Genomic DNA, 46995 nt, shown 5'->3' with positions numbered 1-46995 from the left:
GAGCAAGAGTTACATGACCAAATGAAAGATAAACTTAGTGTAAAAGAATATGAGGACCCTTTTAAGGGTAGCAAGTAGTACATATCCCCTTTGAGGGGAACGTTACGAGTCAATGGCTATGCGGCTTGAACGTAGTGAAAGCCAGCGCCTTTAGACGCTGGCCTAGTACTACGGGCTTATAGCCCGTGAGCAAACCACCCGTTTTACGGGTGGTCATGATTGTCTTTAGACTGGTTCGCGACGTAGTCGCGAATCATAAAACCACCCGCTATGCGGGTGCGACAACGAAAGTTATACAAAAAAATCACCTTGCTTAAGTATAATGTAGGTGTTCAAGCAGCATTATATGCAAAAGAAAGGTGATTTAATATGGCAACAAAGACACAGAGCCTTGTGCACACAAAATGATTATGCAAATACCACATAGTATTTACACCTAAGTATAGACGTAAAGTTATATATAATCAATACAGAAATAGTTTACGTGAAATACTGAGACGTTTATGTGAATATAAGGGCGTCAAGATTATAGAGGGGGAGCTTATGGCAGATCATGTGCATATGCTAGTATTAATCCCACCTAAAATATCAGTTTCATCTTTTATGGGATATTTAAAAGGTAAAAGTGCACTAATGATGTTCGATAAACACGCAAACTTAAAGTATAAATTTGGAAATAGACACTTTTGGTCCGAGGGTTATTATGTTAGTACAGTAGGTTTAAATGAGGCTACAGTAAAGAAATATATACGTGAGCAAGAGTTACATGACCAAATGAAAGATAAACTTAGTGTAAAAGAATATGAGGACCCTTTTAAGGGTAGCAAGTAATACATATCCCCTTAAAGGGGAATGTTACGAGTCAATGGCTATGCGGCCTGAACGCAGTGAAAGCCAGCGCTTTTAGACGCTGGCCTAGTACTACGGGCTTATAGCCCGTGAGCAAACCACCCGTTTTACGGTTGGTTCTGATTGGTGACCAGCTAGTTTGCTAAGCTGGCACTATATTTACTTGTGAGACCTTCCTATCAATTGCAAACACACCACGTGGCCACGAAGATGGTGAATTGATAGTTGTGCCAGACAGTTTAATGTCTTGTCCGAGACGAGTTTGTTAAACTTCTAATCAACTATCTTAAATATGCCAGAAATTAAAACCGAAACCTCAGACATGCGTATGTCCGTTTTCAGGGAAGAAAATGGCATTTTAATATGCTAGAAAAGTAGAAAATATAGAAAAATCAATGAAAAAAGGCCGGACATATACGTGTCCGGTCTCGATAAAAAAGTTTTATTAATTTAGTTAAAATCACGAGAATGACAGCAAATATCAACAAATATCATCAAACATCTTGTTTTTTGCCTTCGGAATTTATATAATATTGAATGGTGTATTGTAACTATGAGCTTCGAGAGGTAATGATATGGACAACACTATGAATGAAAAATGGATAAACATTGAAGAAGCCGCAGAATACCTAGGTATAAAACCGGTTACGCTTAGAGGTTGGATTCGTAAAAATAAAGGAATTCCAGCTCATAAAATTGGAAAACAATGGAAATTTAAATGTTCAGAACTTGATGCGTGGGTAAAGAGCGGTAAAAGTGCTATTGAATAAGCATGATTTAACTTAAAGGAGAAACGGATTATGGCTGTTAAGAAAACGGAATTATACAGCTCACTTTGGGCGAGCTGCGATGCATTGCGTGGAGGTATGGATGCATCACAATATAAGGATTACATACTGACGTTGTTATTTATGAAGTATGTAACGGATAAATACAAAGGACAAAAGTACGGAGATTTGACCGTTTTTGATAAAGCTCATGACCCGAACTCTGACCCTGAAAAGAGAACTGGCTGTTCTTTTGATGACTTTATTGCACTTAAAAATAAGAAGAACATTGGTGAAGGTATAGATAAGATAATCGCTCGTCTTGCTGAGGTTAACGATAGCTTGAAGGGTGTTATTGATATTGCTCATTTTAATGATGAAGCAAAAATTGGTAAGGGACAGGAAATGGTAGACAAGCTTACAAAGCTTATTGCTATCTTCCAGCGTCCCGAATTAGACTTCTCAAAGAATAAAGCGGAAGGCGATGATATCATTGGTGATGCTTACGAATATTTGATGAGAAACTTTGCTACAGAAAGCGGAAAGAGTAAGGGACAATTCTATACTCCTGCAGAAGTATCTCGTATTTTAGCAAAGGTTATTGGTATTGATAAATGCACTGACCGTGATGCTACAGTATGCGATCCAGCCTGTGGTAGTGGTTCCTTATTGATTAGAGCACTTGCAGAGGCCCCTTTTGAAATATCTGGTTATGGTCAGGAAAAAGAAGGTTCAACTGCTGGTCTTGCAAAAATGAATGCTGTACTTCATAACAAAGCAACAATCAAAATTATGGCAGGAAATACTTTCTCTGACCCTCAGTTTACAAGAAGTGATGATGCTTCTGAACTTGAACGTTTTGATTATATTGTTGCCAATCCTCCATTTTCTCTTAAGAACTGGTCAGACGGTTTGAAGGAGTACGATAGATTTACTGGCTATGGAGATAGACCACCTGAAAAGAACGGTGACTATGCATGGTTAATGCATATCTTAAAAACACTTAAATCGACCGGTAAAGCAGCAGTTATTTTGCCACATGGTGTTTTTTTCCGTGGTAATGCTGAAGCAACAATTAGACAGACTATTGTTGATAAGGGTTGGATTAAAGGAATTATTAGTCTTCCTCCTAACCTTTTCTTTGGTACAGGTATTCCTGCATGTATTTTGATTATAGATAAAGAAGGTGCTGAAAATCGTGCAGGTATTTTTATGATTGATGCTGGAAAAGGATATGTAAAAGATGGTAGCAAAAATAGACTTCGTGAACAGGATATTTATCGTATTGTTACGACCTTTAATGAGCAGATTACAACAAATCCGAAGTATGCTCGTTTTGTACCTAATAAAGAGATTAAAGAGAAAAATGGTTATTACCTGAACATTTCTCGTTATATTGATTCTTCAGAACCTGAAGATATCCAGAATATCTATGCCCATATTCATGGTGGTATTCCTGCCGCTGATATAGATGCGTTAGATAAATTCTGGATTGCATTTCCTACATTAAAAGAAGAACTTCTAAGTACATTCAGTGAAGGATACTATAAATTAAATGTAGCAGAAGATGAAATCCGTCAGACAACTTATTCAAATGCTGAATTTGCTGCTTACGGTGAGATGATTGATGTTGCATTTGCTAATTGGAAAACATATGCAGATACGAAGTTAAAAACATTGAATGATGGGGTATCCGCCAAAGAACTTATTGTGGAATTAGCACAAGTAATCCTGAATGAGTTCGAGGGTATCAAACTGATTGATAAATATGATGTATATCAGTTACTTCTTTCGTATTGGAATGAGGTGCTTAGTGATGATGTTTCTCTTATCATTTCTGAAGAGAATGATTACGGTGTGGCAAGAGAGACAGAGAACATAATGAAAGAAACAAAGAAAACTGATGCTGACGGAAATCCGGAGCTTAAGATTGCTGGATGGGAAGGTAAATTGATTCCTAAATCTATTATTATTTCAGAGCTTTTCCCTGAAGAGAAAAAAGCTATGGATGACCTCGCAGAGATTGTTGCAGAAACTGACTCGAGACTTATGACGTTGGTTGAAGATTCATCAGAAGATTCGACTTTATCAGAAATTGCTGAAGGTGGAAAAGTTAAGAGTAAGGATATTCAAGAAAAAATGGATGAAATCATGAGCTACGTTCATACACCTTTGATTGATGCGCTTCTTGAGTTTCAGAGCATGCTCCCTATGAAAAAGAAGGATTATGTAGATTATATTAGCAATAATATTATATTAGAGGTTGCTTACACAGAAAAAGGAACTGTGACAAAGGCATCAGTAGCATATGCACTTGCTGTTGCGCGCGCAGAGGCGCCTGTGCCTGATGTATATGCTGATGATTATAAAGAATTAAAAGAAGCATACGAACTTGCTAAGAAATCCGAAGAATCAACAAAGCTTATTAAAGATATGGATAAAGCTTTAGATGAAAAGGCTCGTGATAGATATGCTTCTCTAACTGATGAAGAAATACTTGATTTGTTAGTCAATAGAAAGTGGTATTACACAATCGGAAATGGAATATATGATTTGTATGCTGCTATTTCTCATCAGCTTGCAGACCGCATTATAGAACTTTCAAAACGTTATGAAGATACACTTCCTGACCTCATGAAGAAGGCATCTAACTATGAAGATAAAGTGAAGAATCATCTGGAAAGGATGGGCTTCAAATGGTAAATTCGATGAAAGAAACAGAAATTGGTTTAATTCCTTCAGATTGGGACATAAAAAAAATAGAACCATGTATAGGAATTGTAAAAAGTGGAAAACGATTGCCAAAGGGTTATTCTTTATCTGATGTTCCAAACTCACACCCGTATATTAGAGTTGCAGATATGATGATGGGACATATTGATGAAGGCGATATTAAGTATGTTCCGGAAGAAGTTGTAGATGTTATTGAGCAATATAAAATATATGATAATGATGTTTATATTTCTGTAGCAGGAACGTTGGGCCTTGTTGGTAAAGTTCCTCCCAGACTGAATGGTGCAAATTTAACTGAAAATGCAAATAAAATAACTGACATAAAATGTAATCAAGATTATTTAATGTATTGGTTGATGAGCAATTATATAAAGCGTCAAATAGAATCAACTCAAACAATAGGCGCTCAGCCAAAGTTGGCATTAGAAAGAATTAGAAATTTTCTTGTACCACTACCTTCTACAGAAGAACAAAATGCAATAGCAGAAACTTTGAGTGATGTTGATGAGCTTATTAGTGTGTTTGAAAAGGAAATAGAAAAGAAGAAGAATATAAAAACTGGGGTGATGCAAAGATATTTATCTGGTGATGAAAGACTTCCAGGTTTTACCTCTAAGTGGGATATTAAATCAATTGATGAATTGTGTGTGTTGGTAACAAAACAAACTGGATTTGACTATAGTGCTGAGATAAAACCATCTTTAGTACAAGTCAATTATAATAATACATTACCTTTTTTGCAGAATAAGGATTTCGAAGGATATAAAATCAATTTTGATACAGATTTTTACATTCCTATTTCTGTTGCATACAAATATCCAAAGATTCTCTTAGATGAAGTTTGCTTACTAATATCTATTTCAGGAAGAATCGGAAACGCTGCTTTATTCAATAATGATAGAAGTGCATTTGTTGGCGGAGCTGTTGGTGTAGCAAAGTTTAAGAACTCTGATTTAGTAGAGTGGGCTATGTTGTACCTGTTAAGTCCTAACGGGCAGAAAATGATATTTGAAAATGAAAAAGCTGGTGCACAACATAATCTTACGGTAGAAGATGTTAGAAACTTTTCGATTCCTATTCCGGAAAAGGATGAAAGAATTGCTATTACTAGCATGATGGCTGATATGGAAAAAGATATTTGTCAACTTGAAGAAAAGATCAATAAATATAAAAATCTTAAGGCCGGCATGATGGATGACCTGCTAACAGGAAAAATTAGATTAGTATAAGGAGGAAATACGCATGAGCATTGGCGACCCTGAGAGAGCTACCCAAGACCGTGTGGTTAGCTTCTTTAAGGATAGAGATATCCTTGATTATAACTATTTAGGCAATTTAAAAGATGTCGAAAATAAAAATATTCGTGAAGACCGTCTTCGTGCGTATTTACGCCTTAGCGGTTACAGCCAGAAGTTAATAGATGGAGCTGTTGCAGAATTGGTTAAGGCATCAGAGGATATGACTCATGGTTTATATGATGCGAACAGGAATGTATACACACTCTTGAAGTATGGAGCAAAAGTCAAGGAAACACCAAAAGGTGCACCAAAGACTGTTTACTTCATGGATGTTGTTACACCTACTAATAATGACTTTGCAATCGCAGAAGAAGTAACTGTCGTTGACCGTCAGGAAAAGAGACCAGACCTTGTAATATATGTAAATGGTATTGCAATGGCTGTAATTGAACTTAAGAAAAGTAGTGTTTCGGTTTCGAATGGTATCCGCCAGAATCTGACTAATCAGAAAGATGGCTTTATTGCACCATTCTTTACAACAATGCAGTTCTGTATGGCTGGTAACGAAACAGAAGGATTACGTTATGGTACTATTCTTACTGGTGAAAAATATTATATGGAATGGAAACCAGACGGCTTCCATGAAAATGAAGATGAGCGTGACCCGGAGGATGAACGTATCATGGCTTATTGTGAGCATCTTGATAATTTGCTTTTACAGCAGCTTTATCAGATGTTCGATAAAAAACGTTTTATTGACCTTTTAGAAAACTTTGTTGTTTTTGATAAAGGTATTAAGAAGGTATGCCGCTATAACCAGTTCTATGGTATTAAGCGTACACAGAACAGATTAGCAAAACAACGTGGTGGTATTATCTGGCATACACAAGGCAGTGGTAAAACGCTTACTATGGTTTGGCTTTCTAAATGGATTTTAGCTAATGGTGAAGATGAGAATTCACGTGTTCTTATTGTCACAGACCGAGACGAACTTGATGAGCAGATTGAAAAAACATACAAAGGTGTAGATGAAAAAATAGCAAGAACTAAGAGCTGTGATGATTTGTTGCAGAAGCTAAATTCTTATGATGACTCTTTGTTATGCTCTTTGGTACATAAGTTTGGTCGTCGAGGTGGTGAGGCTACTGAGTCTGACTACGATAAATATATTGATGAATTAAAGAAGGCACTCCCTGCTGATTTTAAAGCAAAAGGAAAGCTTTATGTATTCGTTGATGAGTGTCACAGAACTCAATCTGGTAAGCTTCATGCAGCAATGCAGGCAATTATGCCAGAGGCTATCTTTATTGGTTTTACCGGAACCCCACTTCTTAAAAAAGATAAGAAAACTAGTATCGAAGTCTTTGGTACATATATTCACAGCTATAAATATAACGAAGCTGTACGAGATGGTGTTGTACTGGATTTAAGATATGAGTATCGTGATATTCCACAGGACATTACTGCACATGATAGAATTGACCAGTGGTTTGATGTAAAGACTCGTACTCTTTCTACCAGAGCAAAAGCAAAGCTGAAAGAAAAATGGGCAAGCATGCAGAAAATCTATAGTTCTCGTTCAAGACTTGAGCGTGTAGCTTGGGATATCATTCAGGACTTTGATTTAAAACCTCGTTTGATGGATGGAAATGGTAATGCAATTCTTGTTGCCGACTCTATCTATACAGCATGTAAATATTATGAAATCTTCCAGCAAAGAGGTTTCAAGAAATGCGCGATTATCTCTTCTTACACACCGCAGGCTGGTGATTTAAGAACTAATACTGTGAGCGCTGATGATGAAACCGAAACTTTTGAAAAGTATGATATATATCTTCGCATGTTAGGACTCGACCCTAATAACCTTCCAGAAAAAGTATCTATTCAAAAGAAGGTTGAAGATTTTGAAACCGAGGCAAAAGACAAATTTATTAATCAGCCAGCAAATATGAAGCTTCTTATTGTTGTCGACAAATTGCTTACCGGTTTTGATGCTCCTCCTTGTACGTATTTGTATATCGATAAGAGTATGCAAGATCATGGACTTTTCCAAGCAATTTGTCGTGTAAACAGACTTGATGGTGATACTAAAGAGTTTGGTTACATCGTTGATTATAAACAGCTTTTTGGTGACCTGAAAAATGCAATGGACAAATATACTTCCGGTGCATTTGAAAATTATGCCCCTGAAGATGTTGATGGACTTATCAAAGATAGAGGTGATGAAGCCATTAAGCATTTTAGAGAAGTATACGAGGAACTTGAAGAGCTATGCGAGAGTGTCGAAGCGCCTAGAGAAGATTTACAGTATCTTCACTATTTCTGTGGTGTTTCTGGCATGAGCGAAGACATGGGTGAAATCTTTGTTCGCCTTCGTGAAAAATTATATAAGCTTGTAAGTAGTTTAGTTCGTGCATTTGCAGAAGCAAAACAATACATGGTAGATGTTTGCACTGCAACAGAACTTAATGACTACGAGAATAAGGTTCATTTTTATATCGAGTTAAAGCAGACCATCGGAAACAAGAGCGGTGATTTCTTAGATTTCAAAGCTTATGAACCAGATATGCGTAAGCTTATCGATAATTATATTATTGCTTCAGATAGTATTAAAATTGGAGAATTCGATGACTTAACTTTACTTGATTTTGTTGTTGACCAAGGTGAAACAATGACCGGAGATGATACTCCTTCAGGCCAAAAAGAAGGTGCAGCTGAAGCTATTGAGAATAACATTCGTCGTAAGATGGTGGAAAAGGTCACTGTCAATCCAAAGTACTATGAGAAGATGTCTTCTATTCTGGATAAATTGATTCAGGATAGGCAGCAAGGAGTACTGTCATATAAAGAACTTCTTGATGAGTATATTAAGTTAGCTAAAAATGTAGACTATCCGGAACAGAATGAAGATTACCCTGAGAGCGTTAGAAAGAGTAAAGCTATGCAGGCATTGTATGATAATGTCGGCAGATGTGAAGCACTTGCTATAAAGCTTCATAAAGCAGTTATGGGTAGTAAGATGAGCGGTTTCCGTGGTGATTCTATAAAAGAAAACCGTATTAAAAGAGCGTTATTTGCTATTCTCAATGATGATGCTGAGGTTGAGCGTCTTTTCAAAATCATTGAGAAACAGGAGGAATATTAATAGATGAGAATTGTGATTTCGGGCATACCGATTGATATTCAAAAAAAGAATATTAAGAATATGCACCTTCAGGTTAAACCACCTGATGGGCATGTTGTAATTTCAGCACCATCATCAATGGATGATAAGGCGATCGAGGTGTATGCTCGAACTAATCTCAGCTGGATTAAAAAACAGATTGAAAAGTTCCAACAGCAGCCTCGTAGCGCAAAACGTCAATATGTTAGTGGCGAAACTATGTATTTCTGGGGGAAGCAATATTATCTAACATTTATCCCAGACTCACAAAGGAATAGTTTTGTGCTACAAGGTGATAAAGCTATTCTTTCTATGCGCGAGGACAGTACTGTAAGACAAAGAGAAAATTACGTGCGTGAACAGTATCGTCTGATATTGAAAAAAGAAATAGAACGTTTACTTCCAAAATGGGAATCTATAACTGGTTTGCATTGTGACTCATGGCAAACAAAGTATATGGTTACTCGATGGGGCACATGTAATACTGATAAGAAAAGATTATGGTTCAATCTGCAATTAGCACAGAAGCCAATAGAATGTTTAGAGTATGTAATTCTACATGAGTTAATTCATTTGAGAGAGCGTACGCATAATGCTACTTTTATTGCTTATATGGACTTATATATGAAAAACTGGCGTTCGATAAGAAAGGAATTAAATGATTCTCGGTTAGATTATTATGATGCACAGGATGAAAGTCCATTGCAAAGGTTGAATTACAGAATCTAGTACTGTAGATGATAAGTTGAAAAAAGCTTTAAATTTTAAAATGTTAAAGCAAATGCTTTCTGATGAAATTGTGGATAGTGATGGAGCATATGAGTCTACCTGGGTCGGTAAAAAAGCTGCTATTATTGAAGCGAATAAACCAATAAGAAAAACACGGAGACCTTGCAAGTAGAAAGCGTAAATTGGGACAATACTGAAAATTTATATATAGAGGGCGATAACCTAGAAGTACTAAAGCTATTGCAAGAGAGTTATCTTGGAAAAATAGATGTTATTTATATTGATCCACCTTATAATACAGGAAAAGGAACAATGCGTGGAATGGAAATACCCATAGTATTAACGGGTATGTATCCAATAAATTGGAAAGAGTATTCTAAAGTTGATGATACTAATAGTGGTACTTTTATGTATCTTGTAAATACGATTAATAAATAAAATTAGGAGATATATTATGTTTAAACCAGTTCGCAAAAAGATAAATGAAATAAATCATAGTGCTGCAGAAGCTTTATTACAATCTAATCGTCGAGGTATTCTAGCCATGAATGGCGATAATGGTTACCCTTATGCTATTCCTATTAATTATTTTTACGATAGTCTTGCACAGAAAATTTATTTTCATGGAGCCAAAGCTGGTCATAAAGTAGAGGCATTGAAAGTTTCAGATAAGGTATGTTTTACCGTATATGGTAATGAGCGTATTGATGAAGCTGAATCCTGGGCACCGTATGTGCAAAGTGTAGTTGTATTTGGGAGATGTCGTTTATTAGAGGCAGGTTCAGAATCTATAGATCGATTAAAAGAATTTGCTATGAAATATTATCCTAGTGAGCAGCTTGTAGATGAAGAGATTGCTCATGCTGGTAGAGCAGTTCAAATGTTTGAAATTACTATTGAACATATGAGTGGTAAACAAGTACAAGAGAAATAATAGATTAGCCCTTCACTTATGCGAAGGGCTTTTACTATACACTCATACTTATAAATGTAATATAATGTAATTAGTGATAATCATTTTAAAAATATATTTCATGGGAGATAGACATGATACAGTTAAAAGATTTAGGTGCATTTGAATCTGTGCCTTACATCGTAACAGATATTGTAACAGGAAATATTAGGGCGTTAGAAAATGCATTAACCAATGGTTGGGATATTAATCAACCTATAGAAATTGATGAATATAGTGAGCATGCACCCTTAGAACTAGCGCTGGTCATGTGTTGTTTGCCAAGTATTCATTGGTTAGTAGAGCATGGTGCTAATCTTAATGATGATGAAAATCCAAGTTTCTTATTAGCGGTACGGTATGGTAATAAAGAGATTATAGACTATGTTGTGGCTCATGGTGCTAATATTCATGCTTTGAACCGTGTGAAAGTAGATGCTTTTCAAGCAGCTTTATATGGTAAGAAATATGAGAACCTACAAATTATTCATGACTTAGGCCATACGGTACAGAAGTATGGCGGTAAAGCTTTCAGAAATATCATTACAGATAGAAATTATGAGGTTTTAGATTTCTTTACTTATAATGGTGTAGATATTAATTACAACAAGCCTGATTCTGTATATCCCTTCAAGCCAACCCCATTGTGTGTAGCAGCTCGTTATGTGGATTTAAAGATGTGCAAATACTTGGTAGAACATGGTGCTGACGTGATCATCACAGAAAAGGATGGTATGCGTCCCTATAGCATTGCCGTTGAAAAAGGCGATATGGAAATGGCAGAGTATTTTAAATCCCTAGAGCCTACGGAGTTCCATGATATACAGAATAAAATGGATCAGTTAAAGCTATTTAAATTACCAAAAGCATTAGTGAATTTTTTAGAAGGTGAACATCTTTACTTTGAATTACCAGACTCTGATTTTATATCTATAGAGTTCTTCCCACTTATTGATACGATTCCATTTAAATTAGGTCGTTGTAATCTATTACGTTTATCTAAAGAACTAGGTGAGTATAATGACTGGCAAGTTGTATGGGATCCTAAGTCTAAAAAGATTGGTTGTTATGATACAGAACACCAAGAGTTAAGGGAACTTTGCAAGTTTGATGAGTTTATAGTAGATATATCAGGTCAATTAGAAACCTTATTCTAATGTATATCGTAGAGGAGAGTCGATACATATGACAGATAACTATGAGAAAACATATACAGATTGGTCAATTGATGTGGGTGACTATAAGTATGAAGGGATTACCTTGAATGAGGTTGAGCAAAATCTCTATGCTATTGAGGATCAAGAACAGGATTTTGTAGTTATATCACCATTAAATGCAATCCCAATAGATAATATAATGTATAATTTTGTACAAGTTTGTAGTGATCAAGATACCGATTTATTACATATAGAGCTTAGTGTAACCAATGATGGTGAGCAAGGTGCCATCATATACGGTAAAAATGAGCTAGGACATCAAGAGGTATTACAAATCATAGAAGATTTTATTGCACATCATAAGGTTCCATCATTGGAAGAGTGGGACATCGTGTTAGATTTAAGACCGAAGATGGAAAGCTATGTAAAGGAATCTGAAAATGACTAATGGGATAATATATGATGAACAGTTAAAGCAATACACCTTTTCTTATGAAGGAATACAATTTTGCTGGGATGATGTTCCAACAGATGCCAATGTAGAGACTGCAAAATTATTGGCTGTTAATTACCATAAGAATATAGATGCAATTTCTACTTTCATTTATAACGAAATACGAGATTGGTATGATAATGTCACTATTGATGACGTGAAAACACGGATAGGTATGCCTATTATTGAACCAGATCGAGATGCTGTGACCTATTGCGAGCAAACCTTTGATGATACCCATATCTTTTCTTTTACATTTTGGGATGATGAATTCAAAGATTTACATTATTTTGCTATAGATGGATGATATACTTTCAATGATTTTGTTAGTATGACTTATATGCGGAGCCTATTATGCTATATACACCGAATAACATTTTGTATAAGTATATTCGCTATCGATTTAGACGGATTCAGATTCAGTGCAATATGTTATATGATATAGCACCAGAGGAAGAAGATGAGATTTGTCGTAATCTATTAAAAAAGAGAGCGAAGATATTAATTCCCGTTGGCATAGTATATTTTTTGCTTTTTGGGATTATCTTTGCTTGGCTGGTAGGAACAAGTGAGGAACTGAATCCATTAATGCAATGGGAATTAAGAGTTATAGATTATGTTATACCCATTTTAAATACTATAGAGATTAAGTGGTATGCATATCCTCTAGATCTATTATGGGTGGCAATTATATTAGCGCCTATAGCGATTATAAATGCATCTCCTTATATCATTGTTTCCTATATGGTAGATACTATTTTGATACGACGTGAGGTAAAAGCTTTAATCAAAACTTATTCTATGAATGAGTGATTAAACATTTAGATTATATCGGTTTAAATTAGGAGAGAGTATTATGAGTAATCTAAAAGACTTTGATTGGACCGGATTTTGGAATGATGTTGACTATGCGTTTGAATCCTATATTGGTAAACCGGTTACTGATAAGGATATTAAAGCAGCTGAAGCAAATCTAGGTTATACATTGACTGCTGCATATATTGAGCTACTTAAAAACCATAATGGTGGTGTAGTAAAGAAAAATTGTTTTATTAACGATGATGACGATTGTGTATATATAACAGGAATATATGGCATCGATAGAGATAAAAAATACTCTCTTTTAGGTAAGATGGGAAATGAGTTTTGGATTTCAAAAGTAAAATATCCCCCTATCGGTGTCGTTGTAGCCGATACGATTTCTGGTGGTCACGACATGATTTTCCTCGATTATCGTGAGTGTGGTCCTACCGGTGAGCCTAAGGTAGTACGGGTAGACCAAGAATGTGATTACTCAATAACTCCGTTAGCCGATAACTTTGGTGACTTTATTAAGAATTTATATATCAGTATAGAAGAAATTACGGATGAAGAGTTTCAATTATTAAGTGATGTGGAAAAGGTTAAGTTCCTTAATGAACAAGAGGGCATCGATAGTAAGCGTGCGATGGAACTGTTAACTAATATGGGCATCGATAATTTGTCTCCTATACTATTAAGCACCTTAGGACGTATGTATAACAATAATGGCCGGGCGGCTGAGGCTATCGATTTATTTGAACGTATCGACGAGGCACATCGCGATTGGTCTTGGTATTATCGTTGTGGTTATGCTCATGGGATGTTAGCTATTGGTGAAAGCTACGAATCTGAACATGTACAGAATGCATTACAGTTAATAGAAACGGGCATAAAAATGACGAAAGAAGCCGGGTTAGATAAACAACTTGGCTGGTGTTGTGAAGTTGTAAAATACCTATTAACTCAAATCAAGCCAAAAGAGTACAAGGAGGATTATCCTGTGATATTTGAAACCATTAAGAATGTATTTGATAATAAAAATAGTAAAAAGACTACAGAAGATAACCATATTGAAGACGCTAATGAATACGAAGAGGATAACTATCCTACATATGATGTAGTACATTGGGTATTTAATAAACATACATATAGTAGAGAAGAGTTTTCCAAAGAATACAATGAAAATGTAAAGAAATATGTAGATAATGATCAAGCAGATGACGACGATATATTAGAAGAACCTGAAATTTTAGTAACCTATGAAGCTTGGATTGAAAGTAAAGACCAACTCTTTGACAATGAACGTGTAACCGATGAGGAGTTACGCGAAGAAGATAAAGAAGATGGCATGTGGCAGGTAGAAATTATGGCTCATCTTGTAGCGGATAATGGTACATATTTTACTAGAGAAGAGTTGCTCTTTAAATTGCACAATTTGATGGCTAATAAAGAATTAGGCGATCACGTATTCTTTGAAGGTATTGAATACGAAGGCCATGAATGTGAAGGATATGGTCTAATAGATAATGAAGACGGTATACCAGTATTCTATATTGTTTGTGGTAGCTAGCTTCTAGATAATGTTAACAATAAGACTATATATGTAATATGACAGGATGTGACATAATGGCATTAACAGTTGAACAATTTAAAGCACTTTCTGATGCGGAGCAATTACAAACCATAAAAGATCTTAATGATACGGGTAAAGTAGAAACTATTATTGATGTATTAAATGGTGTAGGTATAGAAAACTTATCTGTACCTCTGTTAGGTGAGCTTGGTCGAGCTTATAACAATAATAGCAATGAAAAAGAGGCAATTAAGGTATTAGAATCTATTGATGAAGAGTATCGTGATGCGGTGTGGTATTATCGCTGTGCCTATGCGTATGGAGCTATTGTTTTGGATAATAATGAAGCATACACATCGGATACTATGCAACAGATGCTGAGGTTAGTAGATCAAGGTGTACGTTTAGCTACGGAAGCGAAACTAGATGATATAAAATCCTACTGCTTTGAAGTCATTGATATGTGCTATTCGCAAATGGATTTTGAAAGATGTGAAGCTGATTATCCTGAATTGTGTTCTGCTTATAATGAATATGTAGCAAAGAAAAAGAAGAAACGTAAAGGTGTACCTCGTCATCGCACCATTACGGTTGAGGAAATCATGGCTACAGACGATGTGTGGACCATTAATGAGCCTATGTATTGGACTATCAATATATATGGATCATATGATGATTATATAGAATCTGCAAAGGGTTTTACTTTAGAGCAAAGATACCTTAATGCTATATCTTGGTACTTCGCAGAGGTTAATAATGGTGGTCATCACCAATTCTTCTATAACTCTACCGGTATTGTATGGGAAGATGCTCTAGAAGGTTTACGACTATTTAAGATGGATATACTAGCGGATAATTTGCAATCCGTCATCGATTACTTTGGTGGCTCAGTTCCATTTGATAGGGAAGAACGATGGAACATTCTAAAAGATTGGGACAATGAGGATGAATTGTTTGATTTCCTCGATAAAAAAGATGATGTAGTGTATGAATATGATGGAATCTATGAAGATACATTCGTACATGAACATCCTGAATTATTTGTATTTGATGGGACCTATAAGGTTCCAGAATAAATGTAGTGATATAGCATATAAAAGCTACTTTCACTTACATTATATGTGTTAGAGGTATTACATGTTAGATAAACAAGGCGTATATGATTGTTTGCATGACCATCATATTGATTTTGAAATTACGGATCACGCACCGCTATTTAGTATGGACGATAAACCAGATGTAGAACTGCCATATCCAGAATGGGATGCGAAGAATTTATTTATCCGAGACCATAAGAGGGAGCATTACTATTTAATTACTGTACGTGGTTCAAAGCGTGTTGATTTAAAACAATTCCGTAAGGACCACAATCTTAAAAAGATTTCCTTTGGTTCTGAAGAAGAGTTATGGGAGATTTTGAAGATTAAACCAGGTCATGTATCACCATTCTGCTTACTCCACGATGAGGAGCGTAAAGTACATTACTACATTGATGCGGATTATAAGGATAATTTAATTGGTATCCATCCCAATCAAAATGATGCAACTGTATGGCTACAGGGAAGAGATCTTGTTAAGCTTATAGAGGAGCATGGTACAATAATTGAATATATAACAATATAGATGTAACATAAGAGGTTTTACATGAAAGTTAAATTGATTCAACCGCGTATGTTAAAACGTCCTATGGATACAGATTTAAAAATACGCATGTCCCCTCATTTAGGTTTGTTGACAGTGGCTAATATTATTCGACATGATTGTGAAGTTACAATTGAAAATGAAAATATTAGACCCATTGATGTTGATGATATGCCTGACTTGGTAGGCATAGCAGTTACTGTAGATGTTTTACCTAGAGCTATTGAAATTGCATCTATATATAGACAAAAAGGTGTTAAGGTTATTGCTGGTGGTATACATATTACAACTGCATCTAGTTCTGTGCCAAAGGATGCATTTGATAGCTTATGTATTGGTTTTGCAGAAAATACATGGCCTCAAATTATAGAGGACATGAAACATAATAGATTACAATCTGAATATGTATCTAAGCCTTTAACATCTGGGGATGATATCGTAGCGCCTGCATATGACATGATAGATAAGACTGATTATTTATGGTATAACATTGTTTCTACAAGTCGCAGTTGCCCTCATACATGCGATTTTTGCTATAATAGTTCTGGAACTCATCAATATATAAATCGTAATATAGATGATGTGTTAGCAGATATTAAAAGTTTAGGCACAAAGCATATTATGTTTATTGATGATAATTTTATTGGTAATATTTCTTGGACTAAACAGTTTTTAGAGCGTATTAAACCTTTAAAATTAAACTGGAATGCAGCGGTTACTATGAAAATAGGACAATACCCTGAATTAATGGATTTGATGAAAGAAACTGGTTGTCAGAGTTTATTTATTGGTTTTGAAAGTATCAGTCCTCAGTCTTTATCTAGTGTTCATAAAATGCAAAACAATCGTGAAGAGTTTGAAAGACTTATTAGTGAATTACATAAGCGTGGCATTATGGTCAATGCTAGCTTTGTATTTGGTCTAGATGGAGACACGCCAGAGACATTTAAAAATACATTAGATTGGATTATTAGCCAGAAAATTGATACTATTACATCACATATAGTTACACCGTATCCTGGAACTGAATTTTACAAAAGAATGGAAGAACAAAATAGAATTTTTGATCATGATTTATCTAAATACAATACGTCTCACGTAGTTGTAATGCCACTTGGTATGTCTAAAGAGGAATTAGAAGAAGGATATCTTTGGATATATCAAGAGTTATATTCCATAAGAAATATATTCCGTCGTATGCCTAAGACTATCAGAACGATACCAGCCTATTTAACCTTTAATTTCTTTTATCGTAGATTTGGCCATTATACATCAAAAGTATGTGAACTTTTAACTTATAAACGTATTGGTTTGTGGGCCGAGAAATTATCAAGATATATGTAAAGGAGTCACTAATGAGTAAGCGATATATAAAACGAATTTTGCTAACTTCTGCTATTGCCATATTGGGTGTGAGTACATCGTTAGCAGCATTCACATTTGATAAACAAGAACAAGTAGATACAGCCCCTATTGTAGGTTTGTATCGTTTCCAAGTACCGAACGAATTACAAGGTGTGTATAATACTGCAGGTGTTCAGAATTTAACAGCCTCTATGGCTAAGGAGCCTAATACATTATCTATGAATGTAGCTCATGTGAAAGGAAATCCATCTGAATCGTATGTAGTAGAGGTTTATAAAGATACGGCTGCCTTAGAAACACATCGTAAATCTGAGCATTTTCAAAATTATATTAATGAAGTAGGCTCTAAACTGACAAATCGTAAACTATATGATGTACAGCCTTTATTGTTAATTGAGAAAAAAGATGGTCTGTCTATGATTAATGACGGTAACTCCGTTGTGACCTTAACAGAATTTACTGTAGATGGTAATGAAGTTGATACAGTACAAAAACAATATCAACTAGATATTGAACGTGCTGTTCGTGATGATGCGGGTTATAAGGCAGGTTATGTATTACGTGAAAGAAATAATAAGACTCACTGGTATGTAATTCAAATTTATAGCGATGAATCAGCTTTCAATAAACATGTAAATAGTCCAGGATATCGTTTCATGATGAGCCAAATTCAAGGTAACCTACAAAACGTTACCACAAAAGTATTAGATGGGGATATTTTGGTCAATCATGGTGGTCAAGATTTTGTAAGACCATAACTTTTGATATATTATAAACAGTAAAGTTACTGCTAGCATATGCATATGTATGTGCTAGCAGTTTTTTCTTATATAATAGGTGAACGTATAGTCTATACTAAAAGGAGTTACATATGACACAGCAAAAACGGTTACGCTATTTGGTTGAAGGCTTAGTAGCAGAATACAATGAGAAGCACAACGAACATATAGATATCCCTATGAATGAAGAAGAGCAATTTACTCTCTTTAGATCTTTATGTAATATTCGACCTGCTGGTGGAATGCCTCTTGAATGGATGAAGATAGAGGCTGAATATTTAAATATATTGGCCCATGAAAAGGGCATCGTAACCATTAATGATATGGAAGAGCGAGAGACTCAGATTTATCTGTGGCAAGGAGACATTACTCGATTATCTGTAGACGCTATTGTAAATGCAGCCAATAATCAATTATTAGGATGTTTTGCTCCAAATCATAAATGTATCGATAATGCCATTCACACCTTTGCAGGTATTGAACTTCGTATGGAATGTGAAAGAATGATAGAGTATTTAGACATGCCAGAGGAAACAGGTGTAGCTCGTATGACCTATGGGTATAATTTGCCCGCAAAGCATGTACTTCATACGGTAGGTCCTATTATTTATGAAAGTGTAACAGATAAGGAAAGAATTGAATTAGCTTCTTGCTATGAATCCTGTTTAAAGTTAGCTAATGCTTATAACTTACACTCCATTGCATTCTGTTGTATTTCTACTGGTGAGTTTAGATTCCCTAATGAAGAAGCAGCACAGATTGCCATAGATACGGTACGAACATATTTAAAAGAAACAAATAGTAAAATACAAGTGGTATTTAATGTGTTTAAGGATATAGATTATGACATTTACAACAAATTATTGGGATAAATAATATACTACTTTTGAAATTCATGAAAATACTGTATCATTTAATAATGACATACAAAAAGTTATGAATGATTTGTTAGTTTAAGAAGGAGTTAATGTACTATGAATTATAAATACACCTATGAAAGTCCGTTAGGAACGATGATAATGCTTGGTACATTAACGTATTTAACAGATTTATTTTTTGTAGATGAAAGCCATGCTCCTACTTATGATGATGCGGAATATATCGAACAACTAACAGGTCCTTTTGAAGTGACTAAGATGTGGCTAGATCAATACTTTAGTGGTAAGAAACCTTTTATTATTCCGCCTATTAAATTAGAAGGCACCGAATTCCGTAAATCTGTATGGGCCGTGTTACAAACTATTCCATATGGAGCAACTACTACCTATGGTGATATAGGTAAAGAGATTGCAAAACAGCAAGGAAAAGATACGATGTCTGCCCAAGCGGTAGGAGGCGCCGTAGGTCATAATCCTATTTCTATCATTATTCCTTGTCATCGTGTGGTTGGCAGTAATGGTAAATTGACCGGATATGCAGGTGGTATTGAACGTAAGAAATATTTGCTAGATCTCGAATCGAAACATAAATAGAACTCTATGTGTATTGGTATTATACATTGAACTAATATAATAATGAGCTAATATAAAAGAGATTACTCTTGGGTGATTGTATACGCTAGAGTAATCTCTTTTTTGTATTTTAAGTTAGTTATATAAATTTATTTTCTAATGTACCAATACCACTAATTGTAATAGACACCGTATCACCAGATGTTAGCCAACCATATTTGCTTTCATTTTTACCGAGTACAACACCACTAGGTGTACCGGTAAAGATAATATCACCCTCTTGTAGTGTAATATACTGAGATACAAACTCTATGATTGCATCTGGTTTAAATAACATTTGTTCTAATTTAGCTTGTTGGCGCACTTCACCATTTACTGTTGTGGTAATGGTAGCATTGTCAAAATCAAAATCATCTGGTGAAACAATAACAGGACCGATAGGGGCAAAGTTATCTAATGATTTACCTAGAATCCATTGTGTACCTCTAAATTGTAAGGTCCGAGCTGATACATCATTACCAATGGTATAGCCTAATATATGGTTTTTGGCTTGTTCACGAGATATATTTTTACCAGCCTTACCAATAACGATGACGAGCTCTCCTTCGTAATCATAATGAAGGTTTTCATCTTGGATGGGAACTATATCTTGATGTGACGCCAATGCATTGGATGTTTTCATAAAGATTTCTGGAAAATCATGTGTAGCAAGACTAGTTTCCTCTATATGGTCTGCATAGTTTAAACCGATACAGATAATGTTTTTTGGATTAGTAATTAGGGTACGGTTAGTAGATTCTTTCATGAGAGATACCTCCTTAAGAGATGAAATACATATATTGTAAGTTAATTATAATATAAATCTCCTTAATAGGCTCTATAGAATATGTTGAAATAACTTGTTCATAGTGTTAAGATTATAAATATATTAATAAGCATGGAGGTCATTATTATGAGCAAGAATATCGATTGGGATAATCTCGGTTTTGGTTATGTAGAAACCGACTACCGTTATTTGACTACATATAAAGATGGTAAATGGGACGAAGGCGGATTAATTACTGATTCTAACGTTGTTCTTAATGAATGTGCAGGTGTATTCCAATATGCACAAACTGTATTCGAAGGTTTGAAAGCATACTATACTAAAGATGGTCATATTGTATGCTTCCGTCCAGATCTTAATGCAGAACGTTTGAATCAATCTTGTGAACGTCTCGTAATGCCTACATTACCTGAAGGTCGTTTCATTGAAGCTGTTAAAGAAGTCGTAAAAGCTAATAAAGATTTTGTTCCTCCTTATGGTCATGGTGCAAGTCTTTATATTCGTCCTTATATGATGGGTACAAATTCCGTTATTGGTGTAAAACCAGCTGACGAATATCAATTCCGTGTATTTACTACACCAGTAGGACCTTATTTTAAAGGTGGTGCAAAACCAATTAAAATCCGTGTAACTGATTTTGATCGTGCAGCTCCTCATGGTACTGGTCATATCAAAGCTGGTCTTAACTATGCTATGAGCTTGTATGCTATCACTGATGCACATGCAAAAGGTTATGCTGAAAATATGTACCTTGATGCGGCTACACGTACTCATGTAGAAGAAACTGGTGGTGCTAACTTCATCTTCATTTCTAAAGATGGTGCATTGGTAACACCTAAATCTGATAGCATTTTGCCTTCTATTACACGTCGTTCTTTAATGTATGTAGCAGAACATTATCTTGGTATGAAAGTTGAACATCGTCCTGTTCATAAAGATGAATTAAAAGACTTTGCAGAAGTCGGTCTTTGCGGTACTGCGGCTGTTATTTCTCCAGTAGGTCAAATCGATACTCCAGAAGGTTCTATTATGGTTCCAGCTGGTATGGATGATATGGGCCCTATTACTAAAAAATTATATGATACATTACTTGGTATCCAACATGGCGAAATCGAAGCTCCTGAAGGTTGGGTAGTTAAGATTTGCTAATTATTTACATGATATAAAAATATATAGCATGTAAAAAGTCCTCCATAATCAGATGATTGTGGAGGACTTTTTCTAGTTAATAAGTTTAGTTACATTATATCTGTTAGTTTGATGCTTTTCGTGCACCGACCTTAGTCATAAATTTTTCGTTGTTAATGACGAATCGTTCATGTGTACCTTTACCAATGATACCAATACCATCAGATGCTTCGATTGTAAATGAGATTTTACGACCTTCTACAGCTGTTACTGTAGCGGTAGCTGTAATTGTAGCACCTATAGGAGATGGAGCATCATGGCTAATTGATAGGGAAATACCTACAGTGCCTTCGTCATCATTTAATTCTGATTGTACTGCTGCTTGGGCAGCTTCTTCCATCAATGCACACATAGCAGGTGTGGCAAATACCTCAAGAGCACCTGATTTCATTGTTTTTGCAATGTTAGATTCGGAAACTGTAACTGTTGCTGTAGCGGATTGACCAACTTGTATCATACTATACCTTCTTTCGTAATGAATTAGAATGTACTTGTATTATACAACTCTTGTAATTGTATATGCTAATTTTCTTATAGAAAATTTGTTATTTTCTAAAAAATGACTTATTTATGTGGAGTCTAATGACTTATTTATGTGGAGTCTATAGAATCCGTGCTATAATAGTACTAGTTTTAATTAAACGAGGTAACTATGAAAACACGTAAATTTTCTCCTTCTGGTGAAGGATTTGTACAACTAATAGCAGGTATATTGTTTGTAGTCTTACTTGTTATCATAAATATTCTGGATCCTACATTCTATCCAACTATGTGTCATCTTGCAACGAGTGGATCTATGGAAGAGATAGCAGAGTATATACAAGGTTTTGGCCCTATGGCTATGATTGTAAGTATGCTCCTTGATATATTTGTTAATGCAGTAGGTTTTTTGCCATCTATCTTTATTTCTACTGCTAACGGATTGGTATTTGGTATGTGGCCTGGCATTATTATTTCTTGGCTTGCTGAAACTATTGGTGTTGTTATTAGTTTTTATATTATGCGGTATTTCTTGCGAGATGCAGCTAATAAACTGATTTCTAAGAGTACTACACTAATGAAAGTTGATGATTTTTCGGGTAATAACGGGTTTGTAGTCATGTTATTCGCTAGATCATTGCCGTATTTTCCATCTGGCGTTATTACTGCATTAGGTGCTATCAGTAAGATAAAGCCTCGAGATTATATCGTGGCAAATTTAATTGGTAAATTCCCATCTACAGCTCTTGAAGTTGCCATAGGTACTGATATTGTCAATTTTCAAGAAAATATGGGACGCCTTGGTATCATCGTAATTATTGCTGGTATTGTATATTTTCTTTTATGGAAAGTGTATAAGAGGTATATTAACAAGCATAAAGCTGAACGAGAACATGATCCCAATGCTTAGTAAAAATTATAATTTTATGTTATTAATTATAAAAGAGGAGTTTTTATGAGTTTTTCACTTCCTAATCGTGTCATATTGAAAGGGCCTAATTTCATTCGTGAAGTATTTGAACGTGGTGTAGGTGTTCCGGGATTTATTAGTTTTGGTATCGGTAATCCTGCACCTGAGGCAATTCCCGTGAAAGTCATCGAAGATGCTTTTGACTTTATCGTTCATGATAACCCTATGGGACTTTTACAATATGGTCCAATGCAAGGGGATGCACGTTTGGCAGAATTGACCTTAAAACGTTTATCAGAAGTTCACCATATGAATTTAAAAGGTCAAGGTTTAATCATCTCTAATGGGGCTGGTCAGCTATTGGGCTTAGTGCCAATTACCGTGTGTGAACCAGGTGATGAAGTGTATATGGATGATTATACTTTCACAAGCGCTATTAATTCTGTACGCAATATGGGGGCTAAGGCAGTCGGCATTAAAACCGATGAATTCGGTATGATTCCAGGTGAACTTGAAAAAGCAGCTAAATCTGGAAAAGGCAAATATATTTATTTGATTCCAAATTTTCAAAACCCAACAGGCATTACCATGCCACTAGAACGTCGCAAAGAGATTTACGCCATAGCATCGAAATATGATTTGTTTATCTATGAAGATGACCCATATGGTGAAATTCGTTTTGCCGGTGAACATATCCCAACATTTAAATCTTTTGACACAGAAAATCGTGTCCTCTATGCAGGATCATATTCTAAAACACTATCAGCAGGTTTACGTGTTGGCTTCTTATTGGGGCCAGAAGATGTTATCAGTACTATTCAGTCTCTAAAAAATAATACAGCTGGTCAAATGCCTTTGGTTACGCAAAAGGTAGTAGCTCATGTACTAGACCATATTGATTATGATGCACATTTGGAAAATGTACGCAAAGTATATAAATCTAAATGTGATGCTATGATGCGTGTATTTAAAGAAAAGGCTAGTTCAAAAGTTCATCTTACGCAACCTACAGGTGGTATGTTTGCATGGATGACTATGCCTGATTCAGTTGATTGTGACGAATTTTTTGAAGCGTGTATGAATAAAAATGTGGGGATTATTAAATGTGGTGCCTTTGCCGCAGATGGTGTAGAAAATGGTCATGCATTCCGTTTAAGTTATACCGTTCCAACAATTCCAGAAATTGAAAAGGGTATGGAAATTCTTTGTGCTTTGACAAAAGAATATTGTGGCGAATAAATTTTTAGAATATGTAAAGCATATATGTATATTGAAAATTATTAAAATACCATGATACAATAACAATGTAGATATATGGTATATTAGCTTGTATTAAGTGCTTTTACCATTCATTATATTTACAATGTGATAATAATTTTCTAACTATATAGTATTGAGGAAAGTCCTTGAAGAAAGTAGGTGCTGATTATGGGTTGCGGTAGCAGCAGTAGTGATTGTAATAGTTGTCCATCTAAATCCGCAGGTTGCGGTGGTGCACAACAGCCTCAAGATATGACGGCTCCATTGCATGAATTGAGTTCTGTTAAACATGTTATCGGTGTCGTATCCGGTAAGGGTGGTGTAGGTAAATCTTCCGTTACAAGCTTGATGGCGTTAACGATGGCTCGTAAAGGTTATAAAGTTGGTATTTTGGATGCTGATATAACTGGTCCATCCATCCCTAAGATGTTTGGGCTCAAAGAAAAAGCCTATGCTGATGAAGTTGGTATGTATCCTGTTAAAACTAAGCAATATGGCATTGATGTAATGTCTGTTAATCTTTTGCTTGAAAATGATACAGATCCTGTATTATGGCGTGGTCCTATTTTAGGTAATGTAGTTAAACAATTTTATTCTGATGTTATTTGGAAAGATATTGATTATCTATTTGTTGATATGCCACCAGGAACAGGCGATGTAGCGATTACCGTATATCAATCTTTGAAACTAGACGGTATTATTATTGTTACATCTCCTCAGGACTTAGTATCCATGATTGTGGAAAAAGCAGTTAAAATGGCTGATTTAATGCAAGTTCCTATTATCGGTGTAGTGGAAAACTATTCTTACTTCCATTGCCCAGATAATGGAAAGGATTATCAAATCTTTGGTGAAAGCCACATCGAAGAAATCCTTCAAAAATATGGTCTATTATTGTTGAGCCGTTTGCCGATTGATCCAACAATCGCAAATCTCTGCGATAAAGGAGATATTGAATCTATTGATAAAACCAATTTAGAGGATGTATCTTTACCGGAATAGGATTTATAGGATGATGAGAGCTGTGCATACTTTGAGATGCACAGCTTTTTTTCATATATAATTTAGTTTTTTCCTATGTAGGAGGTATTTGTATGAAAAAACTATTAAATTGGATTATTCCAGTGGTCTTTGGTTTGGTCCTTTGGTTTATTCCAACACCTGAGGGATTAACACCTCAGTCATGGCATTTATTTGCCATCTTTGTTGCTACTATTGTAGGCTTTATTACTCAGCCACTACCGATTGGTGGTGTTTCTATTGTTGTTATTACGGTAGCTGCTTTGACCGGTACTTTAAAAATTGGGGAAGCTATTTCTGGCTTTGCAAACTCAGCAATTTGGTTGATTGTAGGTGCCTTCCTATTTTCTCGTGGTTTTATTAAAACAGGTTTAGGTAAACGTATTGCCTATAATTTGATTTCAGCTTTTGGTAGTAGTTCTTTACGATTAGCGTATGCCTTAGCCTTATCTGATTTAATTTTGGCTCCGGCAACACCTTCCAACACGGCTCGTGTAGGTGGCGTTATCATGCCAATTACAACAAGTTTGGCTAAAGCGTTTGGGTCTGAACCACAATCGGGACCACGCAAAATTGGCTCTTTCTTGATGCAATCAATTTACCAAGTTAATACAATTACATCTGCTATGTTTCAAACATCTATGGCAGGTAATACATTAGTTGCAGCATTAGCACTTCAATCTTTTGGCATTGGTATTACTTGGGGAGATTGGGCTATGGCAGCCATTATTCCAGGTATTATTGCATTGATTATTATGCCGTATTTTATTTATAAAGTATATCCACCGGAAATAAAAGATGCACGTGAAGCACAACAAATGATTCGGGAAGAGTTAAAAGGTCTTGGTAAAATGTCTTTCCAAGAATGGGTTATGCTTGGTGTATTTGTTTTAGCTTTAATATTATGGGCAACATCTCAATTTACTCAACTCGATGCTACTACGGTTGCATTTTTAGGTATATCTATTTTACTTGCTACAGGCGTTCTTATTTGGGACGATGTTAAAAGTGAAAAGGGTGCTTGGGATACATTAGTATGGATGGGAACATTGATGGGCTTTGCTGGTTTCTTATCTAAACTTGGTTTTATTAAATGGGCCACAGTTCTTGTAGGTGGTTATATTCCAGAAGGTTCTTGGATTATAGCCTTTGTTATTGCTGTTCTTATTAATACATATTCACATTATGTGTTTGCATCCTTAACCGCGCATATTTCTGCAATGTTTGTAGCATTTTCCGCAATTGCAATTTCTGCTGGTGCGCCACCAATGTTGACATTATTGATGATTGCATTTACATCTAACTTGTGTATGTCTTTGACTCACTATGCTGCAGGTCCATCTCCTGTAATCTTTAACACCGGTTATGTTCCTCAAAATACATGGTGGAAACTTGGTTTCTTTGCCTCTATAATTAACTTGATTATCTTTATGGGACTAGGTTCTATTTGGATGAAAGCTATTGGTATGTGGTAATTTATAATTTAATATATCTATACGTTTATGTATACATGACGCCGTTCCTTGTGGGACGGCGTTTTTATGATACAATGACAGTAGATTATATATTTTATAATCTATATAACTATTTACATTGAATCATCGAGAAGGAGGTCATATGAAATTTGATAATCCTCACTTAATAAAATATATCAAAGGATGTACTTCTCCCTATCATACGGTAGATACAAGTTTACAGTTATTATTAGATGCAGGATTTACAGAGCTATCTTTGGAGGAGCTATGGTCCTTGACGTCTGGCAATTATGTTGTAAACATATATGGCACTACTTTATTTGCTTTTCATGTTGGCGAAGACTATCGGCACTCTTTACGAATTGCATCGGCTCACACAGATTTTCCTGCTATACGTGTAAAACCAAATCCTATTACTGATGTGAAGGGATATACCAAACTTAATGTTGAAATGTATGGTGGGTTAATACAAAATACATGGTTAGATCGGCCTTTAGGTGCAGCAGGTACTGTCGTTTTAAAGGGTGAAAATCCATATGATGTTGATGCCGTTTTGTTTGATACAAAACGTCCAATCGCCATTATTCCTAATTTAGCCATTCATATGAACCGCAATGTTAATGATGGGGTAGCATTAAATCGTCAAAAAGAAATGCTTCCAATCATTATGATGAAGCCCAATGATGATACGACAAAACCCGAGGTGGAGGTATGGAATCAATTTTTAGCAGAAGAAATTAATTATGATCCATCTGAGATTTTGTCTTATGAAATTACACTCTATCCTGTAACAGATGGTATATTAGTAGGAACTGATTTTGATTTTATTAGTTCTCCACGGCTAGATAATTTGACATCTTGTTTTGGTATTCTTGCTGGTATTGTAGAGGCAAAGAAAAACCAAATAGACGGCATTCGTTGTGCTATTTTATTTGATAATGAAGAAGTCGGAAGCCGTACTAAACAAGGTGGAGCTGGTATGTTGTTACCAAACTTATTAGAACGTGTATATCGTAGTTTGGGATTAAGTCGTGATGATATGGATATGGATGTGGCTCGTGGTTTTATGATTTCTTCTGATGTAGCCCATGGATTGCATCCAAATTATCCAGAGAAAAATGATATTACGAATTTCCCTGTTCTCAATGGAGGTGTAACGTTAAAACAAGCATGTAGTCAATCCTATGCAGGTGATGCTAGAGCAATTGCGATTGTGAAAGGTCTATGTGAAGAAGTAGGTGTAGCATACCAAATTTATGTTAATCGGTCTGATATTCCGGGCGGATCAACTGTGGGTTCTATTTCATCGGCCATGTTACCAATGCGGACCATGGATATAGGATTGCCGTTATTAGCGATGCACTCTGCTGTAGAAACAATGGGGGCTCGAGATCAGGAACAATTGAATCATTTAATGCAACATTTCTTAGGTGATGAATAAATTACATAAATATAATCTCATTTTAAATTGATATATGTGAAAATACATATGAAAAAATGATGAATAGAAGAAATTCTATATTGATTTAAATAATTTATAAATATAACTATATTGATGATTAGTGCTTTTAATATCTGAAATTTATTGTATAATATAAGTATATTTGATTCATAATCGGATATCAAAAAAAGTGATAAGTATTTAATTAAAACATGTATTTTGATATACATGTAAAAAATGTATATCAATGCAAAGCAATCTATCATTCGATAAGACTCGGTAGGAGGTAATTATGAAGAAAATTAAATCAGTTTTAGTAGCCAATCGTGGCGAAATTGCAATCCGCGTATTTCGTGCATGTAATGAAATGGGTATTAAAACAGTAGCTATCTACTCTAAAGAAGACATATTATCTTTACACCGTAACCAAGCTGATGAAGCATATTTGGTTGGGGAAGGTAAAAAACCTGTTGATGCATATCTAGATATTGAAGATATCATCCGCATTGCTAAGGAACATGATATTGATGCTATCCATCCTGGTTATGGTTTCTTGTCTGAAAACGAAGAATTTGCTCGACGTTGTGGCGAAGAAGGTATTATTTTTATCGGACCTCATGTAGAACATTTGAATATGTTTGGTGATAAGGTTAATGCACGTACGCAAGCAAAATTGGCGGATATCCCAATAATTCCTGGTTCTGATGGTGCATTGCGTGATTTTGCACAATTGGAAGAGTTTGCCGAAACTCATGGTTATCCATTGATGATTAAAGCTGTAAATGGTGGTGGTGGCCGCGGTATGCGTGAAGTTCACCGCAAAGAAGATTTACGCGATGCTTATGATCGAGCTAAATCTGAGGCTAAAGCTGCATTTGGGGATGACGATGTTTACGTAGAAAAACTTATCGTTGAACCAAAACATATTGAAGTTCAAATCTTAGGTGACGAACATGGCAATGTTGTTCATTTACATGAACGTGACTGCTCTGTACAACGTCGTCACCAAAAAGTTGTTGAAATGGCACCAGCTTTTGCATTGCCTTTAGAAACTCGTAAACGTGTCTGTGACGCAGCTGTTAAAGTCATGAAAAATGTTGGCTATGTCAATGCTGGTACTGTTGAATTTTTGGTAACTGCTGATGGTTCTTTCTATTTCATCGAAGTTAACCCTCGTATCCAAGTAGAACATACTGTAACAGAAATGATTACAGACATCGATATTGTTCATTCCCAAATCCGCATCGCTGAAGGTTATGATTTACATAGCCCAGAAGTTGGTATTCCTGAACAAGATGAAATTCCTTGTAAAGGTACAGCTATTCAATGTCGTATTACTACAGAAGATCCAAAGAATAACTTTATGCCAGACACTGGTAAAATCTTGGCATATCGTAGTTCCGGCGGCTTTGGTATCCGCTTAGACTCCGGTAATGCTTTCACAGGTGCTGTAGTAACACCTTACTATGATTCCTTGCTCGTAAAAGCAACTGCATTCGGTCCTAACAATGAAGAAACGATTCGTAAAATGCTTCGTTGCTTGAAAGAATTCCGTATTCGTGGTGTTAAAACAAACATCCATTTCTTGATTAACGTTCTTGAAAATCCTGAATTCCAAAGCGGTAACTACACGGTTAACTTTATTGAAGATCATCCTGAATTGTTTGAATTAAAACCAGATCGTGACCGTGGTACTAAATTGCTTCGCTATATTGCGGATACAACAATCAACGGTTACTCCGGTGCTGGTCCTCAAGAAGTACCTGACTTTGCACCAATGCAATTACCATCTAAATTAGATGTAACACCTGCACCTGGCACAAAACAAAAATTTGATGAATTAGGTCCAGATGGATTCAGTAAATGGTTATCTGAGCAAAAACAAGTATTCTTTACAGATACAACATGGCGTGATGCGCACCAATCTTTATTTGCTACCCGTCTACGTACAATTGATATGGCACGCGTAGCTGGTGCGGTTGCAAAAGGTATACCAAACTTATTCTCCTTGGAATGTTGGGGCGGTGCTACCTTTGACGTATCTTATCGATTCTTGCATGAAGACCCATGGGAACGTTTGCGTATGTTCCGCAAAGAAGTGCCTAATACATTGCTTCAAATGTTGATTCGTGGTGCTAATGCTGTTGGCTATACATCTTATCCAGATAATGTAGTTCGTAACTTTATTCAATTATCTGCTAAAAATGGTATTGACGTATTCCGTGTATTCGATAGCTTGAATGGCTTAGAAAACATGAAAGTAGCTATTGATGAAGTGCGTAATCAAAATAAGATTGCTGAAGTTGCGTTATGTTATACAGGGGATATCCTCGATAGCAATCGTCCTAAATATAATCTTGATTACTATGTAAAAATGGCAAAAGAATTGCAAAATGCGGGCGCTAATATTATTGCTATTAAAGATATGGCTGGTTTGTTGAAACCTCAAGCTGCTTACAATTTAGTATCTGCTTTAAAAGATGCTGTAACAGTGCCAATTCACTTGCATTCTCATGAAGGTTCTGGCAATACAATTTATTCTTATGGACGTGCTGTAGATGCTGGTGTTGACGTTATTGACTTAGCATATTCTGCATTTGCTAATGGCACTAGCCAACCAAGCATGAATTCTATGTATTACGCTTTAGCTGGTACTGAACGTCAACCACAAATGAACATTGACTACATGGAAGAAATGTCTCATTACTTTGGTAGTATTCGTCCTTACTACAGAGGCGTTGATAAAGCTGAAAAATATCCAAACACAGAAGTATACCAACATGAAATGCCAGGCGGTCAATATTCCAACTTGCAACAACAAGCTAAAATGGTTGGACTTGGTGATCGGTGGACAGACATTAAAAAAGTATATCACCAAGTTAATATGATGTTTGGTGATATCATCAAGGTAACACCTTCTTCTAAAGTTGTTGGTGATATGACATTGTACATGGTACAAAATAATTTAACTGAAAAAGATATCTATGAAAAAGGTGATACTCTTGATTTCCCTCAATCAGTAGTAGAATTCTTCGAAGGTCATTTAGGTACACCATATCAAGGGTTCCCTGAAAAACTTCAAAAAATCATCTTGAAAGGTGCTCGCCCTATTACTGTTCGTCCTGGTGCTGTGCTACCTCCAACTGATTTTGAACATGTTCGTAATGAACTAAACGAAATGGGTGCTAATACAACTGATGAAGATGTAAGTGCATACTGCTTGTATCCTAAAGTATTCAAAGACTACACTAAATTTACTAAAGACTTTGGTAATGTATCTGTATTAGATACGCCAACATTCTTCTTTGGTATGAAACGTGGTGAAGAAATTCAAGTTACTATTGAAAAAGGTAAAACATTAATTATTAAGATGAATGGTGTATCTGATCCTGATGAAGATGGTAATCGCATCGTTCTCTTTGAATTCAATGGCCAACCACGTTCTATTAAAGTTCATGATAAACATGCTAAAACAACTGGTGTTGTTCGTCGTAAAGTTGATGAATCTAACCTTGGTGAAATTGGTGCTACGTTGTCCGGTTCCGTTGTTAAGATTCTCGTTAAGAAGGGTCAATCTGTGACTAAAGGTGAACCATTAATCGTAACAGAAGCTATGAAAATGGAAACTACAATTACAGCTCCTATCGACGGTATTGTTGAAGAAATTCTTGTTCGTGAAGGTAGCCGCATCGAATCTGGTGATTGCTTGTTACGCGTTCAAGATGCTATTAAACGTTAATTTCATACGATTTAGCACGTAAGTGCATAAAAGTCCCCCATATAATACTCCTTTGTATTATATGGGGGACTTTCTAAATTTTATCATATAACAAAAAATAAACCAACTAACAGTCAATAACGTCCAATCGAGCGGACAAGTGAGTGTTAGTCAGTTTATGATTAATAACAGTATACTAAATGAAAAAGATTTAGACAAGTCAGTACTATTAAGTAGCATTATATGGTTCTTTTTGTACTTTTCCTACTAAATATGGTAGTATATAAGGTATAAGAAAATAGGTGTATTCTGCCTTTTTCAGGAATGCTGATTGATTAGAAAAGGAGTATTAGCTAATGAGATGTCCTTATTGCCAACATACAGACACGAAGGTAACAGACTCAAGAACGACAGATGAAGGAAACAGTATCCGTCGTCGTCGGGAGTGTATTAATTGTGGACGCCGCTTTACTACTTATGAAATCATCGAAGAAGTACCACTCATGGTAGCAAAGAAGAATGGTCGCCGTGAATTATTCGACCGTGGTAAATTGTTAAATGGATTGTTGCGTTCTTGTGACAAACGAACAGTGCCTATGTCCGTTATGGAAGAAGTGGTCAATAATGTCGAGCGAGACATTCGCAATGAAGTAAATCAGGAGATTTCTACAGATCGTATTGGTGAACTTGTACTACAACAATTAAAAGATATTGACCAAGTTGCCTATGTACGTTTTGCTTCTGTATACCGTAAGTTTGATAATATTGACAGCTTTATGGCTGAACTTAAAGCATTAAAAAAATTAGATGCTAAAAAAGCAAAGAAATAGCGTGAATATATGATTGATTTACATTGTGATACGATAATGCAATTAATCGACCACCCTCATGATGGTGATTTATTTTCTAATAACTGGAAAATTGATATTGAGCGTCTTATTAAAGGACATAGTCGATTGCAGGATTTTGCATTATTTGTAGACTTAGAAGAACAAGATGATTCGTATGGTAGATATGAATCTATGCGCCAATTGTTTGATAGTCAGATAGAAAAATATGGTGATTATATCAGTCATGTGCGCTCTTATGATGAAATCGCAGCATGTTATGAAAACCATAAAGTGGCTGCTTTATTATCCATTGAAGAGGGCGGTGTACTAGGTGGTGACCTTGCTAAATTAGATAAGGCTTATGCCGATGGTGTTCGACTTATTACATTGACCTGGAATTATCCTAATGAATTAGGGGAACCTAATACGGGTGATCCGCATAAGAAATTGACTAAAACAGGCGTTGAATTTGTGGAACGGATGCAAGAATTAGGCATGATTGTTGATTGTTCTCATCTTAATGATGGAGGAACAGAACAATTAGTAGATATTCTTGATGTGCCTTTTATTGCATCTCATTCTAATGCACGAGAAGTGACAGCTCATCGTCGTAATTTGCCTGACCACTTGATTCGTCTAATTGGTGAAAAGGGTGGCGTTATAGGTTTGAATTTTGCTCAATCCTTCTTAGGGACTTCACCCATTAGTCGCATCGATGATATTGTTAAGCACGGATTGTATATCATCAATAAGGGTGGCGAAGATGTAATAGCTCTAGGCACCGATTTTGATGGTATTAAGCCAAATACAGAAATTGAGGATATTTCAGATATGCATCGCTTGTATGATGCATTTAGAGGCGCCGGGCTTTCAGAAGAACAAACGGAAAAATTATTTTGGAAAAACGCGGATCGCCTACTAAAGGAGATTTTATAATGACAGATATAAATCCAATCATTGCGGATCGATTTACAGACCATCTTGATGTGTTTAGTAAAACAATGGATCAGATGGATGTTATTCAAGAAATTGCTAATCGCTGCATTGTGGCTTTGAATAGTGGCAATAAAATTTTATTCTGTGGCAATGGTGGTTCCGCTGCGGATTCTCAACATCTTGCAGCAGAACTTATTGGACGTTTTAAAAAAGAACGCCGTTCTCTTGCATCCATTGCACTTACTACAGATACATCTATTTTGACAGCTGTTGCCAATGATTATGACTATGATGCAGTGTTTGCGCGTCAAGTTGAAGGGTTAGGCCGTTCTGGGGATGTACTTATCGGTATTTCTACATCGGGTAATTCTAAAAATGTTGTGAAAGCTGTGGAAATGGCACGAAATACGGGGATGCACACGATTGCTTTCACCGGTGAAGGCGGCGGTAAATTGGCAGAATTATGCGATCTTACACTAGCTATTCCTAGCACTGTTACGGCGCGTATTCAAGAAATGCACATTTTAGCGGGACATATCATTTGCGAACTTATTGAAGAAGATTATTAATCGAGATAGGGAAGAAATCTTAGATTTCTTGAAAGGGGACCTATGATTACAAAAACAGTGAATGAATTTTTGACAAATTCATTACCGAACCTAAACATTGCAGTTATCGGTGATGTTATGGTGGATCGTTATGTATTTGGCGATGTAAGCCGCATTTCACCAGAGGCTCCGGTGCCAGTCAATCGAGTATCTTCCGTAAAAGAAGTGCTTGGCGGAGCAGGTAATGTAGCGTCTAACTTAGCTAATCTCGATTGCCATGTTTATTTAGGTGCCGTGGCTGGTGTCGATGACCATGGTAGAGTGCTCGATAACTTATTGGCAGCTGATAATATTGATACAGTTGGTCTCATCCGTGATGAAAGTCGATCGACAATTACCAAAATGCGTATTTTAGGTGATCGTCAGCAAATGATGCGACTGGACTTTGAAACCATTAAGCCTATTACATCTACTGAAGAAGAGCAATTAATCGTGTGGCTAGAAGGGCTTTGCCAACGTGGTTTACAAGGTATTGTTATATCCGATTATGGCAAGGGCGTTTGCACACCGACATTGTTGCGTCATGTATTTGAATTAGCCAATACATACAATGTACAGACAATCGTGGATCCTAAAGGTGCTGATTGGTCCAAGTATGATGGTGCTACATGTATTACACCGAATGTAAAAGAATTAGGTGAATCCTTAGGTCGTGTGATTTCAAATAATGATACATCAGTTATTGAGGCGGCTAAGGAAGTACTTAATAAGATTAATATTAAATATATTATTGGGACCCGTTCCGCAAAGGGGATTACCGTTGTTGCAAAAGATGGTCGAACTTGGCATAATCCAGCCACACAACAGGATGTATTCGATGTGAGTGGCGCTGGTGATACAGTCGTAGCTATGATGATTTCTTGTTTAGCAAGTGGTTTATCCATGCGCTTAGCCTTACATATTGCTAATGGTGCTGCTGGTATCGTCGTATCCAAGGTGGGTACATATCCAATTCATCGCCAAGAGTTGATAGAGTTATGGCGCTCTGTGCGACAATTGACAACATCTAGCCCTTTATATACGAAAGAAGAAATGAAAGCGTTAATTGATAAATGGCAAAGCATGGACGAAACCGTTGTATTTACAAATGGTTGTTTTGATATTCTGCATCGAGGACACATTACCTATTTACAAGAGGCGGCACAACTTGGGGCTCACCTCATTATTGGACTTAACTCTGATGCATCTGTTAGACGTTTAAAGGGTGAAACAAGACCTATCGTATCCGAAGAGGATAGAGCCTCCTTATTAAGCGCCTTACAATGTGTAGATGGGGTTGTCCTTTTTGAAGAGGATACGCCTGCTGAATTATTAGCGTACTTACGCCCTAATATTCTTGTGAAGGGCGGCGATTATAAAAAAGAAGATATCGTTGGTAGGGAATCTGTAGATGAAGTAGAAGTGCTATCATTTAAAGAAGGATACTCTACATCGGATATCGTAAAGAAAATAGCCACAATGGCTAAGGAGGGGAAATTATGATTATAGTAACTGGTGGTGCCGGTTTTATTGGTAGTAATATTGTGAAATCCTTAAACAAACGTGGTCGCAATGATATTTTAATCGTTGATGATTTAACAGATGGTCGTAAGATTCGCAATCTTCAAAGTTTAGATTATTTAGATTATATTGATTGTGACGATTTTGATGCTGCTATTGCAGATGGCTCATTCAATGTAGGTCCTATTGAAGTCATTTTCCATGAAGGCGCATGTGCAGATACGATGGAATATAATGGTAAATATATGATGAAGAACAACTACGAAGGTTCTAAAAATCTATTCCATTATTGCCAAGATCGCGCTATTCCTTTCATTTATGCATCCTCTGCATCTACTTATGGTAGTGGCAAAAATGGTTTTGTAGAAACGCCGGAAGCAGAAGAAGCGTTAAATCCGTATGCATATTCTAAACTATTATTTGATCGTTATGTACGTAAATTTGAAGGCGAATATACAGCACAAGTTGTAGGTTTGCGTTATTTCAATGTATTTGGTCCTAATGAAGCACATAAGGATAAAATGGCATCTCTTGTACGCCAAATGTTCTATAAAAACCAAGAAACAGGTGTTATCAATCTATTTGAAGGCACAGATGGCTATGAAAATGGTGGCCAAACTCGTGATTTTATCTATGTAAAAGACGTGGTGAATGTAAACTTCTATTTCTGGGAACATCCTGAAATTTCTGGTACATTCAACTGCGGTACCGGTCATGCACACAGCTTTAATGAATTCATGCAAGCTGTTATCGACTATAATGGTAAAGGGCGTATTGAATACATTCCATTTCCAGAAGTGTTGATTGGTAAATACCAAAGCTTTACCGAAGCGGATACAACTAAATTAATGGCAGCTGGTTATGATAAGGGCTTTACACCATTGGCTGAGGCCGTAAAAGAATATTGTGAATTATTAGATAATAACGAAGGTTACTTGCGTTAATTCATCTTAATGGATGGATAGAGTCTTTGATGTATGTAAAGGAAAAAGTATGAGAAAGGTGTTGTTCCTCGATAGAGATGGGGTTATCAACAAGGATATTTCCTATCTCTATAAGATATCGGATTTACAATGGGTTGATGGTGCCAAAGAAGCATTGAAATTAGCTCATGATTCTGGTTATGAACTGATAGTCGTCACAAACCAAAGTGGGGTGGCACGCGGTTATTATAAGGAAACCGATGTACAAATTTTACATGATTATATGGGGAATGAACTATTTAAAGCCGGTGCACCTATCTTACATTTCTACTATTGCCCACATCACAAGGAAGGTTCTGTAGAACGCTATGCCGTTGATTGCAACTGTCGTAAACCAAGACCCGGTATGATTTTACAAGCTATCAAGGATTTTGATGTAGATGTAGAACATAGCTTTCTTATCGGTGATAGTCAACGCGATGTAGATGCTGCTGAGGCTGCAGGGGTAAAGGGCTATCTGTTTACAGAATCCAATCTATTAGATTTCATGAAAAAGATTTTAAAGCATTGATTTTGTGATGAACCACATTAATGTGTATTCTTCGTTCATAGAGGGGTTATTATGAAGGGCTATTCCAATATACTCATTATAAAAATGAGTTCCTTAGGTGATGTCATTCACGCATTGCCAACTTTATATGCATTGCGCCAAAATTTGCCGCACGCAAAAATTACCTGGGCCATACATGAACAATTTGCGAGTCTCTTGCCAGGTACCCCTTGGGTGGACGAAGTAATTATCATCGACAAGAAACAATTAAAATCGCCGTCTTATTTATGGAATCTTCGTAAAGAACTACATGGTCGTCATTTCGATATGACCTTAGACTTACAATGTATCGCCAAAAGTGCCATTGTATCTCTATTATCTGGTTCTCCTGAAAAATACGGTTATTGGGAACTTCGCGAGGGGAGCCAATTAGTTAATAAAGCTCTTATAGGAGCTCATAAATATGACCACGTTATTGAGCGCTATCTCGATACCGTACGTGCCTTAGGTGGTGAAGTGGATGGTATTGAATTTCCAATGCCTCATGACCATGCAGCAGAAGGGGCAATTCGTAACCGGCTCTCTGAACTAGGTGTAACCGATGATTATGTCGTCGTTGTACCTGGTGCACGATGGATTGTTAAGGAATGGCCATTATTAAACTTCGGTGAATTGTGTATTCGCCTTTGTGAAAGTGGAAAAAAGGTGGTCATTGCAGGTTCGCCTGATGATGTAGAAAAAGGTCAATTTATAGAAAACTATGTAAAGAGCGATAATCTTATTAATTTAGTTGGTCAAACGACCATGGCTGAATTGATTGAGTTGATTCGTCATTGTCATATTTTCATCAGCGCTGATACAGGGCCTTTGCATATTGCCAATGCATTAAAGAAACCATTAATTGCGTTATTTGGCACTACATCGCCACATAGAACTGGTCCGTATGGTGGCAGTCATGTGCATCTTATTATTTCCCCTACATCTAAGGCTACTCCAGAACAGCCACTGGTAGATGATCCAGATTGCATGGCTCAAATTCCAGTAGATGCGGTGTGGGATGTATATTCTGAAATGTTGAGAAAGGATTTATGATGGAACTTGATTACAAACGTATTGTTGTAACCTTTCTCATGCATTTAGGTGATGTAGTATTAACGACTCCATTTCTAGAGGTGTTGCGTAAAGCAGCACCTCATAGTCATATCACCTATGTGATTGATGAAAAGTTACAAGATGTGATGAAATACAATCCTTATATCGATGATTTGATTACGGTCGATAAAAAAGGACGTCATAATAGCATTAAAGGGTTGAATGAAATCGCTCGTCGCATTAACGACCAAGGTAGACCTGATATTGTTATTAATTTGCATCCTAATGAACGCACATCATACTTAGCGTGGAAAATTCACGGTAAGGTGACGACGGGGATGAGCCATTTTTTATTTAGACCATTTATGACGAAGTATACTCGTCTTGATCGCAAGACACGTCACGCCGCCGATATGTACATAAACGTATTAGAACAATTAGGCGTCACCGACGTAGCTAATCACGGATTACATATCGAAACCTGCAAGGAATGGAATGATGAGGTATTCCGTTTTTATGAAAGCCAAGGCGTTATGCCTCGTGATAAGATTATTGGTTTTAATATCGGCAGTGCAGTGCCTGAAAAACGATGGCCTGCAGAACGCTTTGCTGATGTAGCCGATTATTTTGGTAACAAAGGTTATAAAACGGTATTCTTTGGTGGTCCTATGGATTTAGATATGGTAAAACCTGTTGTGGAGCAGATGAAGACGTCACCAATTGTGGCTACAGGTGCTTTCAAACTGGGCCCTTTAGCAGCGGCCATGAAATGGTGTGACTTGTTGATTACAAATGACTCTGGTCCTATGCATGTAGCTATTAGTCAGGGCGTCCCTATAGTAGCCCTTTATGGACCATCTAATCCATTTTTTTATGGTCCATACCAAGCAAAATCAATCGTACTTGAATCGATGGATCATTACGAAAATGGTAAAAGCATGAAACAAGTTATTAAAGAAGGTAAATATAAAGGTATTTCTATTATTACCGAAGAACAAGTGATTAAGGCAGCTGAAACATTACTGCAGGAATCGTAAGTTATGGATTATATAATTTTTGATTTAGAATGGAATCAGCCATATAGCAACGACATTAGCTTTATGAAGCGTGCGCGGATGCCATTGACGGGTGAAATCATTCAAATCGGAGCTATTAAACTTAATGAAAAATTAGAGATTGTAGATTCGTTCACAATGTATGTAAAGCCCAAATATTTACTTCATATGCATAAGCATGTGAAGGCTCTGACAGGGATTACTAGTCAAGATTTGGATCGAGGAGTCCCATTTAGGACGGCCTATAGTTATTTCCAACAATGGTGTGGCAAGGATTATATGCTTTTGTCTTGGGGGGCTGACGATATTCTTATTTTGCGAGAAAATCTATTGCTTCATAAATTAAAGAGTATCGACTATGATTCTTGGGCTGATGCACAGATGATATATAGCTTTCAACGATATGGAACGACACAACAGTATTCCGTAGCTCATGCGATGGAGGATTTACATATATCATCTGAAGAATTATCTGCTCATAATGCACTTCACGATGCTATATTTACGGCATATATATGTCAGAAATTAGATTTGCTGAAATCTTTATTGCATTATGATCTGATACGCAAAGAAGCTCCCAATCCATTTTTATATCCTCCGGGCTTGACCTTCTTTATGTATGATAATTTTCAGGAGAAGAAACGCATCGTTCATGATCGACGAGTGCGCTTATCGTTTTGCCCGTATTGTCAAGGTCGATTGGAAACGACACGGCCTGAACGCATACAAGGAGATAAGCACTTATCTATTGGCATTTGTCCCAAACATGGCGAATTTGCTATACAATTAAAAGTAGGAAAATACACGATTAAGTCGGGGCTTACAAAGTTTTATGTAACGAAGGTTGTAAGTCACAGCACCGATGAAATTCGTAGACTATATACAGAAAAATCGGAAATTAACCGAGAGAAAGAGCGGCTCTATCATGAGCGCCGTCGTAAGGAATTATTAGAAACGTCAAAAGCATAAGATACTAGATAAGGTGATGTATGCTTTTATAGAAAGGAATGAAATTATGGAACGTAAATATGCTTGGCATAATTATGATGAACAAACATTACAAGACGTAATGTCATTAGGTGACTCTTATCGTCAATTTTTGGATAATGGCAAAACTGAACGAGAATGTGTCATTCAATCTGTAGCAGCTGCAAAACAAGCTGGATATGTTGATTTAAAAGACTTGATTAAATCTAACACGCCAATTAAAGCAGGCGATAAGATTTACTATACTCATATGGATAAATCTATTGCACTCTTTAATATTGGTACCGATGATTTAGACCTTGGTATGAATATCCTTGGTGCTCATATTGATTCCCCACGTATTGATGTAAAACAGAATCCACAATATGAAGATAGTAATTTAGTATTTTGGGATACACATTATTATGGTGGCATAAAAAAATATCATTGGGTAGCTATGCCTCTTGCCATTCATGGTGTTGTAGTCAAAACAGATGGCACAAGAATTAATATCAACATTGGTGATAAAGAAACTGATCCTATATTCTGCATTACCGATTTGTTACCTCATTTAGGGCAAGAACAAATGCAAAAGAATGCGGCGAAGGTTATTGAAGGTGAAGCCTTAGATTTACTCATCGGTAGCCAACCTGTAAAAGATGAGGACAAAGAAGGGGTTACTAAATTCATCAATGCTTTATTAGAAAAAGAGTATGGATTTGTAGAACGCGATTTGTTATCTGCTGAACTTGAAATTGTACCGGCTGGTAAGGCACGCGATATGGGCTTTGACCGCTCCATGGTTTTGGCATATGGTCAAGATGACCGTGTATGTGCTTATACATCCTTGGTAGCCATGCTCGAAGTCGATAAGGTAAAACGTACCACTTGTTGTTTGTTGGTCGATAAAGAGGAAATTGGTTCCGTCGGTGCTACAGGTATGCAATCTCGTTTTTTTGAAAATGCTGTAGCAGAAATCTTGACATTGATGGGCAAACCTAATTCTGTAAATGTACGCCGTACATTGGAAAACTCTCGTATGCTATCCTCTGATGTGAGTGCTGGATACGATCCATTGTATGCATCTGCGTTTGAAAAGAAAAATGCTTCTTACCTCGGTATGGGCGTTGTATTCAATAAATTTACCGGTTCTCGTGGCAAATCCGGTTCCAATGATGCCAATGCGGAATACATGGGCTTTATCCGCCGTGTAATGGAATCGAATAATGTAACATACCAAACGGCTGAATTGGGGAAGGTAGATCTTGGCGGTGGTGGTACCATTGCGTACATTATGGCTTTATATGGCATGAATGTTATCGATTGTGGCGTTGCTGTTCTTAGCATGCATGCTCCATGGGAGGTTACCTCTAAGGCCGATATTTATGAAGCAAAACGTTGTTATGTAGCATTCTTGAATGCAGATGATGAAACAATCTAGTATGATGGGACTTTCACTATTGGTGAAAGTCCATATTGTGTGAGGTATAGGATGAAACAAACGGAATTAGGCGCTGCTATTGAGGCCGCGAAGGGAGAGTCAACAGAGGTTAAGACCGTAAGGGTTGATATCTTTGATATTCCTGAAACAAAAGCAGATGAATATATAGCTACTCGTGAAGAGGTGGCTAAGGCTGCTATGGAAGTGATGAAACCATATTGTGTGACTGTAAAACGTGAAACGTTAGACGAAGATGAAGGGGAAGCCGTGGTGGGCTATTATGTAACAGGAGAAATCTTAATGTGTGTCATCCTTGACCCATTTGAAGTGCCTGTTATGAAGGTGGCTCTTGATAAGGGGGCACTTAAAGAGTATATTTTGGCAGCCAATGAGTTGACAGAGGATATGCTAGCTTCGCTTAATAAATAATAAAGCTTATATAAAGTATGTGCTTTATATAAGACCAAATGTAAAATACTTTAGTCTGATACGTTGATGTAGTGATTAAAGTTGTTTATAATAAAAGTATTATTATTTCGAATGAAGGAAGGAAATCCCCATGAACTTGAAAAAAGGCTTTGCCCTTGCGCTTACGGCGGCAGCATTGATGGCTTTCACAGGCTGTGGCACGAATGGAACGACATCAAATGGTGAATACAAGGTTGGTGTTGTACAACTGGTAGAACATCCAGCACTAGATGCAGCCAATAAAGGTTTTGTTGATGCTCTTAAAGAAAAAGGGTTAGCAGACAAAATTACATTTGATCAACAAAATGCGCAAGCTGATCAATCTAACTTAAATAGTATTGCACAACGTTTTGTATCGGATCGTAAGAATTTAATTTTAGCGATTGCTACACCTGCAGCGCAATCCATGGCGAACGCAACTCATGATATTCCAATCTTGGGTACTGCGATTACTGATTACGAGGCGGCTAAACTTGTTAAATCTAATGAACATCCAGGTGGTAACGTTTCTGGTACATCAGATATGAATCCTGTAGAGCAACAAGTAGATTTGATTTTAAAAGTATTACCAAATGCTAAAACAATCGGAACTATTTATAGCTCTAGCGAAGTGAATTCTCAAATTCAAGTTGAGAAAATGAAAGCTTACGCAGCGACAAAGGGTATTAAGGTTGAAGAAGTTACAGTTTCTAATGTAAACGATATTCAACAAGCTGCACAAAATCTTGTGTCTCAACGTGTTGATGCTATTTATGTACCAACAGATAATGTGGTAGCATCGGCTATGAGTAATCTAGTAGCGATTACCGATCCTGCAAAAATTCCTGTATTTGGTGGCGAGGATAACCACGTAAAAGGTGGTGCTGTTATGTCCTTGTCTGTAGATTACTATAAACTTGGTTATCAAACAGGTTTGATGGCAGCTAAGGTGTTAACTGGTGAAGCTAAAGTCGAAGATATGCCGATTGAAATGCAAAAAGAATTCAAATTAGTTGTCAATAAAGATAAATTACAAAAATTGGGCATCACCTTACCAGAGGATTTGGTGAACAAAGCAACTATGATTTAGTACTTAACTGGTAAGGAGTTACAAATGAACTGGAAAAAAAGTATTGCAGTGGCACTTAGTGCCATCACTGTCATGGCAATGGTAGCTGGTTGTGGTTCTAATACTACTACTGGTGAACAAAAGAAAATTGGTGTGATTCAATTAGTAGAACATCCATCTCTTGATGCTGCTAATAAGGGCTTTGTAGATGGTCTTGCATCTAAAGGCTTTAAAGATGGGGAAAACATTAAAATCGACCAACAAAATGCACAAGCTGACCAATCTAATTTGAACAGCATTGCACAACGTTTCGTTTCTGATAAAAAGGATTTAGTATTAGCAATCGCAACACCAGCGGCTCAAACGATGGCAAATGCCTCTCATGATATGCCAATTATGGGGACAGCTATTACAGATTATGTGACAGCTAAACTTGTTCAATCTAACGAACACCCAGGTGGCAACGTAACTGGTACTTCTGATATGACACCTGTTGAAAAAGAGGTAGATCTTATCATCGCTTTAGTTCCAAATGTTAAACGTATTGGTGCGATTTACACATCCTCTGAAATCAACTCTCAATTACAAGTTGAAAAAATGAAAGCCTATGCTGCTACAAAAGGTATTACAGTTGTAGAAGCTACTGTTTCCAACGTAAACGATATCCAACAAGCAGCAACAAATCTTGTAAATCAAGATGTACAAGCTATTTATACACCAACAGATAATGTATTAGCATCTGCTATGGCTAACTTAGCACAAATTACAGATGCTGCTAAAATTCCAGTATTTGCAGCTGACGAAGGCATGACAATGACTGGTGGTGTAGCGACATATTCTGTAGATTACTATAAATTAGGGTATCAAACAGGTTTGATGGCCGCTAAAGTTCTTTCCGGCGAAGCCAAAGTTAGTGATATGGCTATTGAAACTCAAAAAGATATTAAACTAACTGTTAACGAAGAACGAGCTAAAAAATTAGGGATCACTATTCCTGATGCACTTCGTAAAGATATGAAATAATAGAGGAGATTTTAATGTTAGATTTAGTGGTAGGCACCATAACGACAGGGCTTTTATGGTCTTTGTTAGCGGTTGGTGTATTCATCACCTTCCGCGTCCTTGATGTGGCCGATTTGACTGTTGAAGGGACATTTCCAATGGGGGCGGCCATTTCCGCCATTTTAATTACAAGTGGTATGAACCCAATCCTTTCTATTTTGATTGCTGGTGTAGGCGGTATGATAGCAGGTGCTGTAACAGGCTGGATTCATACAAAGTTAAAAATTCCTGCACTATTAGCTGGTATTTTGACAATGATTGCTTTGTACTCCATTAACCTTCATATTATGGGGAAAGCAAACGTATCCTTGCTTCGCATGGATACGGTATACACTATTCTCGGTAGTGTATTGCATACTCCAATCATGTGGTCTGCTGCCATTGTTGGTATTATCGTAGCTATTGTTGTATGTTTATTACTATTCTGGTTCTTTGGTACTGAAATCGGTACAGCATTACGTGCTACCGGTGTTAACCCTCAAATGATTCGTGCTCAAGGTGTTAATACGGATAATATGATTGTACTTGGCCTATTGATTTCCAACGGTTTCGTTGGGATGTCTGGTGCGCTTATCGGTCAATTCCAAGGCTTTGCCGATGTAGGCATGGGTATTGGTACCATCGTTATCGGTTTGGCCTCTGTTATCATCGGTGAGGTTGTATTTGGTACAAAATCCTTTGTTCGTAGCCTCGTTGCTGTAGTACTTGGTTCCATTGTATATCGTATCGTTATTGCGGCTGTACTTTACATGGGTATGCCACCAAACGATTTAAAATTATTTACTGCTATTCTCGTTGCCATTGCACTTTCTTTGCCTACATTGAAAGCCAAATGGTTAGCTCGTTAAGGAGGACACTATGTTAGAAGTAAAAAATATGGTAAAGACCTTCTTTAAGGGCACAATTAATGAAAAAACAGCATTACAAGGTATAGATCTTCATCTAGAAGAAGGGGACTTCTGTACAGTTATTGGTGGTAATGGTGCTGGTAAAAGTACTTTGCTTAATTCTATCGCCGGTGTGTTCCCTGTAGATGAAGGTAGTATTACCATCAACAATATTGATGTAACAAAAATGCCTGAATACAAACGTGCTAAATACATCGGCCGTGTATTCCAAGATCCTATGGTTGGTACGGCAGGCAATATGCAAATTGAAGAAAATTTAATCCTTGCTATGCGCCGTGGTAAAAACTTAGGTCTTAAATGGGCTTTTAAAGATAGTGAACAAGCATTCTTTAAAGAACGCCTTGCATTATTAGGGTTAGGTCTTGAAGAACGTTTATCTGCTCGTATGGGTCTTTTATCTGGTGGTCAACGTCAATCTATTACATTGCTTATGGCTACTATGCTTCGTCCTGATTTACTATTGTTGGATGAACATACAGCAGCACTGGATCCTAAGACGGCTGAAAATGTATTACAATTGACAGATAAACTTGTTTCAGAACATAACTTAACAACGCTTATGATTACGCATAACATGCGTGATGCATTGCGCTTTGGTAATCGCCTTATCATGATGGACGCGGGTCGTATTATCTATGATGTAAAAGGGGAAGAAAAGAAAAAATTAACAGTTGCTGATTTGTTACAAAAATTTGAAGTAGCTGGCGAAGGTGCGTTAAGTGACCGTATGATGCTTGGTTCAAAATAAGTACCTAAATAATGTATGGTCTAAAAAAGAGGGGATACTATCCTCTCTTTTTTCATGAAAACCTTTACACTAAGGGAATTATACTGTATACTTAACTAAGTCATAAGACATATCGTAAGCGAAGTATTCGAATCTCCAACGGTTACTTAAGCTTATCGGGATTATTATTTTTTAGGAGGTAACATTAATGTTAACTACAGAAGCTAAATTAGCAGTTATTAAAGAATACGCTACTCATGAAGGTGACACTGGTTCTCCAGAAGTACAAGTTGCGATTTTGACAAGCCGCATCACATACTTAACTGAACACTTGAAAGAACACAAAAAAGACCATCATTCCCGTCGTGGTTTGTTGAAATTGGTTGGTCAACGCCGTAACATGCTTGACTACCTTCGTCGTAAAGATATCGAACGTTACCGTTCCCTTATCGAACGCCTTGGTCTTCGTAAATAATAAAATTAGCCGTCCGTTTGGACGGCTTTTTTATTTTATTTTCTTGTGTTATAATAAATTTAGGCAAAGGGAAAGAAATGCCGATATTCAATTGTGGCAACACAAAAAAAGGACAGAGCGGCAACTCTGTCCTTTTTTATTGTGCTAGTTGCTATTTAAATCTACTATCTAGCCACTTGATAATGTAATGGCAAGTTACACCACCTATGATAGTGATTATAAGGGAAAAAAGATATTCAATCACGACAACACCTCCTTTCTGTTGCCAGAATAGGAGTTAGCAACAATTAAAGTATATCATATGAAATGAAAAAATAGCCTAATTTAATTAGATGATATATAATAATAAGGTATACGTATAAGAAGATTTTTAGGAGGAATAGGAATGGAACAATTC

44 protein-coding genes are annotated in these 46995 nt (G+C 36.5%); 42 read left to right on the top strand and 2 right to left on the bottom strand.

Features of this window, described 5'->3' with window-relative positions; genetic code table 11:
• Positions 1–423: 423 nt before the first annotated feature.
• The 19 genes from tnpA (at position 424) to Q0E20_RS05815 (ending at position 19712) form a co-directional block, all read left to right on the top strand.
• Positions 424–831, top strand: a complete 408-nt coding sequence (gene tnpA, locus Q0E20_RS05905) for an IS200/IS605 family transposase (RefSeq protein ID WP_295997655.1) — start codon at positions 424–426, stop codon at positions 829–831.
• 593 nt (positions 832–1424) lie between these two features.
• Positions 1425–1619 (top strand): helix-turn-helix domain-containing protein, encoded by a 195-nt coding sequence (locus Q0E20_RS05900; protein WP_295997648.1) that lies wholly within the window; start codon positions 1425–1427, stop codon positions 1617–1619.
• A gap of 30 nt (positions 1620–1649) precedes the next feature.
• Entirely contained in the window at positions 1650–4319 is a 2670-nt protein-coding gene (locus tag Q0E20_RS05895) for a class I SAM-dependent DNA methyltransferase (RefSeq protein ID WP_295997645.1), read from the top strand.
• A gap of 5 nt (positions 4320–4324) precedes the next feature.
• Positions 4325–5578: a restriction endonuclease subunit S gene (locus Q0E20_RS05890; RefSeq protein ID WP_295997643.1), complete on the top strand. Its 1254-nt coding sequence runs from the start codon at positions 4325–4327 to the stop codon at positions 5576–5578.
• Between the two features lie 13 nt (positions 5579–5591).
• A complete protein-coding gene (locus Q0E20_RS05885; RefSeq protein WP_295997640.1) occupies positions 5592–8732 on the top strand; it encodes a type I restriction endonuclease subunit R in 3141 nt (1046 codons plus the stop codon).
• A 3-nt stretch (positions 8733–8735) separates the two neighbouring features.
• Positions 8736–9479, top strand: a complete 744-nt coding sequence (locus tag Q0E20_RS05880; protein ID WP_366509653.1) for a SprT family zinc-dependent metalloprotease — start codon at positions 8736–8738, stop codon at positions 9477–9479.
• Between the two features lie 162 nt (positions 9480–9641).
• A complete protein-coding gene (locus Q0E20_RS05875) occupies positions 9642–9917 on the top strand; it encodes a hypothetical protein (RefSeq protein WP_295997634.1) in 276 nt (91 codons plus the stop codon).
• Positions 9918–9933: 16 nt separating this feature from the next.
• The gene (locus tag Q0E20_RS05870) at positions 9934–10413 is read left to right on the top strand and encodes a pyridoxamine 5'-phosphate oxidase family protein (protein ID WP_295997631.1); all 480 of its coding nucleotides are present in this window, start codon (positions 9934–9936) and stop codon (positions 10411–10413) included.
• Positions 10414–10526: 113 nt separating this feature from the next.
• Positions 10527–11588: an ankyrin repeat domain-containing protein gene (locus Q0E20_RS05865; RefSeq protein ID WP_295997629.1), complete on the top strand. Its 1062-nt coding sequence runs from the start codon at positions 10527–10529 to the stop codon at positions 11586–11588.
• 28 nt (positions 11589–11616) lie between these two features.
• Positions 11617–12036 carry a bacteriocin gene (locus tag Q0E20_RS05860; RefSeq protein WP_295997626.1) on the top strand — a complete coding sequence of 140 codons (420 nt, stop codon included), beginning with the start codon at positions 11617–11619 and terminating at the stop codon, positions 12034–12036.
• Positions 12029–12388, top strand: a complete 360-nt coding sequence (locus Q0E20_RS05855) for a hypothetical protein (RefSeq protein ID WP_295997624.1) — start codon at positions 12029–12031, stop codon at positions 12386–12388. Before Q0E20_RS05860 ends, Q0E20_RS05855 begins: the two co-directional genes overlap by 8 nt.
• A 47-nt stretch (positions 12389–12435) precedes the next feature.
• On the top strand, positions 12436–12894 hold the full coding sequence (locus Q0E20_RS05850) for a glycosyl transferase family 4 (RefSeq protein WP_295997621.1): 459 nt from the start codon (positions 12436–12438) through the stop codon (positions 12892–12894).
• A gap of 43 nt (positions 12895–12937) precedes the next feature.
• Positions 12938–14452, top strand: coding sequence for an SMI1/KNR4 family protein (locus Q0E20_RS05845; protein ID WP_295997618.1), 1515 nt, complete (start codon positions 12938–12940; stop codon positions 14450–14452).
• A gap of 56 nt (positions 14453–14508) precedes the next feature.
• Positions 14509–15531: a DMP19 family protein gene (locus Q0E20_RS05840; RefSeq protein WP_295997615.1), complete on the top strand. Its 1023-nt coding sequence runs from the start codon at positions 14509–14511 to the stop codon at positions 15529–15531.
• A gap of 61 nt (positions 15532–15592) precedes the next feature.
• Positions 15593–16078 (top strand): prolyl-tRNA synthetase associated domain-containing protein, encoded by a 486-nt coding sequence (locus Q0E20_RS05835; RefSeq protein ID WP_295997610.1) that lies wholly within the window; start codon positions 15593–15595, stop codon positions 16076–16078.
• Positions 16079–16099: 21 nt separating this feature from the next.
• Positions 16100–17440, top strand: coding sequence for a radical SAM protein (locus tag Q0E20_RS05830; protein ID WP_295997607.1), 1341 nt, complete (start codon positions 16100–16102; stop codon positions 17438–17440).
• Positions 17441–17451: 11 nt separating this feature from the next.
• Positions 17452–18219: an antibiotic biosynthesis monooxygenase gene (locus Q0E20_RS05825; RefSeq protein WP_295997604.1), complete on the top strand. Its 768-nt coding sequence runs from the start codon at positions 17452–17454 to the stop codon at positions 18217–18219.
• A 113-nt stretch (positions 18220–18332) separates the two neighbouring features.
• A complete protein-coding gene (locus Q0E20_RS05820; RefSeq protein ID WP_295997601.1) occupies positions 18333–19112 on the top strand; it encodes a protein-ADP-ribose hydrolase in 780 nt (259 codons plus the stop codon).
• 102 nt (positions 19113–19214) lie between these two features.
• The gene (locus Q0E20_RS05815) at positions 19215–19712 is read left to right on the top strand and encodes a methylated-DNA--[protein]-cysteine S-methyltransferase (protein WP_295997598.1); all 498 of its coding nucleotides are present in this window, start codon (positions 19215–19217) and stop codon (positions 19710–19712) included.
• Positions 19713–19830: 118 nt separating this feature from the next.
• Here the strand turns inward: Q0E20_RS05815 and Q0E20_RS05810 are convergent, their stop codons facing one another.
• Positions 19831–20496, bottom strand: coding sequence for a fumarylacetoacetate hydrolase family protein (locus Q0E20_RS05810; RefSeq protein WP_295997595.1), 666 nt, complete (start codon positions 20494–20496; stop codon positions 19831–19833).
• 147 nt (positions 20497–20643) lie between these two features.
• On the opposite strand from Q0E20_RS05810, the gene Q0E20_RS05805 reads away from it, so the two are divergent.
• A complete protein-coding gene (locus Q0E20_RS05805) occupies positions 20644–21666 on the top strand; it encodes a branched-chain amino acid aminotransferase (protein ID WP_295997592.1) in 1023 nt (340 codons plus the stop codon).
• A 103-nt stretch (positions 21667–21769) separates the two neighbouring features.
• Here the strand turns inward: Q0E20_RS05805 and Q0E20_RS05800 are convergent, their stop codons facing one another.
• Positions 21770–22162, bottom strand: coding sequence for a thioesterase family protein (locus tag Q0E20_RS05800; protein WP_295997588.1), 393 nt, complete (start codon positions 22160–22162; stop codon positions 21770–21772).
• Positions 22163–22357: 195 nt separating this feature from the next.
• Here Q0E20_RS05800 and Q0E20_RS05795 point away from each other — a divergent pair, with 195 nt between their 5' ends.
• From Q0E20_RS05795 to rpsO, 22 genes are all read left to right on the top strand, one after another.
• Entirely contained in the window at positions 22358–23095 is a 738-nt protein-coding gene (locus Q0E20_RS05795) for a TVP38/TMEM64 family protein (RefSeq protein WP_295997585.1), read from the top strand.
• 45 nt (positions 23096–23140) lie between these two features.
• Complete coding sequence (locus Q0E20_RS05790) at positions 23141–24334, top strand: PLP-dependent aminotransferase family protein (protein WP_295997583.1); 1194 nt, start codon at positions 23141–23143, stop codon at positions 24332–24334.
• A 189-nt stretch (positions 24335–24523) separates the two neighbouring features.
• The gene (locus tag Q0E20_RS05785) at positions 24524–25357 is read left to right on the top strand and encodes an Mrp/NBP35 family ATP-binding protein (protein ID WP_295997581.1); all 834 of its coding nucleotides are present in this window, start codon (positions 24524–24526) and stop codon (positions 25355–25357) included.
• A 92-nt stretch (positions 25358–25449) separates the two neighbouring features.
• Positions 25450–26850, top strand: coding sequence for an anion permease (locus tag Q0E20_RS05780; protein ID WP_295997579.1), 1401 nt, complete (start codon positions 25450–25452; stop codon positions 26848–26850).
• 142 nt (positions 26851–26992) lie between these two features.
• Positions 26993–28291, top strand: a complete 1299-nt coding sequence (locus Q0E20_RS05775; RefSeq protein ID WP_295997576.1) for a M18 family aminopeptidase — start codon at positions 26993–26995, stop codon at positions 28289–28291.
• 292 nt (positions 28292–28583) lie between these two features.
• On the top strand, positions 28584–32030 hold the full coding sequence (locus Q0E20_RS05770; RefSeq protein ID WP_295997573.1) for a pyruvate carboxylase: 3447 nt from the start codon (positions 28584–28586) through the stop codon (positions 32028–32030).
• A gap of 335 nt (positions 32031–32365) precedes the next feature.
• Positions 32366–32839 carry a transcriptional regulator NrdR gene (nrdR, locus tag Q0E20_RS05765; RefSeq protein ID WP_005379058.1) on the top strand — a complete coding sequence of 158 codons (474 nt, stop codon included), beginning with the start codon at positions 32366–32368 and terminating at the stop codon, positions 32837–32839.
• A 9-nt stretch (positions 32840–32848) separates the two neighbouring features.
• Entirely contained in the window at positions 32849–33775 is a 927-nt protein-coding gene (locus Q0E20_RS05760) for a dipeptidase (protein ID WP_295997570.1), read from the top strand.
• Positions 33775–34344 carry a D-sedoheptulose 7-phosphate isomerase gene (gene gmhA, locus Q0E20_RS05755; protein WP_005381034.1) on the top strand — a complete coding sequence of 190 codons (570 nt, stop codon included), beginning with the start codon at positions 33775–33777 and terminating at the stop codon, positions 34342–34344. The genes Q0E20_RS05760 and gmhA overlap by 1 nt, the downstream gene beginning before the upstream one ends.
• A gap of 42 nt (positions 34345–34386) precedes the next feature.
• Positions 34387–35865 (top strand): D-glycero-beta-D-manno-heptose 1-phosphate adenylyltransferase, encoded by a 1479-nt coding sequence (rfaE2, locus tag Q0E20_RS05750; protein ID WP_295997567.1) that lies wholly within the window; start codon positions 34387–34389, stop codon positions 35863–35865.
• Entirely contained in the window at positions 35862–36827 is a 966-nt protein-coding gene (gene rfaD, locus Q0E20_RS05745) for an ADP-glyceromanno-heptose 6-epimerase (RefSeq protein WP_295997564.1), read from the top strand. The genes rfaE2 and rfaD overlap by 4 nt, the downstream gene beginning before the upstream one ends.
• A gap of 49 nt (positions 36828–36876) precedes the next feature.
• Entirely contained in the window at positions 36877–37377 is a 501-nt protein-coding gene (locus Q0E20_RS05740) for an HAD family hydrolase (protein ID WP_295997561.1), read from the top strand.
• 51 nt (positions 37378–37428) lie between these two features.
• Positions 37429–38448 (top strand): glycosyltransferase family 9 protein, encoded by a 1020-nt coding sequence (locus tag Q0E20_RS05735; RefSeq protein ID WP_295997558.1) that lies wholly within the window; start codon positions 37429–37431, stop codon positions 38446–38448.
• Positions 38448–39485: a glycosyltransferase family 9 protein gene (locus Q0E20_RS05730; RefSeq protein ID WP_295997653.1), complete on the top strand. Its 1038-nt coding sequence runs from the start codon at positions 38448–38450 to the stop codon at positions 39483–39485. Before Q0E20_RS05735 ends, Q0E20_RS05730 begins: the two co-directional genes overlap by 1 nt.
• A 3-nt stretch (positions 39486–39488) precedes the next feature.
• Positions 39489–40472, top strand: coding sequence for a 3'-5' exonuclease (locus Q0E20_RS05725; RefSeq protein WP_295997557.1), 984 nt, complete (start codon positions 39489–39491; stop codon positions 40470–40472).
• 46 nt (positions 40473–40518) lie between these two features.
• Positions 40519–41910, top strand: coding sequence for an aminopeptidase (locus tag Q0E20_RS05720; protein WP_295997554.1), 1392 nt, complete (start codon positions 40519–40521; stop codon positions 41908–41910).
• Positions 41911–41961: 51 nt separating this feature from the next.
• Complete coding sequence (locus tag Q0E20_RS05715; RefSeq protein ID WP_295997551.1) at positions 41962–42339, top strand: hypothetical protein; 378 nt, start codon at positions 41962–41964, stop codon at positions 42337–42339.
• A gap of 130 nt (positions 42340–42469) precedes the next feature.
• Complete coding sequence (locus Q0E20_RS05710) at positions 42470–43447, top strand: ABC transporter substrate-binding protein (protein WP_295997548.1); 978 nt, start codon at positions 42470–42472, stop codon at positions 43445–43447.
• Between the two features lie 24 nt (positions 43448–43471).
• On the top strand, positions 43472–44449 hold the full coding sequence (locus Q0E20_RS05705) for an ABC transporter substrate-binding protein (RefSeq protein ID WP_295997545.1): 978 nt from the start codon (positions 43472–43474) through the stop codon (positions 44447–44449).
• A gap of 14 nt (positions 44450–44463) precedes the next feature.
• Positions 44464–45336, top strand: a complete 873-nt coding sequence (locus Q0E20_RS05700) for an ABC transporter permease (RefSeq protein ID WP_295997543.1) — start codon at positions 44464–44466, stop codon at positions 45334–45336.
• A gap of 10 nt (positions 45337–45346) precedes the next feature.
• On the top strand, positions 45347–46144 hold the full coding sequence (locus Q0E20_RS05695) for an ABC transporter ATP-binding protein (RefSeq protein ID WP_295997540.1): 798 nt from the start codon (positions 45347–45349) through the stop codon (positions 46142–46144).
• Between the two features lie 187 nt (positions 46145–46331).
• Positions 46332–46598 (top strand): 30S ribosomal protein S15, encoded by a 267-nt coding sequence (gene rpsO, locus Q0E20_RS05690; RefSeq protein WP_005379030.1) that lies wholly within the window; start codon positions 46332–46334, stop codon positions 46596–46598.
• Positions 46599–46995 lie beyond the last annotated feature (397 nt).

Origin of the sequence: uncultured Veillonella sp. (genome assembly GCF_934230905.1) — a bacterium.
In the GTDB taxonomy this organism is placed as follows: Bacteria; Bacillota; Negativicutes; order Veillonellales; family Veillonellaceae; genus Veillonella.
The sequence above is the reverse complement of the archived record's forward strand: the minus strand, read 5'-3'. Positions and strand labels throughout refer to the sequence as shown.

Bases quoted from the DNA above. Each gene is read 5' to 3' on its own strand.
- Q0E20_RS05885 (WP_295997640.1), top strand. From the start codon at position 5,592: ATGAGCATTGGCGACCCTGAGAGAGCTACCCAAGACCGTGTGGTTAGC.
- Q0E20_RS05790 (WP_295997583.1), top strand. From the start codon at position 23,141: ATGAGTTTTTCACTTCCTAATCGTGTCATATTGAAAGGGCCTAATTTC.
- Q0E20_RS05865 (WP_295997629.1), top strand. From the start codon at position 10,527: ATGATACAGTTAAAAGATTTAGGTGCATTTGAATCTGTGCCTTACATC.
- Q0E20_RS05895 (WP_295997645.1), top strand. From the start codon at position 1,650: ATGGCTGTTAAGAAAACGGAATTATACAGCTCACTTTGGGCGAGCTGC.
- Q0E20_RS05850 (WP_295997621.1), top strand. From the start codon at position 12,436: ATGCTATATACACCGAATAACATTTTGTATAAGTATATTCGCTATCGA.
- rfaE2 (WP_295997567.1), top strand. From the start codon at position 34,387: ATGATTACAAAAACAGTGAATGAATTTTTGACAAATTCATTACCGAAC.
- Q0E20_RS05715 (WP_295997551.1), top strand. From the start codon at position 41,962: ATGAAACAAACGGAATTAGGCGCTGCTATTGAGGCCGCGAAGGGAGAG.
- Q0E20_RS05700 (WP_295997543.1), top strand. From the start codon at position 44,464: ATGTTAGATTTAGTGGTAGGCACCATAACGACAGGGCTTTTATGGTCT.
- Q0E20_RS05705 (WP_295997545.1), top strand. From the start codon at position 43,472: ATGAACTGGAAAAAAAGTATTGCAGTGGCACTTAGTGCCATCACTGTC.
- Q0E20_RS05870 (WP_295997631.1), top strand. From the start codon at position 9,934: ATGTTTAAACCAGTTCGCAAAAAGATAAATGAAATAAATCATAGTGCT.
- Q0E20_RS05900 (WP_295997648.1), top strand. From the start codon at position 1,425: ATGGACAACACTATGAATGAAAAATGGATAAACATTGAAGAAGCCGCA.
- rfaD (WP_295997564.1), top strand. From the start codon at position 35,862: ATGATTATAGTAACTGGTGGTGCCGGTTTTATTGGTAGTAATATTGTG.
- Q0E20_RS05845 (WP_295997618.1), top strand. From the start codon at position 12,938: ATGAGTAATCTAAAAGACTTTGATTGGACCGGATTTTGGAATGATGTT.
- Q0E20_RS05815 (WP_295997598.1), top strand. From the start codon at position 19,215: ATGAATTATAAATACACCTATGAAAGTCCGTTAGGAACGATGATAATG.
- Q0E20_RS05760 (WP_295997570.1), top strand. From the start codon at position 32,849: ATGATTGATTTACATTGTGATACGATAATGCAATTAATCGACCACCCT.
- nrdR (WP_005379058.1), top strand. From the start codon at position 32,366: ATGAGATGTCCTTATTGCCAACATACAGACACGAAGGTAACAGACTCA.
- Q0E20_RS05740 (WP_295997561.1), top strand. From the start codon at position 36,877: ATGAGAAAGGTGTTGTTCCTCGATAGAGATGGGGTTATCAACAAGGAT.
- Q0E20_RS05860 (WP_295997626.1), top strand. From the start codon at position 11,617: ATGACAGATAACTATGAGAAAACATATACAGATTGGTCAATTGATGTG.
- Q0E20_RS05775 (WP_295997576.1), top strand. From the start codon at position 26,993: ATGAAATTTGATAATCCTCACTTAATAAAATATATCAAAGGATGTACT.
- rpsO (WP_005379030.1), top strand. From the start codon at position 46,332: ATGTTAACTACAGAAGCTAAATTAGCAGTTATTAAAGAATACGCTACT.
- Q0E20_RS05735 (WP_295997558.1), top strand. From the start codon at position 37,429: ATGAAGGGCTATTCCAATATACTCATTATAAAAATGAGTTCCTTAGGT.
- Q0E20_RS05805 (WP_295997592.1), top strand. From the start codon at position 20,644: ATGAGCAAGAATATCGATTGGGATAATCTCGGTTTTGGTTATGTAGAA.
- Q0E20_RS05710 (WP_295997548.1), top strand. From the start codon at position 42,470: ATGAACTTGAAAAAAGGCTTTGCCCTTGCGCTTACGGCGGCAGCATTG.
- Q0E20_RS05770 (WP_295997573.1), top strand. From the start codon at position 28,584: ATGAAGAAAATTAAATCAGTTTTAGTAGCCAATCGTGGCGAAATTGCA.
- Q0E20_RS05795 (WP_295997585.1), top strand. From the start codon at position 22,358: ATGAAAACACGTAAATTTTCTCCTTCTGGTGAAGGATTTGTACAACTA.
- Q0E20_RS05890 (WP_295997643.1), top strand. From the start codon at position 4,325: ATGAAAGAAACAGAAATTGGTTTAATTCCTTCAGATTGGGACATAAAA.
- Q0E20_RS05730 (WP_295997653.1), top strand. From the start codon at position 38,448: ATGGAACTTGATTACAAACGTATTGTTGTAACCTTTCTCATGCATTTA.
- Q0E20_RS05880 (WP_366509653.1), top strand. From the start codon at position 8,736: ATGAGAATTGTGATTTCGGGCATACCGATTGATATTCAAAAAAAGAAT.
- Q0E20_RS05785 (WP_295997581.1), top strand. From the start codon at position 24,524: ATGGGTTGCGGTAGCAGCAGTAGTGATTGTAATAGTTGTCCATCTAAA.
- Q0E20_RS05695 (WP_295997540.1), top strand. From the start codon at position 45,347: ATGTTAGAAGTAAAAAATATGGTAAAGACCTTCTTTAAGGGCACAATT.
- Q0E20_RS05855 (WP_295997624.1), top strand. From the start codon at position 12,029: ATGACTAATGGGATAATATATGATGAACAGTTAAAGCAATACACCTTT.
- Q0E20_RS05720 (WP_295997554.1), top strand. From the start codon at position 40,519: ATGGAACGTAAATATGCTTGGCATAATTATGATGAACAAACATTACAA.
- Q0E20_RS05780 (WP_295997579.1), top strand. From the start codon at position 25,450: ATGAAAAAACTATTAAATTGGATTATTCCAGTGGTCTTTGGTTTGGTC.
- Q0E20_RS05840 (WP_295997615.1), top strand. From the start codon at position 14,509: ATGGCATTAACAGTTGAACAATTTAAAGCACTTTCTGATGCGGAGCAA.
- Q0E20_RS05835 (WP_295997610.1), top strand. From the start codon at position 15,593: ATGTTAGATAAACAAGGCGTATATGATTGTTTGCATGACCATCATATT.
- Q0E20_RS05800 (WP_295997588.1), bottom strand. From the start codon at position 22,162: ATGATACAAGTTGGTCAATCCGCTACAGCAACAGTTACAGTTTCCGAA.
- Q0E20_RS05725 (WP_295997557.1), top strand. From the start codon at position 39,489: ATGGATTATATAATTTTTGATTTAGAATGGAATCAGCCATATAGCAAC.
- Q0E20_RS05810 (WP_295997595.1), bottom strand. From the start codon at position 20,496: ATGAAAGAATCTACTAACCGTACCCTAATTACTAATCCAAAAAACATT.
- gmhA (WP_005381034.1), top strand. From the start codon at position 33,775: ATGACAGATATAAATCCAATCATTGCGGATCGATTTACAGACCATCTT.
- Q0E20_RS05825 (WP_295997604.1), top strand. From the start codon at position 17,452: ATGAGTAAGCGATATATAAAACGAATTTTGCTAACTTCTGCTATTGCC.
- Q0E20_RS05830 (WP_295997607.1), top strand. From the start codon at position 16,100: ATGAAAGTTAAATTGATTCAACCGCGTATGTTAAAACGTCCTATGGAT.
- Q0E20_RS05820 (WP_295997601.1), top strand. From the start codon at position 18,333: ATGACACAGCAAAAACGGTTACGCTATTTGGTTGAAGGCTTAGTAGCA.